This window comes from Nocardia sp. NPDC056064, from assembly GCF_042266925.1.
Lineage (GTDB): Bacteria > Actinomycetota > Actinomycetes > Mycobacteriales > Mycobacteriaceae > Nocardia.
The window spans coordinates 112980-158135 of record NZ_JBHJWO010000001.1 but is presented as its reverse complement, the minus strand read 5'-3'; the positions used below and the strand labels follow the sequence as shown (position 1 = coordinate 158135).

The 45156-nt window shown below is 67.8% G+C and carries 50 protein-coding genes, 1 tRNA gene and 1 pseudogene (1 of these 52 cut by a window edge); 27 read left to right on the top strand and 25 right to left on the bottom strand.

All coding sequences use genetic code 11. The features are described from left to right. Positions 1-123 (bottom strand): annotated as a pseudogene (locus tag ACFC06_RS00790) (MarR family transcriptional regulator); the annotation flags it as partial. A 144-nt stretch (positions 124-267) separates the two neighbouring features. Between ACFC06_RS00790 and ACFC06_RS00785 the strand changes: the two are divergent. After that, a complete protein-coding gene (locus tag ACFC06_RS00785) occupies positions 268-579 on the top strand; it encodes a DUF2316 family protein (RefSeq protein WP_375926131.1) in 312 nt (103 codons plus the stop codon). 18 nt (positions 580-597) lie between these two features. On the opposite strand, the gene ACFC06_RS00780 is transcribed toward ACFC06_RS00785, so the two are convergent. From ACFC06_RS00780 to ACFC06_RS00760, 5 genes are read right to left on the bottom strand one after another with little or no spacing between them, the layout of a single operon-like run. Then, positions 598-1404 carry an ABC transporter ATP-binding protein gene (locus ACFC06_RS00780; RefSeq protein WP_375926128.1) on the bottom strand — a complete coding sequence of 269 codons (807 nt, stop codon included), beginning with the start codon at positions 1402-1404 and terminating at the stop codon, positions 598-600. Further along, entirely contained in the window at positions 1401-2423 is a 1023-nt protein-coding gene (locus tag ACFC06_RS00775; protein ID WP_375926125.1) for a FecCD family ABC transporter permease, read from the bottom strand. Before ACFC06_RS00775 ends, ACFC06_RS00780 begins: the two co-directional genes overlap by 4 nt. Then, a complete protein-coding gene (locus ACFC06_RS00770) occupies positions 2420-3481 on the bottom strand; it encodes an iron chelate uptake ABC transporter family permease subunit (protein WP_375926122.1) in 1062 nt (353 codons plus the stop codon). The genes ACFC06_RS00775 and ACFC06_RS00770 overlap by 4 nt, the downstream gene beginning before the upstream one ends. After that, positions 3474-4445, bottom strand: a complete 972-nt coding sequence (locus ACFC06_RS00765) for an ABC transporter substrate-binding protein (RefSeq protein ID WP_375926119.1) — start codon at positions 4443-4445, stop codon at positions 3474-3476. The genes ACFC06_RS00770 and ACFC06_RS00765 overlap by 8 nt, the downstream gene beginning before the upstream one ends. Positions 4446-4486: 41 nt before the next feature. Continuing rightward, on the bottom strand, positions 4487-5143 hold the full coding sequence (locus ACFC06_RS00760) for a TetR/AcrR family transcriptional regulator (RefSeq protein WP_375926116.1): 657 nt from the start codon (positions 5141-5143) through the stop codon (positions 4487-4489). 43 nt (positions 5144-5186) lie between these two features. Here ACFC06_RS00760 and ACFC06_RS00755 point away from each other — a divergent pair, with 43 nt between their 5' ends. From ACFC06_RS00755 to ACFC06_RS00700, 12 genes are all read left to right on the top strand, one after another. After that, entirely contained in the window at positions 5187-7013 is a 1827-nt protein-coding gene (locus ACFC06_RS00755) for an ABC transporter ATP-binding protein (protein ID WP_375926113.1), read from the top strand. Continuing rightward, positions 7010-8716 carry an ABC transporter ATP-binding protein gene (locus tag ACFC06_RS00750; RefSeq protein ID WP_375926110.1) on the top strand — a complete coding sequence of 569 codons (1707 nt, stop codon included), beginning with the start codon at positions 7010-7012 and terminating at the stop codon, positions 8714-8716. Before ACFC06_RS00755 ends, ACFC06_RS00750 begins: the two co-directional genes overlap by 4 nt. 70 nt (positions 8717-8786) lie before the next feature. Continuing rightward, positions 8787-9737, top strand: coding sequence for an ATP-binding cassette domain-containing protein (locus tag ACFC06_RS00745; RefSeq protein ID WP_375926107.1), 951 nt, complete (start codon positions 8787-8789; stop codon positions 9735-9737). Then, positions 9734-10543 carry an ABC transporter permease gene (locus ACFC06_RS00740; RefSeq protein WP_375926104.1) on the top strand — a complete coding sequence of 270 codons (810 nt, stop codon included), beginning with the start codon at positions 9734-9736 and terminating at the stop codon, positions 10541-10543. Before ACFC06_RS00745 ends, ACFC06_RS00740 begins: the two co-directional genes overlap by 4 nt. Then, positions 10540-11331 carry an ABC transporter permease gene (locus tag ACFC06_RS00735; RefSeq protein ID WP_375926101.1) on the top strand — a complete coding sequence of 264 codons (792 nt, stop codon included), beginning with the start codon at positions 10540-10542 and terminating at the stop codon, positions 11329-11331. The genes ACFC06_RS00740 and ACFC06_RS00735 overlap by 4 nt, the downstream gene beginning before the upstream one ends. 72 nt (positions 11332-11403) lie before the next feature. Next, positions 11404-12387 carry a helix-turn-helix transcriptional regulator gene (locus ACFC06_RS00730; protein ID WP_375926098.1) on the top strand — a complete coding sequence of 328 codons (984 nt, stop codon included), beginning with the start codon at positions 11404-11406 and terminating at the stop codon, positions 12385-12387. 273 nt (positions 12388-12660) lie between these two features. After that, positions 12661-13380 carry a GNAT family N-acetyltransferase gene (locus tag ACFC06_RS00725; protein ID WP_375926095.1) on the top strand — a complete coding sequence of 240 codons (720 nt, stop codon included), beginning with the start codon at positions 12661-12663 and terminating at the stop codon, positions 13378-13380. 110 nt (positions 13381-13490) lie between these two features. After that, entirely contained in the window at positions 13491-14714 is a 1224-nt protein-coding gene (locus ACFC06_RS00720) for a helix-turn-helix domain-containing protein (protein ID WP_375926092.1), read from the top strand. 154 nt (positions 14715-14868) lie between these two features. Then, positions 14869-15912, top strand: coding sequence for a 3-oxoacyl-ACP synthase III family protein (locus ACFC06_RS00715; protein WP_375926089.1), 1044 nt, complete (start codon positions 14869-14871; stop codon positions 15910-15912). Then, complete coding sequence (locus ACFC06_RS00710; protein WP_375926087.1) at positions 15909-16865, top strand: ACP S-malonyltransferase; 957 nt, start codon at positions 15909-15911, stop codon at positions 16863-16865. The genes ACFC06_RS00715 and ACFC06_RS00710 overlap by 4 nt, the downstream gene beginning before the upstream one ends. A 7-nt stretch (positions 16866-16872) precedes the next feature. Continuing rightward, positions 16873-18675: an acyl-CoA dehydrogenase family protein gene (locus ACFC06_RS00705; protein WP_375926084.1), complete on the top strand. Its 1803-nt coding sequence runs from the start codon at positions 16873-16875 to the stop codon at positions 18673-18675. Between the two features lie 46 nt (positions 18676-18721). Then, positions 18722-19837 (top strand): LLM class flavin-dependent oxidoreductase, encoded by a 1116-nt coding sequence (locus ACFC06_RS00700; protein ID WP_375926081.1) that lies wholly within the window; start codon positions 18722-18724, stop codon positions 19835-19837. Between the two features lie 63 nt (positions 19838-19900). Here ACFC06_RS00700 and ACFC06_RS00695 read toward each other — a convergent pair whose 3' ends face one another. Both ACFC06_RS00695 and ACFC06_RS00690 read right to left on the bottom strand, forming a co-directional pair. Next, on the bottom strand, positions 19901-20542 hold the full coding sequence (locus ACFC06_RS00695) for a hypothetical protein (protein ID WP_375926078.1): 642 nt from the start codon (positions 20540-20542) through the stop codon (positions 19901-19903). 253 nt (positions 20543-20795) lie between these two features. Then, positions 20796-21740, bottom strand: a complete 945-nt coding sequence (locus ACFC06_RS00690; RefSeq protein ID WP_375926075.1) for a LysR substrate-binding domain-containing protein — start codon at positions 21738-21740, stop codon at positions 20796-20798. 99 nt (positions 21741-21839) lie between these two features. Between ACFC06_RS00690 and ACFC06_RS00685 the strand changes: the two genes are divergently transcribed. The 5 genes from ACFC06_RS00685 to ACFC06_RS00665 all read left to right on the top strand — a co-directional run bounded on the left by ACFC06_RS00685 (position 21840) and on the right by ACFC06_RS00665 (position 24435). Further along, entirely contained in the window at positions 21840-22463 is a 624-nt protein-coding gene (locus ACFC06_RS00685) for a ferric reductase-like transmembrane domain-containing protein (RefSeq protein ID WP_375926072.1), read from the top strand. Then, positions 22460-22609 carry a hypothetical protein gene (locus tag ACFC06_RS00680; protein ID WP_375926070.1) on the top strand — a complete coding sequence of 50 codons (150 nt, stop codon included), beginning with the start codon at positions 22460-22462 and terminating at the stop codon, positions 22607-22609. Before ACFC06_RS00685 ends, ACFC06_RS00680 begins: the two co-directional genes overlap by 4 nt. Positions 22610-22762: 153 nt before the next feature. Continuing rightward, a complete protein-coding gene (locus ACFC06_RS00675) occupies positions 22763-23050 on the top strand; it encodes a hypothetical protein (protein WP_375926067.1) in 288 nt (95 codons plus the stop codon). Between the two features lie 218 nt (positions 23051-23268). Next, positions 23269-23478, top strand: coding sequence for a hypothetical protein (locus ACFC06_RS00670; RefSeq protein ID WP_375926064.1), 210 nt, complete (start codon positions 23269-23271; stop codon positions 23476-23478). A 75-nt stretch (positions 23479-23553) separates the two neighbouring features. After that, the gene (locus ACFC06_RS00665) at positions 23554-24435 is read left to right on the top strand and encodes a hypothetical protein (protein ID WP_375926061.1); all 882 of its coding nucleotides are present in this window, start codon (positions 23554-23556) and stop codon (positions 24433-24435) included. Here ACFC06_RS00665 and ACFC06_RS00660 read toward each other — a convergent pair. The 4 genes from ACFC06_RS00660 to ACFC06_RS00645 form a co-directional block, all read right to left on the bottom strand. Next, positions 24423-24950, bottom strand: coding sequence for a hypothetical protein (locus ACFC06_RS00660; protein WP_375926058.1), 528 nt, complete (start codon positions 24948-24950; stop codon positions 24423-24425). The two genes, ACFC06_RS00665 and ACFC06_RS00660, sit on opposite strands and share 13 nt — an antisense overlap. Next, positions 24947-25969 (bottom strand): alpha/beta hydrolase, encoded by a 1023-nt coding sequence (locus ACFC06_RS00655; protein WP_375926055.1) that lies wholly within the window; start codon positions 25967-25969, stop codon positions 24947-24949. Before ACFC06_RS00655 ends, ACFC06_RS00660 begins: the two co-directional genes overlap by 4 nt. 87 nt (positions 25970-26056) lie before the next feature. Then, positions 26057-26854 carry an SDR family NAD(P)-dependent oxidoreductase gene (locus tag ACFC06_RS00650; protein WP_375926052.1) on the bottom strand — a complete coding sequence of 266 codons (798 nt, stop codon included), beginning with the start codon at positions 26852-26854 and terminating at the stop codon, positions 26057-26059. Between the two features lie 147 nt (positions 26855-27001). After that, complete coding sequence (locus ACFC06_RS00645; protein WP_375926049.1) at positions 27002-27367, bottom strand: VOC family protein; 366 nt, start codon at positions 27365-27367, stop codon at positions 27002-27004. Positions 27368-27568: 201 nt separating this feature from the next. Here ACFC06_RS00645 and ACFC06_RS00640 point away from each other — a divergent pair, with 201 nt between their 5' ends. Further along, a complete protein-coding gene (locus ACFC06_RS00640; protein WP_375926046.1) occupies positions 27569-28324 on the top strand; it encodes a dienelactone hydrolase family protein in 756 nt (251 codons plus the stop codon). 39 nt (positions 28325-28363) lie between these two features. On the opposite strand, the gene ACFC06_RS00635 is transcribed toward ACFC06_RS00640, so the two are convergent. The 3 genes from ACFC06_RS00635 to ACFC06_RS00625 all read right to left on the bottom strand — a co-directional run bounded on the left by ACFC06_RS00635 (position 28364) and on the right by ACFC06_RS00625 (position 29838). Continuing rightward, positions 28364-28774, bottom strand: coding sequence for a cupin domain-containing protein (locus ACFC06_RS00635; protein WP_375926043.1), 411 nt, complete (start codon positions 28772-28774; stop codon positions 28364-28366). A 21-nt stretch (positions 28775-28795) separates the two neighbouring features. Further along, on the bottom strand, positions 28796-29551 hold the full coding sequence (locus ACFC06_RS00630; RefSeq protein ID WP_375926040.1) for a class I SAM-dependent methyltransferase: 756 nt from the start codon (positions 29549-29551) through the stop codon (positions 28796-28798). 68 nt (positions 29552-29619) lie between these two features. Beyond that, the gene (locus tag ACFC06_RS00625; protein ID WP_375926037.1) at positions 29620-29838 is read right to left on the bottom strand and encodes a hypothetical protein; all 219 of its coding nucleotides are present in this window, start codon (positions 29836-29838) and stop codon (positions 29620-29622) included. Positions 29839-30043: 205 nt separating this feature from the next. Here ACFC06_RS00625 and ACFC06_RS00620 point away from each other — a divergent pair, with 205 nt between their 5' ends. From ACFC06_RS00620 to ACFC06_RS00610, 3 genes are all read left to right on the top strand, one after another. Further along, positions 30044-30250 (top strand): hypothetical protein, encoded by a 207-nt coding sequence (locus tag ACFC06_RS00620; RefSeq protein WP_375926034.1) that lies wholly within the window; start codon positions 30044-30046, stop codon positions 30248-30250. A gap of 54 nt (positions 30251-30304) precedes the next feature. Further along, positions 30305-30994, top strand: a complete 690-nt coding sequence (locus tag ACFC06_RS00615; protein ID WP_375926031.1) for an ATP-binding cassette domain-containing protein — start codon at positions 30305-30307, stop codon at positions 30992-30994. A 90-nt stretch (positions 30995-31084) separates the two neighbouring features. Continuing rightward, positions 31085-31161 (top strand) — tRNA-Pro (locus ACFC06_RS00610). Between the two features lie 40 nt (positions 31162-31201). Here ACFC06_RS00610 and xerC read toward each other — a convergent pair. The 3 genes from xerC to ACFC06_RS00595 form a co-directional block, all read right to left on the bottom strand. Next, positions 31202-32416, bottom strand: coding sequence for a tyrosine recombinase XerC (gene xerC, locus ACFC06_RS00605; protein WP_375926028.1), 1215 nt, complete (start codon positions 32414-32416; stop codon positions 31202-31204). Next, positions 32416-32631 carry a helix-turn-helix transcriptional regulator gene (locus ACFC06_RS00600; protein WP_375926025.1) on the bottom strand — a complete coding sequence of 72 codons (216 nt, stop codon included), beginning with the start codon at positions 32629-32631 and terminating at the stop codon, positions 32416-32418. The genes xerC and ACFC06_RS00600 overlap by 1 nt, the downstream gene beginning before the upstream one ends. A gap of 125 nt (positions 32632-32756) precedes the next feature. Further along, entirely contained in the window at positions 32757-33353 is a 597-nt protein-coding gene (locus ACFC06_RS00595) for a replication initiator (protein WP_375926022.1), read from the bottom strand. Between ACFC06_RS00595 and ACFC06_RS00590 the strand changes: the two genes are divergently transcribed. The 5 genes from ACFC06_RS00590 to ACFC06_RS00570 all read left to right on the top strand — a co-directional run bounded on the left by ACFC06_RS00590 (position 33337) and on the right by ACFC06_RS00570 (position 38799). Beyond that, the gene (locus tag ACFC06_RS00590; RefSeq protein ID WP_375926019.1) at positions 33337-33687 is read left to right on the top strand and encodes a hypothetical protein; all 351 of its coding nucleotides are present in this window, start codon (positions 33337-33339) and stop codon (positions 33685-33687) included. The two genes, ACFC06_RS00595 and ACFC06_RS00590, sit on opposite strands and share 17 nt — an antisense overlap. A gap of 489 nt (positions 33688-34176) precedes the next feature. Continuing rightward, positions 34177-34566 carry a hypothetical protein gene (locus ACFC06_RS00585; RefSeq protein WP_375926017.1) on the top strand — a complete coding sequence of 130 codons (390 nt, stop codon included), beginning with the start codon at positions 34177-34179 and terminating at the stop codon, positions 34564-34566. Next, complete coding sequence (locus ACFC06_RS00580; RefSeq protein ID WP_375926014.1) at positions 34541-36418, top strand: CHAT domain-containing protein; 1878 nt, start codon at positions 34541-34543, stop codon at positions 36416-36418. Before ACFC06_RS00585 ends, ACFC06_RS00580 begins: the two co-directional genes overlap by 26 nt. An 881-nt stretch (positions 36419-37299) precedes the next feature. Beyond that, on the top strand, positions 37300-38256 hold the full coding sequence (locus tag ACFC06_RS00575; RefSeq protein WP_375926011.1) for a YihY/virulence factor BrkB family protein: 957 nt from the start codon (positions 37300-37302) through the stop codon (positions 38254-38256). 102 nt (positions 38257-38358) lie between these two features. Then, on the top strand, positions 38359-38799 hold the full coding sequence (locus ACFC06_RS00570) for a DUF3618 domain-containing protein (protein ID WP_375926008.1): 441 nt from the start codon (positions 38359-38361) through the stop codon (positions 38797-38799). 266 nt (positions 38800-39065) lie between these two features. On the opposite strand, the gene ACFC06_RS00565 is transcribed toward ACFC06_RS00570, so the two are convergent. The 7 genes from ACFC06_RS00565 to ACFC06_RS00535 all read right to left on the bottom strand — a co-directional run. Next, positions 39066-40055: an aldehyde dehydrogenase family protein gene (locus ACFC06_RS00565; protein ID WP_375926005.1), complete on the bottom strand. Its 990-nt coding sequence runs from the start codon at positions 40053-40055 to the stop codon at positions 39066-39068. After that, positions 40010-40486 carry an aldehyde dehydrogenase family protein gene (locus ACFC06_RS00560; RefSeq protein WP_375926002.1) on the bottom strand — a complete coding sequence of 159 codons (477 nt, stop codon included), beginning with the start codon at positions 40484-40486 and terminating at the stop codon, positions 40010-40012. Before ACFC06_RS00560 ends, ACFC06_RS00565 begins: the two co-directional genes overlap by 46 nt. A gap of 456 nt (positions 40487-40942) precedes the next feature. Continuing rightward, the gene (locus ACFC06_RS00555) at positions 40943-41914 is read right to left on the bottom strand and encodes an amidohydrolase family protein (RefSeq protein WP_375925999.1); all 972 of its coding nucleotides are present in this window, start codon (positions 41912-41914) and stop codon (positions 40943-40945) included. Between the two features lie 94 nt (positions 41915-42008). After that, complete coding sequence (locus tag ACFC06_RS00550) at positions 42009-42503, bottom strand: hypothetical protein (RefSeq protein WP_375925996.1); 495 nt, start codon at positions 42501-42503, stop codon at positions 42009-42011. Between the two features lie 117 nt (positions 42504-42620). Then, complete coding sequence (locus tag ACFC06_RS00545; protein WP_375925994.1) at positions 42621-43553, bottom strand: MlaD family protein; 933 nt, start codon at positions 43551-43553, stop codon at positions 42621-42623. 20 nt (positions 43554-43573) lie between these two features. Further along, entirely contained in the window at positions 43574-44602 is a 1029-nt protein-coding gene (locus tag ACFC06_RS00540) for an MlaD family protein (RefSeq protein WP_375925991.1), read from the bottom strand. Further along, positions 44599-45156: the 3' portion of an MlaD family protein gene (locus ACFC06_RS00535; RefSeq protein ID WP_375925988.1), read on the bottom strand. The gene runs 483 nt beyond the window's last position; the window shows 558 of its 1041 coding nt (coding positions 484-1041); the start codon falls outside the window, past its right edge; it ends in the stop codon at positions 44599-44601. The genes ACFC06_RS00540 and ACFC06_RS00535 overlap by 4 nt, the downstream gene beginning before the upstream one ends.

Here is a 45156-nt window from a genome sequence, read left to right as displayed (position 1 = left end):
CGGATGCGTGAGCCCCAGCGGGTCGAGCAGCGGCCGGTACACCGCGAGCACCGAGCGATTGGCCACCGCCAGCGCGAAGCACACCTGCCGGTCCAGCCGCAACGGATCGTCGATCTCCTGCATGTCCACCTCCCTCGTCCAGATCATTATTACACGAACAGTTCGTGCACTAACTACTACCCGTGGCGCTCCGGCGGATCAGGACCGCGTGTGCCCATACTGTGGGTTGCCACGCGAACGTCGGATCATCGTTTCCAGGAGGCGTCGATGTCACTCACCCGCGCCGAACAGGCCCGCACCAGCGCGGAGCTGAAAGCGAATCTGCGACTGGCCGAAGTCACCGCCGAACAGGTCCGCGCGGACCTGGGATTCAGCGAGGACCAGCTCGACCGCACATTGAACTGCGACGACGCGCAACCGCAGGACGTCTGGCTGCTGCGGGATCACCTGCACAACCTCGTCCTCGCCCGCCGGGTGGACCCGGTCCCCTATTCGGTCCTCACCGAACGCGCACGGGTCGCCGCGGCCCGCTGGTTCCCGCTGCGGACACCACCGCCGATCGACACCACCGGCGAGTAGCCGGCGCGTAGGACGGGTTCAGCCGATCAGCGGTGAGTCGCGCCGTCCACGGGGAATCACCAGCGGGGTGCCGGTGACCGGGTCGGGCAGGATGGTGCTCTCGATTCCGAAGACGCGGCGGATTAGTTCGCCGGTGATGATCGTGCGCGGGTCGCCCTCGGCGACGACCTCACCGTCGGCCATGGCGATGAGGTGGGAGGCGTACTGGGCGGCGTGGTTGGGGTCGTGCAGGACGGCGACGATGGTGCGGCCGCTGGTGCGCAGGTCGTGGAGCAAGTCGAGGACCTCGAGCTGGAAGGCGATGTCGAGGAAGGTCGTCGGTTCGTCCAGGAGCAGGATCGGGGTTCGCTGGGCCAGTGCCATCGCGATCCAGACACGTTGACGCTGGCCACCGGACAGTTCGTCCACCGGACGGTCGGCGAGGTCGTCGGTGCGCGTGGCGGTCATGGCCTCCCAGAGGGCCTCTTCGTCGCTACGCGTCCAGCGGTGCAGTGGGCCCTGGTGCGGGAAGCGGCCGCGGGCGACGAGATCGGCGACCGTGATGGCGTCGGGGGCGGTCGCGGACTGGGGCAGGAAGCCGACCGCGCGGGCGAATTCCTTGGCCGGGTAGGACTGCACGGTGCGGCCGTCGAGCAGGACCGCGCCCGCGGTGGGCGCGAGCAGCCGCGCGAGCGCGCGCAACAGCGTCGACTTGCCGCACCCGTTGGGACCGACGATCACGGTGAACGAGCCGTCCGGGACGGCGAGGGACAGTTCGCGCGCGATGACGCGGCGGTCGTAGGCCAGGGTCGCCGTGTCCAGGCCGAGGCGGCTGTCGTCGGTCATGATCGTGTTCTCCAGATCTCGTGCAGCAGCAGCCACACCAGGTAGCCGCCGCCGAGGACGACCGTGGCCACACCGACCGGCAGCGGCGTGCGCCACAGATGCTGGGCGGCGAGGTCGGCGACGGTGAGCACGAGCGCACCGGTGAGCGCGGTGGCCGTGAGCACCAGGGCGGTCCCGCGCAGCAGCAGGCGGGTGATGTGGGGTGCCGCGAGCGCGACGAAGGCGATCGGCCCGGCCACGGCGGTGACGATCGCGATGAACGCGACGCCGACGATCACCAGCGCGAGCTTGGCGGGCTCGACCCGCAGTCCCAGCGCGGTGGCGGTGTCGTCGCCGAGTTCGAGATGACGCAGCAGCGGGGCGAGCAGCCGGAGCACGACCAGCAGCACCGCGATCGCGAGCATCGCGGGCACGATCTGCTCCCGGGTGACGGTGCTCAACGAACCCGCCTCCCACGCCGCGGCGGTCACGGCGACCTCGATGTCGGCGCGCAGCACCATCCAGGTGTTGAGCGCGCCCAGGGTCGCCGCCAGCGCGATCCCGACCACGATCAACCGGAATCCCTGCACGCCGGACCGGACACTGAGCGTGTAGACCAGCGCCGCGGCGAGCAGGCCGCCGAGCAGCGCGCCCACGGCGACCTCGGCGTAGCCACCGGCGAAGACGATGATCACGATCAGCGCGCCGGTGTAGGACCCCGCCGAGAATCCGAGAATGTCGGGACTGGCCAACGGATTACGGGTCAGCGACTGGAAGATCGCACCGCTCAGCGCCAGCGCGGCACCGAAGGCGACCGCGGCCAGCACCCGGGGCAGCCGCCAGTCGAGCACCACGATCCGGTCGGTGCGCTCGCCACCGCCGAGCAGTGCCGCGACCACCTCGGTGGGCGACAATGTGATGTCGCCGGTGCCGAGGGTGACCACGCAGACCCCGGACACGGCGATCGCGAGCAGCACGCACACCACGACCGCGCGCGGCCGAATCGCCCGGCGCCGCGGCCCGGTTCGTGTGTGTGTCACAGTCGCACCGCCGCGCGCCGCCGCACCAGCATCATCAGCACCGGGCCGCCGAGGACCGCGGTCACGATGCCGACGGGCACCTCGGCGGGCCGCATCACCACCCGTCCGACGACATCGGCCAGCAGCAGCAACGAGGGCGCCAGCAGGCCGCTGAGCAGCAGGATCCACCGCTGATCGGTGCCGGCGAACCGGCGCGCCGCGTGCGGAACCATGAGCCCGACGAACACGATCGGACCGGCGATCGCGGTCGCGCCACCGGCCAGCAGCGTGATCGCGGCGATCGACAGCGTCCGGGTGCGCCGCACCGAGGCGCCCAGCCCGGCGGCCGCGTCGTCACCGAGTGTCAGCGCGCTCAGCGCGGGACCGAGCAGCAGTGCGAGCAGGAGACCCAGCGCGAGCAACGGCGCCACGGCCCGCAGCACGCCGAAGTCGCGCCCCACCAGGGTGCCCGCGTTCCAGGCCCGCATCTGCGCGAACGCGTCCGGGTTGAGCAACGTGATCGCGGTGACGACACCGCCGAGGACCGCGGCCAGGGCGACGCCCGCCAGCACGAGCCGCACCGGATCGACCCCGCCTCGCCCGGCCGACCCGATGAGGTACACCAGCGCCGCGATCAGCCCGGCCCCGCCGAGCGCGAACCATACGTACGCGCTCGGCGCGGTCGCTCCGAAGACACCGACCGCGAGCGTGACCGCCACCGCCGCACCGGCGTTCACGCCGAGCAGCCCGGGATCGGCGAGCGGATTGCGGGTCAGTGCCTGGATGACCGCGCCTGCCACCCCCAGCCCGAGACCGGCCAGCACCCCGGCGACCGTGCGCGGCACCCGCAGATCCCGCACGATCCGGAACTCCTCCCCTGACCCGATCCCGAGCAGCGCGTCCAGGACCGTGCCCGGCGCGATGCCGCGGGCGCCGACACACAGGCTCACCGCGATCAGCAGGCACAGGACCGCGACCGCGCCCAGGGCGACCCACCGACGACGAGCGGACCGTCGATACCGCTGCGGCGCAACGACATCGACGGTCCGGGAAACAGTGGGGACGGAGCGGTCAGCCAAGGCGGGCGAAGGTGGCGTCGAGATCCTGGGGCACCCAGGTCTTGCCGAGGATGCCCGCGTTGTTGATCGCCTCACCCTGCGCGTCGCTGAGCCATACCACCCGACCGGACAGGTTGCCCGCCCAGGCCGGAGCGGCTTCGAGCTGGGCGATCGCGTCGCGCGGCGACGGGAGCAGCAGCACGACCGCGCCGTCGACATCGCCCGCGGTCTCACCGGAGTACACCGTCCGGGCGCCCGCCTCCTCGACCGCGGTCTGGTCGGCGGCGGGGCGCATGCCGAACAGGCGCAGGATGTTTCCGCCGGAGGCGAGCATGATGTCGGTCTTGTAGTAGAGCCCGAACGAATACGGCTTCGCCGCGAGACCGGGGTGCCGGGCACCGACCGCGGTGAACGCGTCGACGGCGCCGGTGATCAGCTTCTCCCCCTGGTCGACCTCGTCGAAGGCCCGCGCGACCTGCCGGACCCCGACCCGCCAGTCCTTGGCGGCGTCCTGCATGTCGAACACCAGCGTGGGCGCGATCTGGTTCAGCTTGGCGACCACGGCCTTGTCCGCGAACTGCGGCCAGGCGGGCGCGACGATCAGATCGGGGGTCAGCGCGAGGATGGCCTCGTAGTCGATCTCGTTGGCGTACACGTCGGCGAGTTCGCCGTTGATCGCCTCGTGCCCGGCGCGATCGGCGAGATAGGGCAGCTTCTCGATGTTGTGGACGCTGGCCCCGACCGGGTCGATGCCGAGCGCGAGCACGTTCTCGAAGGCCGGATTACCCAGGGTGACAACACGTTCGGGCTTCTTCTCGATCGTCGTGTCACCGGTGGCGGTGGTGACGGTGATCGGGTAGGCCCCGGCGGCGCCGGTCGCGCCGGGGCTCTGTTCGGAGCCGGACGAGCAGCCGGTGACGACCAGCAGGCCGAGGGTGGCGGCCAGCACGGCGCCGAGGGTTCTGGAGCGGGAGAGGAGCGACACGATTGCTACCCTAGCAATAATAGGTAAGGGTGTCCTATGTTCTAGGAGTGAGAATCGCCGTCCACATGAGTCCAGGCCGCGTCCGGCGTCGGGATCGCCTCGGGCAGCCGCCCCGCCGTGACGAGCTGGTCCGCGCCGAGCAGGAAGGCCTCGATGGTCCAGGCGACCTGTTCGTCGTGCAGTTCGGTGCGGGGGTACTGCCCGTTCGGATAGCGGTTGCGCTGCGGTGGCCGCAGCGCGGCGGTGAGGGTGAGCAGGCGCGAGCCGAGGATGTGGGCCGCGCGGCGATCCAGGCGCGGGTCCCGGCGCATGAGTTCGTCCATGATCCGTTCGAACGCGCCGAGGGTCGTGCGCTCGTACGGACCTCGCAGGACGTAGTCCTCGAGCCCCGGATACCGCTTCAGCAGTTCCGCGAACCGCCGGGCCAGCACCCGCAGATATCCCTGCCAGGACTGTTCCTCCGGCACGTCGAGCCGCAGGCCGTCGAAGACCCGGGCGCACGCCAGCGCGTAGAGCCGATCGATGGACTGCACGTGATGGCGGATCGTCGCGTCCGAGACGCCGAGATCACGGGCCACCGCGGCGCGGGTGAGCCGGTCGAGACCGACGCGTTCGGCGGCGTCGAGGATGTCGTCCACCGAGGTGGTCGGTCGCCGCCCCAATCGCGGCGAGAACGGCCGCTCGCTCCCGGAACCCATCACACCACCGTATCGCCACCACATCGAAGGTCACCGAACTGCTATGCCCGACACTGCCCCCGGATCGGTCCGCGCGGCCGCGGCACGGCTGAGACGCATCGATGCCGTCCCGCCGGTCGACAGGACCGCGCTGCGCCGCTTCACCGCACCGGCGACGACGCTGCTGCGGGCCGCGACGATCATCCAGATCGCGGCGTCGGCGCTCACCGTCGTCACGTTCGGCGGCATCTGGCTCATCGCCCGCGCCGCCTACGACGCGCACCTCGGCGCCGACCCCGATCCGCGCCCGGCCATCGTCGCCGGGATCGTGACCGTCTGTGTGGCCGTGGTGGCCGGATTCCTGGCCACCTCGCTGGCCTACTACCTGACCCATGTCGCCGATCTGCGGGTCCGCAGGCACCTCCGTGCCCTGGCCGCCGAGCACATCTCGCGACTGCCGGTGGGCTGGTTCACCTCCGACGCGTCGAAGAAGGCGCTCTCGGTGTTCGGCAACGAGGTGGAGACCCTGCACAGCGCGGTCGCGCACGGGCGGATGGAACTGCTCCAGGCCTCGGTGGCCCCGGCCGCGGTGTGGGTGTGGCTGGTGCTGATCGACTGGCGCCTCGCCCTCGCCGTCGCCGTGCCCATCGCCACGTATTACGTTCTGCAGCAGGGCATCTACCAGCGGGCGATGGCCTACCACGCCGAGCAGGGACCGGCCATCGCGGAGCTGTCGGCCGCGGCGCACGAGGAACTGCGCGACGCGGTCACGCTGCGGCTCGGGGCGGCGCTGGGCACCACCCCGTCGCGGCTGCTGCAGGCGCACGCGCGCCTGCACCGGGTGATCGTCGAATCCCATCGCGAGCAGGAGACCCGCGGCACCCGGATCGGCGCGCTCGTCGACCCGGTCCTGACGCTGCTGGTGGTGCTCGGCTTCGGCTACCTGCTGATCCACGCGGACGTCCTGGCCCCCGCCGATCTCGTTCCGTTCGTCATCGCCGCGCCGCTGCTGGCCGCCGCGCCCGCCGCGATCACCCTGGCCCGCTGGGGTGTGGTCGGTGCCGCCAACGCCGCCACCGGCATCGCCGGGTTCCTCGCCGAGCCGCCGCTGCCGGTCCCCGAGCAGCCGAGAACACCGTCGGACAACACGATCTCGCTGGTCGACGTGAGCTTCGCCTACGACGACGACACCGTCCTCGAGCACGTCTCGCTCGAGATCCCGCAGGGCTCGTTCACCGCGGTGGTCGGCCCGTCCGGATCGGGCAAGTCCACCCTCGCCGCGCTCATCGCACGCCACCACGACGCCACCTCCGGCTCGGTGCGCCTGGGCGGCGTCGATGTCCGCGAGATCGACCCCGCCGAGCTGAACCGGCGCGTCACCGTCCTGCCCCAGCGCGCGATCCTGTTGCGCACCACCGTCGCCGACAACATCCGGCTCGCGCGACCGGACGCCTCGCTCGACGACGTGGTCGCCGCGGCCGTGATCGCCCGGATCGACCAGCGCGTCCGGGCGCTGCCCGACGGCTACGACACCGTCGTGGGCGAGGACATCGACCTGTCCTCGGGGGAACGTCAACGGATCGCGCTGGCCCGCGCGGTGGTCACCGACCCCGCGGTGCTCGTGCTGGACGAACCCACCGCCCATATCGACCCCGAGTCGGCCGCGGCCATCCACGAGGCGCTCGCCGTGGTCGCGCGCGAGCGCACCGTGGTCTTCATCGCCCACCATCTGCGCTCGATCGCCGCCGCCGATCAGATCGTGATGGTCGAATCCGGGCGCGTCACCCAGGTCGGCGGGCACACCGAACTCGCGGCGAGCGCGGGCACCTACCGGAGCATGTGGCAGGCCACCGTGCGCAACACGTCCACTACGGCGGAAGGCCGGTCATGATCAAGGATCTGCTGGCGGTTCTCGACGCGAGGACCGTCGCCAACTATCGCGATCAGATCGTCCGCGCGGTGGGCTACGCCGTGCTCGAGGGCATGACCGTCGGACTCACCCTGCCCACGCTGGCCGCGATCCTGCGCGATTCGTCCACCGCGATCTGGTGGCTGCTCGCCCTGGCGATCACCACCGTGATCACACTGATCGCCAATGCCTGGACCAGTCAGAAGGCGACCAGGGCGACCTTCGACGCGATGGCGGGCATCCAGGAGCTCGAGATCGCCCACCTGCGCAAGGTGCCGCTGGACTGGTTCTCCCCCCGGCACAATGCCGAGCTCATCACCCTGCTGTGGCCGGGCGCGATCAGCACCACCCGCAATGTGCTGCTCAACCTCGCCGCGCTGGCCCGCGGCGTGCTCACCCCGGCCATCGTGCTCGCCTTCGCCGCCTTGGCCAGCCTGCCCGCGGCGCTGATCATGCTCGCCGCCCTGCCGGTCCTCTACGGGGTCTACCGGGTCACCACCCGCACCCTCGAGCGGAGCGAGCAGGCCGACCACGCCGCGAATGTGGAAGCCACCGCGCGCATCATCGAATACGCCGAATCCCAGTCGACGCTGCGGACCGCCCACCGCGACACCCTCGGCAAGAAGCTGCTCACCGACGCGCTCGACGTCCTCGACAGCACCTCCCACACGAGCGTCGGCACCGAGATCACCGCCCGCGCGGCCTTCGGCACCGCCGTCAACCTGACCGTCGCCGCGCTCGTCGCCGTCATCGGATGGCAGCTGCTCGACGCACCGGCCGACGTGGTCGTGCTCATCGCGGTGCTGACCATGGCGCTGCGGTTCACCGAACCGATCGACACCGTCGCCGCCACCGCCCGGATGCTGCGCACCTCCCGCTCCACCATCCGCCGCACCACCGAATTCCTCGCCACCCGACCGCTTCCCGAGCCCGCCGTGCCCGCCGCACTGCCCGCCGACGCGGCCCTGGGTGTGCGGCTCGACGGTGTGAGCTTCCGCTACCACGGCTCCGCGCAACCCACGCTGCACGACATCTCCATCGACATTCCCCCGCGATCGACGGTGGCGCTGGTCGGCGAGTCCGGGGCGGGCAAGACCACCCTGCTGCGGCTGATCCTGCGCTTCGCCGATCCCGGCGAGGGCTCGGTGCGGGTGGGCGGGATCGACGTGCGGGAGGTGGGATTCGCGCAGCTGTGCACGCGCGTGGGCGGAGTGCTGGCCGAGACGGTCCTGCTCGATGCCACCATCGCCGACAATGTCCGGCTGGCGAAGCCCGACGCCACCGACGCCGAACTCGACACGGCCGCACGGCTTTCCGGTCTCGACGAGGTCGTCGCGCGGCTGCCCGACGGCTGGAACACCGTGGTCGGCGCGCACGGCGCGCGGCTGTCCGGCGGCGAGCAGCAACGCGTGCACCTGACCCGAATCGCCGTCCAGGACCCGGCCGTCGTCGTCCTCGACGAGGCCACCGCGGCCCTCGACCCGCTCTCGGAAGCGGTCGTGCAGCAGTGGCTGTCCGGGATGGCCGGGCAGCGGACGCTGATCATCGCCGCCCACCGCCTGCACACGATCATGTCCGCGGACCACGTCGTCGTCCTGCGTGAGGGCCGCGTCGCCGAATCCGGGCCACCTCACCTGCTGGCGAGCCGCGACGGGGCGTTCGCCCGCATGCTCGGCGCGGGGTGAGGCCCTGGGCCACCATTCGGATGCCGTGGCACCCTGGCCAATTCGGGTTAGGTTAGGTTAAGTTAACTTCATGGTGGACTATGCCGTGGAGGCAGAAGGTCTCGTCAAACGGTTCGGCGGGGTGACCGCACTCGATGGACTCGGTTTCGCGGTGGAGCGAGGCACGATCGCGGGGGTGCTCGGACCGAACGGGGCGGGAAAGACGACAACGATCGACGTACTGACCACATTGCTGGTTCCCGACGCGGGGCAGGCGCGGGTCGCCGGTCACGATGTGGTGGCCGAGGCCGGAGCGGTCCGGTCGGTGATCGGCCTGACCGGCCAGTTCGTCGCCCTGGACGAGAATCTCACCGCCCGCGAGAACCTGACCCTGTTCGGGCGCCTGCTGAAACTCGGCCGCAAACAGGCGACCCAGCGCGCCGACGAACTCCTGCACCGCTTCGACCTCACCGAGGCCGCCGACCGGCGCAGCGGCACCTTCTCCGGCGGTATGCGGCGCCGCCTCGACCTGGCCGCGTCCCTGATCGGCAAGCCCGAAGTGCTCTTCCTCGACGAACCGACCACCGGCCTGGACCCGCGCAGCCGCGCGGTGCTGTGGGACGTGGTCCGGGACCTGCGCGACGACGGCATGACCATCCTGCTCACCACCCAATACCTCGACGAGGCCGACGAACTGGCCGACCGGATCGTGGTCGTCGACCACGGCCGGGTCATCGCCGACGGCACCGCCGACGAACTCAAGGACCAGGCGGGCGGGTCGGTCTGTCACATCACCGCGGCCGAGGACGAGCGCCCCCGCATCGCCGCCGCGCTGGCGGACATGGCCGGGCTCGCCGAACTCACCGACGGTGTCGCTGTCGCCGCGGCGGGCGCGGCCACGCTGGTCGATGTCGTGCGCAAGCTCGATGCCGCCGAGATCGCCGTCGACGACATCGCCCTGCGCCGCCCGACCCTCGACGACGTGTTCTTCCGCCTGACCGGACACCCGAGTGTCGCCGGCGAGCCCGAGGACACCCCATGACGACCGCGACGCCGGAAAACGTTGCCGCGCCGCCCCGCCCGCATCCGTCGATCTGGGCCGACACCGCCGTGCTGGCCGCGCGCCATCTGCGGTTGATGAGCAGACGGCCGGCCTCCGTCATCGGTGCGGTCGTGCTGCCGCTGGTGTTCGCGACGATGTTCTACGTCGTGTTCGGCACCGTCGTCGAACGCCGGATCGGCAGCGACTACGGGCAGTACCTGCTGCCCGCGGTCATCCTGCAGGCGATGCTGTTCACGGCCATGTCGGCGGCCATCCTGTCGGTGGAGGACGTCACCGGCGGCATGATCCGCAGGCTCCGCTCCATGGCGGTGTCCCCGTTCGCCCCGGTCCTCGGACTGGTCGGCGCGGAACTGGGCCGGGCACTGCTGACGATCGTGGTCCTGCTGCCCGCCGGTGCCCTCATGGGCTTCCGCCTGGGTGGCGGCGTGCTCGCGTCGATCGGATTCGTGCTCGTCGCCCTGTTCTTCGCCGCGGTGGTGTGCACCGGGTTCATCGCGATCGGCTTCGCGGCGGGCAAGGTGGACTCGGTGCAGGTGATCACCAATGTCATCTTCTTCCCGTTCCTGCTGGTGTCGAACGCGTTCACCCCGACCGAGGCGTTCCCGGGCTGGCTGCAGCCCTTCGTCGCCAACCAGCCGCTCAGCCGCACCGCCGACGCACTGCGCGCGCTGGCCGATTCCGAGGCCGCCGTGGCCCGGCCGGTGACCATCGCGCTGCTGTGGCTGACCGGCGGATTCGTCGTGTGTGTCGCGATCGCGGCCCGGACCTATCGGAGGTCGCTGTGACCGAACCCCGCACCGCGCCGGGACCGCACGTCCTGCTCGACGGATGGTCGCTCACCGTCCGCGCCATCCGGGTGACGCTGCGCAACCCCGTCCTGCTGATGATGGCGACGTTCTTCCCGCTCATCCTGCTGATCCTGATCACGGTGTCGTTCGGCTCGCTGGTCGCCCCCGGCGGCAGCCGGGCCGACTACGTGAACTTCAGCCTGCCGCTGTTCGCCGTCATGGGCATCATGTTCGCCGGTCTCGGCACCGCCATGACCACCTACGACGATCTGCAGTCCGGCTTCGACCGCAGGCTGCGCGCGATGCCGATCGCGCGCTCGGCGCCGCTCATCGGGCGCATCGCTGGTGACGCCGTGCGCAATCTGATCACCCTGCTCGCCGTGGTCGGCGTCGGATACCTGCTCGGATTCCGTTTCACCGGCGGTGTTCCCGGCGCGCTCGGATTCTTCGCGCTGCCCCTGGTCTTCGGCACCGGGGTGGCCTGGATGATGGTGGCGATCGCGGTCTACGCCAAGTCCGGCGAGGCGGTCGGTTCGGCCCTCAACGCCATCCTGCTGGTGGCCTCGTTCCTGTCGACCGGTTTCGTCCCCCGCCAGGACCTGCCCTCGTGGATCCAGCCCGTCGCCGCCGCCAACCCGGTGTCGTCGGTGGTGGAGGCGATGCGCGGCCTGGCCTCCTCGGGCCCGATCGCCGCCCCCACCCTGCGCGCCCTGGCGTGGACCGTGGGCCTGACCGTGGTCTTCGCCACCCTCGCCATCCGCGGATACCGCCGCCGCGGCCGCTGACACAGGCCGACCGCCAGGTGTGCTGCATGTCATGGCCGCGCCCACACAGGGTGCACTGTCAGGATGTTCGGCATGGACAACAACGAGGTGGTCGTGGGCGGAACGACGGTCTCGACAGCGCACGTCGACGACCGGGAAGCCTTCGACCTGTGGTCGTCGATCATGAGCGAGGGAATCATGCCCTGCGCTGCCGAGCAGCTCGGTGCCGGGACGTTCTACGGGGCGTTGACTCCGAGGCTGCATTCGGAGCGGGTCTCGATCACCATGGTGCAGAACACTCCGTACCTCATCCGGCGCCGCGACAGCGACATCACCAGGGCGGGAGCGTCGACGGTGATCGCGACCGTGCCCATGATCGGAGTCGCCGAGATAGCCAGTGGTGACGAGTATTTGAGCACCCCGGTGGGTTCGATGTTCATCGCCGACGGCCGGCGCCCACAGCAGTCGCGCACCAACCGGTTCCAGGGCCTGCTGATCACCGCTCCGCGTGATCTGGTGCTGGCTGCCGCAGGAATCGGCGACGGCGAGTTCCCGACGGTGACCGTCGTCGAGCCGACCGCGCACGGCAGGTTGATCATCGACTACTTCCGGCGTCTGATCTCGCTTCCGCAGACGTCGTTCCGGACCACGGCATTGCTGGATGCCGGAATAGACCTGCTCGGCGCCGCGCTGGCACACCGCGTCGATCAGATGCCCACCGAGCCCGCCGCCGACGTCTACGACCGGGAGTCCGTGATCGCGTTCCTGCGTCTGCATCTCAGTGACCCTCAGCTCAACACCGAGATCGTCGCCAAGGCATGCCGGGTGTCCCGACGCAAACTGTTCCGGCTCCTCGCCGACATCGACGGTGGGCCGATGGCGCTGCTGCGGCGGATGCGTATCCAGCAGGCCTGTCAGCTGCTGATCACCGCACCCGATCGGACCGTCGGTTCGGTCGCGCGGGCCTGCGGGTTCACCGGGGACCGCAACTTCTATCGGGTATTCCGTTCCGAGGTGGGCGTCACACCAGCGGAATTCCGGCAACGGGTTGCCACTGATCTCCGCACCGTGAACTGACCGACCATCCGGCCCCTCGTTGTCACGAAACGCCGGGACGGAATATGGCACTATTCGTCACATAGCGCCATTGGCAACCTTACAGCTACTTCACTGTGGCATGAATTGTCATACATCGACCGGACAGTTCTGCTGAACTACAGCCCGAATGAGCGACAACGTGGGGCCGACAGCGGGTGAAAGGCGCAGTTCACGACGCGCCATCCACACTCCAGCAACGATGTAGCATCGGTTCGATTCGGGCCGTGCAACCACGAAAACAGGAGGATTCGGTTGAGTGTCGAACCCATGTCGCCCCGGGCACGGACAGCGGGTCCGGAAATAAGGTCGATCACCGATACACGGGATATCGCCGAGGGGATCAGGCTGTATCGCACCGTATTCCACACACCGGACACAGAATGCACCATGGCGCCGCGGCTGCTCGCAGCCATGGCTCGACACGGCGGGTTCGTGCTCGGCGCACACCGTGACCGCAGCCTCATCGGATTCGCCTACGGATTCGCGGGGATCACCACCCATGGCCTGGGCGCCCACCTGTACCTCCAGCTCATCGCCGTCCATCCCCGATACCAGAACTCAGGCATCGGGAGGTCCTTGATGAACGCCGTCGCCGAGCACGCGCGCGCGGCCGGCATCTCGCGGATACGCTGGGCGTTCGACCCTCGCGACACCCGCAATGCCCACTTCTATCTCGATGTCGTCGGGGCGCGCGGCAAGTGGTTCGTGCCCGACATGTACGGCACCCCGAACAGCCACCGCGTCATCGCCGAATGGGATGCCGCACCGGTCACGAGGGCGCGGCCGCACACCACCACACCGACCGATGACAGCGTGGAGTTGCGCGAAGACCTGGGGACCGAGCACCAGCCCGACGAGCCGTTCTACACGAGGCTCGCCAACTTGCTCTCGACGGGATACGAACTGGTCTCGTGCTCGGTCGGAGATCAGGAGTCCCGTTGGCGACTATGCCATACCAGGGAACACAACTAGCACGATATCCCTTGCGTGACAACACAATACAATTTTCAAAACGCCTCTGCTCCACCTTCGATCAGCGATACTGATGGCGTATCCGGCCATCGATTGCGAGGTGCGTGTTCATGGGCTCCCCACAGTTCGAATCGCTGAGTATCGGTGAACGCCTGGAGATGCGGCGGCGACGGCGCGGACTGTCGCGGCGGGTATTGGCCAATCTCGTCGGCCGGAGCGAGGAATGGCTGCGATTGGTGGAATCGGGCCGCAGCCAGCTCGACAGCATCGAGGTGGTTTCCCGGCTGGCGCAGGTATTGCAGGTCGACAATCCAGCCGAACTCATCGACTGGCCGGTGACGAATTCGCGCGAATCCGCGCCGGAGCCACCGCTACTGCGCGCGCTCTACGAAGTCGTCATCGACCATCCGGCACTCGGCATCTACGCGAGCGGCGATTCCCTACCCGACCAGGACCCGGCCGAACTGTCGGCCGCGATGGACGCCTGCCGCACGGTATGGACCAGCTCCCGTCATCGATACTCCCGGCTGGCCGCCGAGCTCCCCCCGGTACTGCGGATGTGCCGAGCGGTGCGATGGCGACGCCAGGACCGTCCCAGCGCGGAACTCCTGGTCAGCGGCTACCATCTGGCGCGGCTGATCCTCGCGGGGACCGGCAGCCACAGCATGGCGGCCACCGTCGCCGACCGGGCGATCGGCACCGCGGCCCAGCTACGCGAGCCGGTGCTGATCGCCGCCGGCGCCTGGCACGTCAGCCAGTCCCTGCTCAATCTCTCGATTCCCGATGCGAGCCGGGACTACGCGCTCGCGGCGGCAGCGCGCCTCGAGCGCAAAGGCACCGACAGCGACGAGTGCCGCCGATTGTGCGCCGCCCTGCGATTGGTCGCCACCCGAGCTGCCGCCTATGAACGCGCCGGCCGGGATTCTGTCCACATGCTGGCCGAATTGCATTCCACTGCACAGGAATTGGGCAGGGATTCGGAAGTATTGATGATTCCGTTCGGACCGGTGGAGGTCGCGATCGCCGCCATGGAGATCGCGGCCCAGCGCAACGACACCGGGGAAATTCTCCGGCTGGCCGATCACCTCGATATTCCGGACGATCATCCGTCGCCGCGCCGGGTGAAGTACTACATCTATCAGGCGAGTGCCTATGCGGCACAGCGCGACCACGCCGCAGTGGTGCTGGCGTTGAGTCGTGCGGCCGAGGTCTCCCCCGAGGATCTGCGCTACGACCCAGACGCGCACCGCTGCATCCAGCACGTCCTGCGCCGGGGCAACGTCATCGCCCGCCGCGAGGTGCGCCGTCTGGCGGCGCTGGCGGGACTGGGCTGACCGCCGGGTTCAGCAGCGGCGCACCGGGATTTGTCCCAAGATCACCGGGAACGACAACGGGCCGACCACAGGAAACTTGCGGCCGAGAAGTATTGGGCCGCGCATCGATTCATCCTTCAGCCTGTGATCAGGGCAATTCGAAGGGATGACACCGATGGCGAAGGAAGCGACGAATACCCGAGCGGAAGGGAGCCGGCGCATCGGCGTCATCGGCACCGGACGCTATCTCCCCGAGAAAGTGCTCGCCAACGCGGACATCGCCGAGGCCGCCGGAGTGAGCGCGGACTGGATCCTCGAACGGACCGGTGTTCTCGAACGCCGGGTGGCCGCCTCGGACCAGGCCGCGTCCGATCTCGCCACCGAAGCCGTGCGCGACGCGCTCGACTCCGCGGGGCTGTCGGCGGACCAGCTCGACCTCATCGTTCTGACGACCTCGACCCCCGACGAACTGGGCCCTTCCACCGCATGCCGCGTGCAGAACCTCCTCGGTGCGCCGCAGTCCGTCGCTTTGGATGTCTCGGCTGCGTGCTCGGGCTGGATCTTCGGTGCCCGGGTGGCGGCCGACTGGCTCACGGCCGATCATCGCGCCCGGTATGCGGCGGTGGTCGGCGTCGAGGTGTATTCCCGGTTCCTCGACCGGGGCGACCGTGCCACCGCCGTACTGTTCGGCGACGGAGCGGCAGCGACCATCCTGGGACCCGTCGGGCCCGAGGTCGGCTTCGGCCCGATCACGCTCGGCGCCGACGGCAGGTTGGCCGACGACGTTCTCATCCGTGGTGGCGGCAGCCGGATCCCGGCGACCCACGCATCGCTCGACGCGGGACTTCACCTCATCCACATGGACGGCCGTGCGGTGCGCGATTTCATCCTCGACATCTTTCCCCGGGCGGCGGCGATCGCCCTGAACAGCGTCGGGCTGGCGGCCGAACGGATCGATCTGCTGGTGACGCATCAGCCGAACCCCGCGCTGGTTCGCGCCCTCGCGGCAGAAGCGGGATTCGAGGCCGATCGGATGGTCGTGATCGGCGACCGGGTCGGCAATATCGGCGCCGGGTCGACACCGTACGCGCTCGCGACCGCACACGCCGAGGGCAGGCTCCACGAGGGCGATCGGATCCTGATCGTCGGCTTCGGTGCCGGCGCGACCTGGGGTAGCACTGTCCTCACCTGGGGCACCGGCAGTGGAGCGGCGGCATGAGATCGGCGGTCTTCCTCACCCCGGGCCAGGGCGGCGATCCCACCGGGGCACTGCGGGTGCTGTACGAGGCCGATGACGACGCCCAACACACCATCGATGGTGTCCTGGCCGACGTCGCCGGGGCGACAGGCACCGAGGTCGCCGCGCTGCGTTCGGTGCTGCTCACCGACCATCCACCGCGCCAGGAGAATCCGGTGCTGGTTCGGCAGCTCGCGGTGTACTCGATCTCGGTGAGCGTCGCGGCGATTCTCCTCGCCCGCGACATCCGTCCGCGCGCGCTGATCGGTCAGAGCTTCGGCGAGATCGCCGCGCTGGTCTGCGTCGGAGTGTTCGACGTCGCGAACGGCGCACGAGCCGTTCGCGCGCTGAACTTCGCCTTCTCCGCCTACGAGGGGCGCGGTGCGACAGTGCGATTGGCGGGATCGGAGACCGACGCCCGGCTGCTACTCACCGAGTTCGGGCGCGACGAACTCGTCGTCGCCTGCATGAACAGCCCCCGCCAGACCTTGATCAGCGGCCCGGTCGACATCGTCGAGGAGTTCATGTCCGTGGTGCGGCCCCGGCAATCGCTGACGCGGCTGCGAATCCCCTACGCGGCGCATCACCCAGAACTCGGGGAAGTCGCCGAGCAGTTCTACCGCCGTCTGGCGCAGATACCGATGGCCCCCTCGCGCATTCCGATGTACTCCCCGGTGCGGCGCCGCGCGTACCACGACGGCGACGACCTGCGGCGGGCACTGGCCGACTGCGTGACGAAACCGGTGTACCTCACCGAAACGCTCTCGGCCGTCGCGGCCCAATCCCCGACGCTGTTCGTGGAACTGGGCAGTGGCGAGGTGTTGTGCGACTGCGTGCGCGACACCGTGCCCGGCGCGCGCACCCTCGCACCCCTGGTCGGCGAACCCACCTGGTTGACCACCCCACCACCCCCTTTTCCCCCGGATCTCGGATAGGACGGCCATGACTGCCGATATCAACGCGGACGGCACCGGCGGCCTGTCACGCATTTCCCTCCGCCGCGTCCTCGCCAACGCCGACGGTGAACACGAATACGCCATCGCCCGGGATTGGCTCCACCGCGCACTGCCCGATTCGGCGTTCGCGTGGCTCGACGCGGTCACTCCCTACCAGCGCGCCGAGGTGATGTATGCGCGGTGCCGGGCTGCGGGACGCCACGCGCCCCCGGTCGCCGACTTGATCGGGCGGCCGGAGAATCTCGCCACGCTGATGACGCGGATGGTCGTCGCCAACCCGTCGATGTTCCACTTCTGCATCGTGCACTACACCCTGACCGTCGCCCCGATGCTCGCGGCGGGGACGATCGGCCCTGGTCTGCGGCCGATCCTCGCCGATCTGGCGAAGATGAACTCCTTCGGTGTCGCCCTGCTGACCGAGGCGGCCGAATACAGCAGAAGCCACCTGCATCCACGCACGCGGGCCGAATACGATCCGGCCACCCGCGAATTCGTCCTGGATTCACCGACCAGGGCCGCGGCGAAGTACCCCAACAACAGCGCGTGCCCGACCGTTCCCAAGACCGCGGCCGTCTACGCCCAGCTGGTGATCAACGGGATCGAGCGCGGCATGTTCGTGTTCATCGTCGTGCTGCGTGATCCCGACGGCACCCTCGCCTCCGATGTCGAGCTGATCGCGGCTCCCGACACCAGCGCCCTGCCGTCGGACTACGCCTACGTCCGCTTCGACCGGAAACGTGTCCCCTTCGATACCTGGTTGCCCGACGGTGCGACGATCAGCGCCGACGGCGACTTCACCGATCCCGAGCCAGGTTCCGACGCACGGCGCACCCGGACGATGCGCGTGCCGGGACCACTGGTCTGGATGTGCATCGTGGCCGGATCCGCCGGGGTCGCCCAGGCAACCGCGAAGATCCTGCACCGCCACTCCCGCGGCCACTTCTCCGGCGCCCATGTCGCACCCGAGCTGCCGCTCATCGAATTCCGCGCGGTACGCGCGGCGGTCACCGACGCGACGGCAGCGGGGTACGCGCTGGCACTCGTCAGCCGGTATGCCGCGGGAAACCGGCCCGCCGACGAGCCGCGACCCGCGGGTGCGTCTACCTGGGCACCCTGGTCGGCGGTGGACGGGAAGCTGGCACTGCTCAAGGTCGCCGCCAACCTGCTGTGCTCGGAGGTGGCGACCACCAGCAGAATCCTGTGTGGCGCCAGTGGATTCACCGCCGACGACCGCCTCAACGCCTACGTCGGCTGGGCGGCTGCCTACGATTCGGGCGGTGGTGCGAACGACCTGATCCTGCTCGACACCGCCCACGCGATGGTCAACGGCATCAACTATCTCCCGCCCGAGCCGCTGTCACCGGACCCGACGGCGGATCTGACCGATCTCGCTCAGTGCCTCGCGATCGCGCGGGCACTGGAGAGCAGGCTCGGCTCGGAGCTGTCACACCGATGGTCGGCAGCCGAGGCCGACGGTGTGGCGGAGTTCGACTTCTGGTGCGACAACCAGCCACTCGCGTTGCTGACCGCCACCACCTACGCGGACCGGATCGTGCTCGAACTCCTCGCCGGCGGCGAGGCCACGCTGCCGGCGCCGGTCGGGCAGCTGCTCAGGGTGCATGCCCTGGCCACACTCCGGAAGCACACCGCCGCTCTGGTCGATTTCGACGTCGTCCCGCCGGGGTTCTCCCCGAGGCTGTGGCGCGCGCACGATCAGCTCTGCGACGCACTGGTGCCGTGGCTCGACGACCTGGTCGATGCCATCGATTTTCCAGATCTCGTACGGTGAAGGGAGCGGGTCGATGCGAGGAAAGCGACGTCTTCGGACCGGGGTGATGGATCTGGCCCTGCGGCCGGGCCCGGCGCCGGATCTGACCCTGCGAGTCACCCTGGCGACAGCGAAGCTCGGCGGCGCCGACTCGGTCTTCGTTCCGGATCATCTGATCGGCTTGCTGCCCCCATCGATCTGGCAGCCGGACGACATCGGCGCCGCACGGCTGCTTCCGGGGATCAACGCCCACTACGAGCCGTGGACGGTTCTGGGCTATCTGGCCGCGAAGAACACGCGGTTGCGCTGGGGAATCGGAGTGACCGACGCGGCCAGGCGGCATCCCGCGGTGACCGCGCAGGCCGCGGCGACCCTGCATCAGCTCAGTCGCGGCAAGGCGATCCTGGGGTTGGGTCCCGGGGAGCGGGAGAACAACGAGCCCTTCGGCATCGACTGGACCCGGCCGGTGGCACGCTTCGAGGAGGCGATGGCCACCATCCGGGCTTTGTGGGATTCGAACGGAGCGCCGATCAGCCGCGACTCCGCGTATTTCCCGCTGCGTGATGCCGTCTTCGAGATTCCGCCCTACCGCGATACCCGGCCCGGGATCTGGGTCGGCGCGCACGGTCCGCGCATGCTGCGCGCGGTCGGCCGATACGCGGACGGCTGGTTTCCGGCCTATCCGCAGCCGGTGCAGGACTACCGCCGTCGGCTCGACAGGATCAGGAACGAAGCCGCCGACGCCGGCCGGGACCCGCTGTCGATCGTGCCCGCCGCGCTGTTGTTCGTCATCACCGGTCACAGCGACGCCGACGTCGAGAACGCAGTCGATTCACTCGGCGCCCGGGCCTTCGGGTTGTGCATGAGTGCGGATCTGTGGCGGCGCCACGGACTCGAACATCCACTGGGACCGGGCTTCTCCGGTATCCAGGACCTGCTTCCCCAAACCCTCGATCGTGCGACAGTGCTGTCCGGTGTCGAGCAGATCCCGGTGTCGATGATCCGCGAATACTGCGTGACCGGAACACCGACGCAGATCCAGGATCAGCTTGCCGAATGGCGTGACGGCGGGCTGGAATACCCGGTCCTGGTGAATGTCAGCTCGTTTCGGCCGGATGTGACCCGCGGACTGAGTTCTGGTGTTCCCTTCATCCGCGCACTCCGGAAGATTCGCAGGCTGTAGCAGGCCTCACGCACTGTGTCCGGCGCCTGTGGAACGAACGCCGGACACAGTGGACCTCCGCTGTTACCTCAGGCGATCCAGCAGCCACTTGGCCGCTTCGGCGGTCACGATGCCCGTGGCGGAGGGCTCCGCGACGAACAGAACGTCATCGAAGATCGTCTCGTCGGGGGTCGCGTCTTCGCTGAGGCCCTCCACGTCGGCAACACCGGCGGTGACCTTCAGAAGGAACGGGCGCATCGGCCTGCCACCGACCTTCTCCAGCTGAGCGGATTCCTGCGTCGTCGCCGGTCCGGCACCGTTGTAGGAGAAGTAGAGGTTGGTCTGATGGTCCATACGATCGCATTCCATCTTGGCCAGTGCGTATCTGGCCGCCAGCGCACCGCGGCCGATCCCGCCGACGGTCAGCGGCTGCTGACCCGTCCGTTCGCCGATCGACCGGAACACGACCTCGAGGACACCGCTACCGGCCTTGGCCAGATCGGTGGGGTCGTGGTCGAAACCGACCACGATCAGGTCCCGTCCCCGTACCGCGAGCTGCTCGCGCAGCGCGAATTCCGGATCATCGAGCTTGCCGACGAGGGCCTCCATGTCCACCGGGCCGCCGTCGGCGACCAGAACGACCGGACGTTGCACGCCGGAACTGTGCGGAAAGACCCACGCGGTGGCACCGGAGTGCTTCCACACGGCATCGGGCTTGACAGTCATCGAACTCCTTCGATCGTAGGGAACCAACCATCGAACTGCTCGGAACGACAACCACCCGGGTACACGCACAGCCGGGCGGTCGCCAGGACCGATGATGACAGACCGACCGCACGAAAACCATTCCTTGCCAGCACTTTTCGATTGCTGGAACGGGTCGTCGGTTGTTGGCACGAATCGCCCGGTGGTCCCGCCGCCGCGGGTATCGACAAACCACCGCGGATCGGGTATTTCGCGTGCGAGATCGGGATCTGCCCTACACCTCTCCGGCCATCGCTGCCAGCGGGGCGAATACGTCCCGGACCCGCTCACGCAACCACCGGTGCTCCCCATCGGCGGCATGGCGGGGATGCCAGGCCATGGCGATCTCGACCGGGGGTACCGGCAGGAGAACCGGCACACTGACCAGGCCCAGCGACGCGAGGAGCCCGCGGTGCGCCCGCTCGCCCGCCACCCCGACCAGGTCGCTGTCGCGAACGAGGAACAGCCCGGCGGTGAAGTTGGGCGCGGAGGCGACCACCCGGCGGCGCAGCCCGAGTTCGGCGAGGGCGGCGTCGATCGGACCGGCCCGCCTGCCGCGGCGCGAGGTGCTGAGATGGTCGGCCGCGGCGAAATCGCGCACGGTCGGTGCGCCGTCCGCGAGCCGGTGTCCCGGCCGCACGATGGCGACGATCCGGTCGGCGAACAGCGGCTCGACCAGGACTTCCGGTGCGGCGCCGGTGATCTGGCCGACTTCGAGATCTACCGCACCACCACGTAGTCCGCCTTCGGTCACCGCGCCTTCGCCGAGGAACCGCAGAGAGACACCCGGTGCCGTCCGCGCGACGGCGGCGAGCAACTCACCACCGAACACGGCGACGAGCGCCTCGTCGATCTGGATCGCGAACTCGCGCACGAGAGTCGACGGTTCGATCTCGGCGACCGGGGCGAACAGCAAGCCGACCCGCTCGACGAGTTCGCGCACCTCCGACCGGATGGCCACGGCCCGCGGGGTCGGGGTCATGCTGCGTCCGGTCCGCACCAGGATCGGGTCGGCGAGAGCGATGCGGATACGTCCGAGTGTGCGGCTCATCGCCGGTCCGGACAGGTGCAGGCGCGCGGCGGCGCCGTTGACACTCCCCTCCTCGAGCAGAGCATCGAGCGCGACCAGCAGGTTGAGGTCGATGTTGGACAGCGACATTCCGGAGTGCATGAGACGCATTCATTCCTTGTGAAAGATGCAGTTGTGTGCAACTGACACCGACTCTACTTTGGATCTCCGCGGCTCGTTTCTCGCTCTGCCCCAGGAGGTCCGGCGACCATGACCCTCTCACTCCCGCGTTCGGGCATCCGCCCCACCACCGCGCTGCTGTGGCTGATCCGGGCACTGCCCGCCGTCGCCCTGGCGGTGCTGGTGCAGCAGGTACTCGCGATCGACTCGGACCGGCGGCTCGCGCTGGCCGCCGAGGCACCCGACATCGTCGGCTCGGCGGCCCTGTTCACGCTGGCCGCGACGATGGCAGTCACCCCGCTGGTCACGCTCACCGGGTGGCGCGGACACATTCCGCTACGCCGGGATCTGGGACTGTGGACCGTGGCGCTGGGCACGGTGGAGGTCGCGGTCAGCGTTCTCACCGCGAGCACGGGATGGCTCGACGCCGTCGCGGGTACCGCCTTTCTCGCCGCCGGCACGGCCGCCGTCGTTCTGGCCGTCCCGCTTGCGCTCACCTCCTACCCGGCGGCACAGCGGTTCCTCGGCCGCCAGTGGAAGGTGCTGCACCGTCTCGCACACGGCGTGGTGCTGCTGGTCATCGCCCATGTCGCCTTCCTGGGACTCGACCAGATCATCCTGGTGACAGTACTTTTCGGCCCGTCGTACCTGCTCCGGATCCCCGTGGTCCGGCGCCGGGTGGTGGCCCTGCGCCGGGAGAGGTCGACCCGATGAACCGCCGGGATCGCCGCCGCGCCCAGCGCCTGCTCGTCCTGTCGATCATCGCCGCCACGGCGCTCACCGCGGGCGCCCCCGCTGTCGTGGCGCTCGAACACCACGGCTGGAACACCTGGACCGCTCCCCCACCGGACGACGACTGACCGGGTGCCCGCCAGCGTCCCAGGTAGCCGACCACCCGGGCGACCGCGTGCAGGTCGCGCGGCATCCGGCCCCTGATCACGCGCGCCGATGCCCGCTACGAATGGTTCGGGCCGCTCGCGGGCACCGCCGGGGTGGCCTGGACGATCGTCGACATGGTCGCGAAGGGCCTCGAGGGTGGCACCACGATCAGGGCCGTGGCCGAGATCGACCCGACCCGCACTGTTCCGACCTCCCTGCTCTACGGCGCCATCAGCCATCTGCTGCTGCTCGCCTTCGGCTACGCGGCCCTGCATCTGGCCGGGTTGCCCGCGATGTTCTCCGGGTACGACTCGTCGCAGTTCTACGCCGCCAACGGGTGGGTGCGGTCGCGATGGTCAACGGCTACACCGCCGTCTGGCTCGCGGCCGGCGGCGTCATCCGGCGATCACCGGTGTCGGTGATACCACAGCGGGACAGCGTCTTTGGCTGTTTGCTCCGTACCGATTGCGTCGCTTCGCCCAGCTGGAATCCGAAACACCTTGCGCGGCTCTCGATATCGACGTGGTGGAGCACGCGTAGGACCGCTACCTCACGGCGCTCGCCGGACGCGGGCGCGTACAGTTCGCGGTGAAAGCCCGCCCGGAACCGGAAGTACTCGCCGCGTTGCTACGACGCGGGCATGGATGTCGCGTCCACCGAGGAAGTTCGCTTGGCGCTGGCGGCAGGCTGTCCACCGGAGCGGATCTCGCACAGCAATGTGATCCGCGCCGACAGCACCCGTTTCGCCGACGCGACGGTCTCCATCACCGGCACCGGCGTCGAACCGAGCTGCCAGAACCCCCACCTCCCGGCCGCCGCGGGCTACCTCGTCACCTTCCACCGGGGTTGACACAGCCCCGTGCGCGGCTTTGACTGACTTCGGAAGCCAGTTTTACCTCGTCCGACAGTGCTCTGGGAGGTAGACATGCACAGCAGACGGCTGACCGCCCGCCGCGGCGCCCTGTCGATACTGGCGCTGACCAGCGCTTTCCTACTCTGTTTGACGGCACCCCAGACCGCCTCCGGCCAGCCGAACGCGGACTCCGGTGCCACCGGCTTCACGCTCCCTTTCGCGGGCGACCCCGCCTACGAGCACGTGGCCCCCACCCAGCTGACCAGCCCGGACCAGCTCAACCAGCCACTCGGTCAGGAACGGGCCGAGTGGATCGCCGGCCAGATCGGTCTCGACCGAGCGGACGCACTGACCGACCAGCAGTACCACGACCTCACCACCGGAGGCGGCGTCGGCGGCGACCAGGCGGCCGCCGACGTGATCGTGGCCTGCGTCGAGATCCTCACCAATACGGTCGGTCGCCCCCTCTACTCCGACGTGGCGGGGCAACGCACGCCCTCGGTCCTCGCCAGTTACGGGCTGTATGTGAACCCCGGCGGACTGCTGGAGAGCCCGGCCAACGCCGACGCGCCCACCCGCCAGGTGAACACCTTGATCGCGCCCGGCGGCTTCGTCGGGAACTGGCTGCGCGACAACGGCGCGGCACACACCCTGGCCGCCCTCTACCGATCCGCCTACACCGTTCAGGCCGCGTACGGCTTCGCGGCACAACAGATCTCGGGCGCCGCCCAGCTGGTCACCAATACCAAGGGCGACGTGCGCACCGAGGTGGGCATGTCGATGGCACCGCCGCTGTGGATCGTGAACTTCGCCCTGATCTACATCCTGAACCCGGCCCTCGCCGCCGAGATGCCCGCCTACTCGACCCCGATCCCGCCACCGGTCGCCGACGCCGTCGAGGCCAGCCCCACCGGTCAGGTCCCGTTCCAGGACTTCGCGTCCTACTTCGAGTGACCCGCCATCGGCCAGTCGCCCGCAATCCCCAGGATCGCGCCGACACCACGGATCGCGGACATCACCGCGTGGAAATCATCGAATCCTTGTCCGAAGGCCTCGGTGCGGTCATCGATGCGGAAAGGGCACAGATAGGTGTGGCGACGATTCGGGTCCTGACGTGGGCGTCCGAGGGTGATGACGACCGGACCAGCTGCCGTGTGGACCGCACGCGCTCCCAGCGGTGGTCCGAACTCGCGGACGTTGGCCACCGTCCCGGAACGTCCTGATTCCTTGGTGCCGTCCGGCGATCCGACCCGATTCGATGTCTGTTCGATCTCGAGCAGCGCCGCGTAGACGGCGGCCAACCGGTCCGGGCCACGGACCTTGCGTTCCCGGCCGGAGCCGACCCGGTACGTGCAATGCCAGTCCTGTGTCGTCCGATCCTGTCGTGGATCGGCGATCTCGATGCGTAACTCTCGTTCACCGCGCTGGACGGTGCTCGTCACGACGATATCGCCCGAACCGCTGGTCATCGATCCTCCCGGCTGCCGATCGACCGAGCCAGGAACGGCCAGGAACGGGTCAGATCGTCTTCCCAATACCCCCACGAATGCGTGCCCACCGGGCGTTCGTCGAGCGTCACCGGGATGCGCAGCTCGCGCAGCCGGTCGGCGAGATTCACCGTGCAGAAACGCACCGCCGCCTCGATCGGCCCGCCGAAGGCGATCTGTACCGGCAGCGGAATCCTGCCGTCACGCACGCGCGGATCGGCCGGTGTGTCGTGGGGTGCGGCGGGGATCCCGCTGCCGGTGCTCAGGTAGATCTCGGTGCCGCGCAAACCCTCGGCGTTGACGAGCGGGTCGTTGGCGCGCCACAGCGGCCCGGTGCGTGGCCCCCACATGTTCTCGATGCTCTGCCCACCGCCCCAGGTCTCCACCGTGATGCGGACGAATTCCTGCCCGATCGGGTCCGAGGTCTGTGCGCACCCGCTGTAGGAGGCCACGCTGCGCCAGAAGCCCGGCTTGGCGATCGCGAGATTCAGTACCGAGGTTCCGCTCATCGAGACGCCGACCAGGGTCCGGTTGTCATCGGCTCGCAAGAACTCCTCGATCACCGGTGGGAGTTCCTCGTTGAGGAAGGTCTGCCACTTGTTGCGGCCGAGAACCGCGTCGTCACGCACCCAGTCGGTGTAATACGAGCTGGCTCCGCCGACCGGGGTGACGACATTGACGTCCTTGTCGCGCAAGAAGCCGACGGCATCGGTCTGCGCGTCCCATCCGCTGCCGCCGGGTCCGCCTTGGGAACCGTTCAGCAAGTACATCGTCGGCCGCGGGGTCGTGGTGTCGGCGGCGCGAATCACCTGAATCGGGATCTGCTTGTCCATGGCGGGCGAATACACCATCACGTTCTGCTGCCGACCGTCGATGTCGTCCACGGACACGATGTGCGCGGACGCGGGCTCCGCTGCCGCGATGCTCGCGGGCCCGACGATTCCGCTCGCCACCAGGAGTCCGGCCAGGGTCGCGGTGTGGATCGATCGCAGTATTCGCATGGTGGAGGTTCGCGTTGCCCCCGCGCCCGGTTTGGTCGATCCGGAAAGTCGGTTCTCCGGTGCGACACGCCTCCGATGAGCCCGGGTTCAGTAGTAGACCGGCCCCGGAACGCCACCACCGGCCGCGATGGCGTCGCCGGTGATGGCGACGCTGCGCGGCGAAGCCAGGAATGTCACCACATCGGCGACTTCACTCGCGTCGATGATCCGGTGAATCGAGTTCTTCACCAGCCGGCCTTCCAGCTCGGCCACCCCGGTGCCGTCCTGCTCGGCCTGACGAGTCAGCCGTTCGGTGAGCCGTTCGGTGCGGGTGAGTCCCGGATGCACGACGGTCACGTTCACCCCGTGCCTGCCCAACTCGTCGGCGAGATTCTTGGTCAACGCGGACACGCTCACATTGCGGATGGTCTGGCCGATCGAATTCGCCTGCCGCGCACCGAGTCCGCTGATATTGATGATCCGTCCCCACCCCTGCGCCACCAGGTGGGGTGCGACAGCGCGGGCGGTCCGCAGATACCCGAGCACCTTGATCTCGACTTCCCGGCGCACCACCTCGTCGGTCGTGGCCTGCAGATCGCCACCCGCTCCCGCGCTCCACGGCGTGGCGGCCGAGTTCACCAGAATATCCACCCCACCCAGCTCCGCGACCGCCCGCGCGACGAGTGCCCTGACCTGCTCGTCGTCGCCGGTATCGGTCGGCACCGCGATCACCCGCCGCCCCGACTGCCGGGCGATGTCCTCCGCCGCGTCGATCAACGGCTGCGCCGACCGCGCCGCGAGAACCAGATCCACCCCCTCCGCCGCGAGCCCCCGAGCAACAGCGAGCCCGATCCCCTTACTCGCCCCGGTAACGATCGCCCGTTTCCCATCCAGTCCCAAATCCACCTTCCGACGGTAACAACCAGGCCCCCACCATCACCCGGTCCCGCTCGAGCTGATCGATATCCACCCCGCTCCGACATGTTCGGATTTCATCAGCCACCGGAGCGGTGTCGTGACGTCGACCGAATGGATTGCCCGGTTCGGCTCCGGTCAGTCGAGGCAGAATTCGTTGCCTTCGATGTCTTGCATCACCAGGCACGACTCTTCGACGCCGTCGGCCAGCAGGAGTCGTACGCGGGTCGCGCCGAGTGATGTCAGGCGGGCGCATTCGGCTTCCAGGGCTGCGACGCGTTCGTCGCCGACGAGGCCGGTGCCGACGCGTACGTCGATGTGCAGGCGGTTCTTCACGACCTTCCCCTCGGGTACACGCTGGAAGAACAGGCGCGGGCCCACACCGGATGGATCGACACACGCCGAGCCCCGGTGTTCGTAGCCCAGCACCTCGGACCAGAAACGGGCGAGGCGCTCGGGTTCGGCGCAGTCGAAGGTGACTTGGATCGTTTTGGGCGAAGCCATGTATCCACCCTAAGGGTGGGGTGTCGCGCCTAGCGGGTATCGCGGCGGCCGTAGTACGGCAACGACCGGCTCGCCGAATATGCTCCGGCTGCGCCGAATTCGCTGTGTGCGCGGATGCCGGTTCGACCCGCGCGGAGCACCGCTCGACGGCCGCGCGATCAGTAGGGTGTGCCCAACTCGACACCCTCAGGAGGGCGCATCATGGCGGTCAGCACACTCGTTCTCGACGTGGCCGCGGCCGAGGGCAAGGCCGACGCCTTTCTCGCGCACCCCGACGACGGCGCCCCGCACCCCGCGGTCCTGGTGTTCGCCGACGCCTTCGGCCCGCGGCCCGCGGTCCACCGCGACGCCGAACGCCTCGCCGCCCTGGGCTTCACGGTGCTCGTGCCGAATGTGCTGTACCGCAACGGCTCCGCGCCGGTCGTCGACCTCCCCGACTTCATCGATGCCGACCGGCGCGGCCAGATCTTCGGTGCGCTGCGCCCGCTGCTGACCGCGCTCACACCCGAACTCCTCGTCGCCGACGCCGCCGCCTACCTCGGATGGCTGGCGGATTCTCCCCTGACCACGGGAAACCCGGTCGGTCTCGCCGGATACTGCCTGGGAGTCCGCAACGCGCTGCACACCGCCGCGGCCCATCCGGACCGGGTGGCCGCGGTAGCCGGTTTCCACGGCGGCCGACTCGCCACGGACGATCCCACCAGCCCACACACCGTGGTCGACAAGGTCACCGCCGAGGTCTACCTCGCGCACGCCGACGCCGACCCGGGCCTGCCACCCGAACAGATCGACCGTCTCGACGCGTCCTTCACCGCCGCGGGCACCACCTTCCGCACCGAGGTGTATCCCGGTGCCACCCACGGCTTCACCCAATCCGATACCGACGTCTACAACGCCGAGGCCGACGCCCGGCACCGGGCCGAACTGACCGCGCTGTTCACCCGCGTCCTGCGCTGAATCCCTGACCAGCGCGTAGCACGCTCCCCAGCGCGCGGGTCAGTCGAGCCGGAAATCGGCGAAGTCGAAGCCGGGCGCGACGACACAGCTCACCAGCGTGTACTCCGCACCGGCCGGACGAGCGGACTGACTCACCCCACCGGGGACCACCGCCTGCGGCCGCTGACCCCGCTCGACATCGGGTCCGAGAACGATCTCCTCGTCTCCGATACGCAGCAGCAGCGGACCACCCCGATGCCACATCCAGACCTCGTCAGAGCGCACCGTGTGGGGTGCGGACTGTTCGCCCGGCAGCAGCAGGAAATAGATCGCCGTCGCGCTCGCTCGGTGACCGGAATAACCGGGCGGCTCGAATTCCACCGCACTACGCCAGGTTTCGCGGAACCAGCCACCTTCCGGGTGCGGCTGGAGATCCAATTCCGCGGCCAGCTCGGGACGGTCGTCGCTCATGAAGCCACAGTACTGAACGGATCAGGGGCGTCGAGCCTCGATCAGATGGCGAGTGGAGTGGGCGATGAAGGGACCGTCGGACTGGATGAGGTCGTGCAGGTCACGCAGCCGATCCCGGTATTTCTCGACGCTGAAACCCGGCACCCACCAGATCACCTTGCGCAGCAGGTAGACCGCCGCGGCGACGTCGTTGATCTCGATGCGCAGCCGCGCCGTGCGCAGATCGACGATCCGCAACCCCGCCGCGACCGCCGCGGCGGCCTCGTCCTCGGGGTGCCGTCCCCGACGCGCCGCCGGCTGCGGTCCGAGAAAGAACTCGATCAGCTCGAACGCGCTCGCGGGCCCGACGTGCTGCGCGAAGTAGGTGCCACCGTGACGCAGCACCCGCGTGATCTCCTCCCACCAGATCGTGGCCGGATGCCTGCTGGTGACCAGGTCGAACGCCTCGTCACCGAACGGCAGGGGCGGTTCGTCCGGGTCGGCGACGACGACCACTCCGCGCGGATGCAGCAACCGGGTCGCCCGCGCGACATTGGGCGGCCACGACTCGGTAGCCACCGCCGTCGCCGGAAACGACGGAGCCTCGGCCAACACCTCGCCGCCCCCGGTCTGGATATCCAGCGACGCGCTCGCCGCACTCAGCCGTCCGGCGAGCAGCCGCCCATAACCCCAATCGGGCCGCTGTTCGGTAGCCCTCCCGTCCAGCCAGGAGAAATCCCACCCGGACACATCCGCGGACGCACCCGCCTCGATCAGCTCGTCGAACAACCCAGTCATCCCCTGATCGTCGCTCAACATGAGCTACCTCGCGGTCTCGTCGTGATTTCAGCAAGCGATCCGGACCACTACCAGGGCAACGGCACCCACCGATCGAACAACCAGAATCCGTGCTGCCCCGCCCCGTGATCCCGACCCGGATCCTGCTGCTGAGCATGGCCCGGACGCTGCTGCTCGGGCCCGTCGTGCGGCTGCGCACTCGCCGCCCCCGCACCGAGCCCGATCAGGGCCGCGGCGACCCCACCGGCAACAGCCACCTTCGCGGTAGTCGACTTCACGACATTCATACAGCTCTCCTTCGAATCCGGCCGATGAGTCATCTCGCTCACCAGGGCGTTCACTCTCGACATCACCCATGGTCACGGCCTTTCCTCCAAGCCAACTCAAGCCCCGCTGAGAATGCCCTGGCAGCCGCGACGCACGTCCGAATCCCCCCGATGCCCCAGAATTCAGGGGCGCCCGAAGCCGGCAACCCCTCCGTATTCTTCCGCCATGACCCTCACCACCCGCACCGCCACCGCAGCCCTCGCGATCACCGCCGCCCTCCTCACCACCGCGGCCCCCGCCACCGCCGAATCCTCCCTCACCCCCGGCGACCTCGCCGCCGCCACCGGCTCCTCCGCCCTCCAGTCCCTCTTCACCGCAATCGGCTGCTACGTAGGCGCCAACAACTGCGGCTCGATCGTCATCCCGAAATAGCCCCTCACCGCCGTCACCTCACCCCCAGTCGGCTGGACTCGACACACTGAACTCATGACAGCCGAACTGCGATCCCTCACCGTGCACGTCGACACCGGCCGTTGGAGCGCAACGACTCTCACCGACGTCAGCCTGCATGTTCCGGCCGCACAGATCACCGCCCTGCTCGGCGGCCCCGGCGCCGGCAAGACGATGATCGCCTACGCCCTCACCGGCCGTCTGCCCGTGACCGCGCAAACCACCGGCGAGATACTGATCGAACGAACCGTCGGCTACATCCCCCAAGACGGAATCGACGCCTTCGCACCCGACCGCACCGTCGGCGAGCAACTCCGCGCGCTGGAACAACCCGGCGCATGGACCGTCACCCGAGCCTGCGCCGCCGCCTGCTACCCGACGGCAACCCTCGAACGGCTCCCGCGACACCACTCGGCAGGACAAATTCAACGCGCAGCACTCGCCGCCGCCCTCCTCACCACCCCAACCGTCCTGATCGCAGACAACCCGACAGCCTCCTTGGACCGGGGCACCGCGTCCTACGTGTGGAAATCGCTACGCGAATACGCCGACACCGGAGCGGCTCTGCTCGTGATCACCAACGACATCCCCATGCTCACCACCACCGGTTACGCCGATCAGCTCGCGATCCTCGACGAGGGCCGAATCCTCGCGACAGGCACGATGAACGAGCTGTCCACCTCCACCGACCCCCGAGTCTCGACCTACTTCCGCCCAGCCCTCTGACACCCCGAGAAACCCCCATCTACCAGCCGATTAGTACCTACGCCGACAGGTGCGGTAATCTTTCCGAGCACCCGGCAACGGGGGCAAGAACGGGCTGTGGCGCAGCTTGGTAGCGCACCTGACTGGGGGTCAGGTGGTCGCAGGTTCAAATCCTGTCAGCCCGACCATGCAAAAACCCTCTCTGACCTCGGTCGGAGAGGGTTTTTGTCATTCGCCTACCACCCGTAGAGCGGGACCAGAACGGGACCGGAGATGGCTGGATAGCTTGTCACCGGCCTCGGTGACTTCCCGCCGATCCGGATGGATGTACCGCTCGGTCGTTCGACTGTCGGCGTGCCCGGCGATCTTCTGGAGTACGTGCAGACTCACCCCGGCGTCAGCCATCCAGGTCAGTCCGGTGTGCCGGAGATCGTGGCGGCGGAGATGGTCGTAACCCAGCGAGGCAACCACGTCGTCCCAGTGGGTTGCATCGCGCAGGACACCTGTGGCGATACGTCCACCACGGGGACCGACGAACAGACGAGCATCTTTGTCTGTCTCGCCCACGGCTTCGATGCGCTCGCGAACCAACTGTCGAACTTCTTCGATCAGCGGAACGTATCGGCGCCGGTTCCCTTTCGTGCCCTTGTCATCGAGTCCGCCGGGACCGGGCGTGGTCTGTCGACGGACAGTCCAGGTCCAGGTTTCGGTGTCGATATCACCGACACGGCAGCCCGACACCTCTCCGATACGCGAGGCTGTGCATGCTGCGAAGGTCACCACGTCACCCCAACCCTGGTATCCGTCAGCCGACCGCGCAACCAGCGCATTCGACAGCGTGACCAGCGACGACCAGTCCGCAAGCGCGAGCGATCGCGGGTCGTCGAGTTCGTCTTCGATCTGGGTGTAGAGCTTCTGCCAGCCGCGGATCTGGGCCGGGTTGTCCGGTCGCAGTCCGTCACGTTTCGCCTGTTCCATGACCCGGACCAGAACGGCAAGGGTGTTCTTGACGCTGGACTTCCCGGTCCCGTTGGAGATCCAGCTCACCACCGCACGGTCGATCGCGCCGTTGGTGATCATCCCTATCGGGATGTGGCCGAGAGTGGGGACGACGCGCATACGCCAGCCGCATCCGTACGGGTCGGTGGTCTTCTTCTCCAGCCCCCGAAGTGCCAAATCCATGTTGGCGTTCCCGTATTCGGCCAGCGACAAGGTTGCGGTCTTCGGGTCGATACCCTGCATGGCGAGCTGCCTCATGCGAGCAATCCATGCTTCTGCCTGTTCGTAAGTCTCGAACGGTTCGGTGACCGAGGGCCGCTTTTTCGTCTGAGGATCGGTCCAGCGCACCCGCGCGCGAAACGGACGCTTTCCGTAGTCGCTGCGTTCCTCGATATCGGCTGAAAGCTTCACTCCTACAGGCAAATTTACGCGCTGTTCGGTCATCACGCCGCCTCCGCCGGATCGGTCCGCAGACCCTGCAACCACGTCTCCACGTCCGCGGCGCTGTACTTCACGACGCGGGGTGAGACACGGACATACGCGGGACCGCACGGCGGGTTTGCGGTGCGCCACCGACGGAGACTGGAACTGTCGATCCCCAGCACCGACGCAAGTTCGGCGGTCGTGTACCACCGACCGTCTACCAATCGCGGGTTCATCGATCCACCTTCCTATGCTGCTGACTGCTGAACGAATTCCGCTGTGCCTGGCAGGTTCTCGGCGAGGGCTAGGCGGGCGTTGTTGTACTCCGCGCGCCATTTCGAGCGGGCCGAGACCAGGGCGATCACGAGGTGTTCACGCGGTGGTGCGTCTTTGTCGCCGGGGGGACCGGGTACACGCGCAGGTGCGAGGTGTCGGGTTTGACGATCCCGGCGGCGGCGAGCTGTTGCCGAACGAACTCGGCGCGTTCGGCCTTGTGATCCGGGAGGGTCTTGCCGGTCCACTTCTTCGACACCAGCACTCGGCGACCGGGCAGGCCGAGGGTGTCGCGGCGGTGTGCCTTGCCCTTGCAGCGACCGGGTTGGGTCTTCTCGCTGGCGCCCTTGGGCACGATCCCGTACCGCAGCCAGACACCGCAGCGCGGGGAGCACGGGGTCACGCACAGTTCGGCGTGGAGCCGGTCGTAATGCTCGGCGACGCGTCGTGAGCCGGGTTCGAGTAGTTCCCCGACGCTCTTGGTGAGGTATTTGGTCAGGTAGCGCACCCGGTGTTCGGCCTTGTCGGTGCCACCGAGAACCTGAATCGGCTTGGACTGCTTACCGAAGCGGACCACGTGGGCGGGTTCGAGTTCGTCGACCGAGTCCATCACCGCGAGCGCGTCGTCCCAGGACGGCAGGGCATCGCCGGTGTCGGGGTCGCAGAAAGTGCCAGCCGAAAACAAGGGCGTCATCCTCACCGTCGACCCCGTCTACCAGGCACCGGCCTACATCCTCAACGAGAACCGCGGCCACTGGATCGAGGGAATCTGGTACTCCAACCTGACATTCCGAGACGTCCACTACTACGACTGGCCCGACGAGGCCGAGAAGGAACACCAGGAGGAGTGGTCCGACGGCTCGTGCGTCGAGTGCGGCTGGTACCGCGAAACCGACGCCATCCATTGCCTGTACTGCGGACGCTGCCGCCGCTGCGACAAAGGCTATCCTGCTTGCGACTGCACCGGATTCACCGACGACGACCGTTACGCTGACCTAACAGGCATCGAAACCGGCTGATCCACCGACCCAGGCGAGGGTGAACCCGCTTTGCTGCGCTCACAGCGGCACTCGTGACGCCAGCGCGAGACGCTTGCGTCGTCGGTCGTTACACCGCCCGAACTGACCACCGCCGCCAGACCTGGTTCAGTCGAAATCCGTTGCCGGAGCGCGGCCCTTGGCCCATACCCGCCCGCGCGGGGAGCACACTAACTGACCTGCATGTTCACCAGCCACTTGCTCGAAATGCATTCCCTTCAATCGACTCCCGACACGCTGCGCAGGCTCTGTCGTCACCGAATATCTCCTCGAGACTCCAACGTACGACCGGCACAGGGTGCTGTTCGAATCGCACCGCTCGACAACCAGCGCAACTACGCGTTGGCAAGTATCGGACATTTTGTAACGAGCACAGGGCGATCACCGAATCCGCGCGTACGCTGGATCGAAGTCGCATCGTGGCTGCTCCGTGAAACCTGTCCCAGGAGAACTGCATTGACTGTACTTGTCTTGACTGCGCCGCCCGATCTCGCTGCCGCGCTCACGGAAGACGGCTTCGACGTCTACGACGGCAACCTGCGCGGCGAAGGCGTCGTAGAGGTGGTGTTCTGGGCGGTCGAACATCGCGAAACGATCGCTCATGCGGTCGCCGAGACCACCTCGGTCGTCATCGCCACAAGGCACGTCGTGAATGCCATAGCGGCAATCAGGAAATGGGTGCTGACCCGGTGGCCCACCCCTACCGAGACCGACGGCGCGGTGTATTTCATCGATCGGGACGGGCGTCGTATCCCGATCGGCGAATGGCTGGCCTCGAACCCTGACGACGCCGACCTGGCGGCGCGAATCGACGAGGTACTGCAGGAGCGTCGCGATGAGATTCCTCCGTCGCAAGGCTGACGGACCCGAACCGTTCTCCCTGGCCGACATGAAGCAGCGAACCGACACGTTCGCACCACGCGCCGCGGCCGCGTATGAGAGTTCGGATCGCGAAACCATCCTCGAGTTCTGCACCGAACTTCGCCAGCAGATCGCAGAGATGATCCCCCAGGGCGAGAAGCGGCCGGTCGCCTGCACCCTGGTCGATTTCATGCGCTGGTACATCCTGTTGCTGGCACGCCTTCCCACCCCGCCGTGGATCGAGATCGCCAGATTCGGGCTCGTGCAATCGGGGTTCTACTCCCAGGTCGCCACCTCGGATCCGCCGAACCGGGAGGCAATGGACACCGAGCAACTCGCCGGATACACCCAGGCGATCTACGCGATGATGCAGGCCCAGCGTTCAATCCAGGACATCGCGGCTTATGCCGCGCACCGGCGTGGCCTACCAGCCCACGCCGGAATGATTCTGGAGTCATCGACCGGTTCGTCCTTCCACGCCACCCAGTTCGCAACCAGCTTGCACGTCCTCGGACCGGACGGACACAGCGCGCACCACGTCGCCCTGGAAGAACAAGTCGCGCTGATCAGCGACAGCGCGGGCCCGGATCTTCCCGCCGATTCCGGATCTGTAGCTGAGGCGCGTCAGCGGTTCGACGACTATCTCGGCGTTCAACTGCGACGCGCGCTCGAGCTACCCGCGCAGCACCGCCTCTTCGGCGCGCATCTGTGGAACTGCTCGAGCAGCGCCGCGGCCGTGACATCGGGACGCGACATCGTCTACCTCGTCGCCACCCACCATGGATCAGCCGCGATCCGCTACCCATCGCACGAAGCGGATTGCACGCGACCAGACAGCATCGAGCTTCCTGGCTTGACCGTGCGACAACCATTGAGCTGGGCCGCCGAGATCCGGGATGTCTACGCCCGCTATCGCCGATTCGAGGTGCGCAAGAAGGAGTTGAATGAGGTTCTCGACAATGTCCTCACCGGTGTCGGTTCGCTCATACTGGCTCCGGTTCTCAGGGCGTGGCCGGAGATGCGACGCGCGTGTTTCATCCCGGTAGGTTGTCTGTCGGCGCTGCCGCTGTTCGCCGCCGAGGTCGAGGGAACGCCAGCGTATTCGTTGCTCGATTGCACAGTCGCGCCCAGTGTGATGGCCCTTCATGCCGCCGATGGATACCCCAGACGAGAGCCTGACTCGGCCGTCGTGGCCATCGACCCCGCCGAGAACAAGGACTATCTCCGGTACACCCTGATCGAAGCCGATCGGATCGCCGCGATCCACAACACCGTCGTCGAGAACCTCCGCGACCCCGGCGCATCGGCCGACGCCCCTGAAGAGCCCACCGTCGAGGACGACGCGCCCAAAGCCAGAGAACTCCGTGACGCCACGATGATTCAGGACAAGCTGCCCGAAACCCGCGTCCGCCAATTGATCAGCACGCTGTCGCAGTGTTCGGTGGCACACCTGGCCTGCCATGGCCTGGTGACCGATTTTCCCGAGCCGAACTCGTATCTCCTACTCGGCCGAGGCCTGTCGTTGAACGACTACCTCACCGGCTGTGACCCGATCGCACCCGGCGGCACCGTCGTACTCTCAGCGTGTTCTGTAGGCGGCGTTGTGGACGGAGCACCCGCAGAGCAGTTCGGGTTTCCCACGGTGCTGCTGTCGTCGGGATCGCGTGCGGTGATCGCACCGATCTGCCCGGTACTGGACAGCACGGAAACAGTAGAGCTAATGGCAGCACTCCATCGTGGACTGGCTGCGGGAGCCAACCCATCCCAGGCACTCGCCTCGGCTATCGATCAGGCGCGTTCGACAGGAATGTCGACGGCGATATGGGGTGTCTTCAACATCTACGGTCATTGATCGCTACTACGTCCCTCACACCGTGTGGCCCTTCGTGGCTGGGAATCACAGTTTGATCCCGAACATCGCCCTGTGCGAAGCCCGAGCTGCCGCAGACCTGCCGGTCCTTCGGCAATGCTGTACCCCACGGGGTTTCGTCGACGACCCGACAACTGCTAGCTGGCTCCGTGGCCCGACCATGCACCAGCTCGGCTGATCCCGCTCGCACGGGAAGCGCGTCGCGCGTTCCGGCACCGCGAAGTTCGAGTCGGGCTCATCCCCGCGAATGCGGGGAGTGCACTGCACTTTCGTGGGTGGTACAGCAGACTTTCAGTCGCTCCAGCAGGGTGCGACCGAAGCCTCGAAACGTCAAGCAGCAGATCATGGCCGGCGGCGATCTCCCAGAAGTCCACTACGTCCCAGATCCCTTCCAGTCGATCTCCTGCCCGCGTTCCGCGTAGGGTCCAGGCATCTCACCGGCGGGGAACGCGGATCGAGACCCCTTAAGTGAGCAGGCCGTCGACTTCGGGTCAACGGTTGGTGACGATGGCGGCGGTTTCGTAGTCGCCACCGTGCGCGCCGTGGGTGTCGGCCAAGAAGTCGTCGAACGTCAGAAATGCGGTTCGTCGCGAGTAGTGGGGACGGTACGCTCGATGCTTTACCCGACGGCCGCCACCGCGATCGGTTCGTGGGAGGTCAGCGCGCGTGGATCGGCCAACCAATTAGGCACGCTCATGCAGAGCGGCGGCATCGAACCCTGCCCAAATCTTCCCAACTCATCAAGGATGGACCAGCGGTTTCCTGAGTCCGAATCGTTTCGGAGGGCGGCGGTTAGCGGCGGACGTTCTGTTTGGCACCTGGGGTACCGGGTAGTCGGCCTGCGATCAGGAGGAGATGTTCGGATGGCCGAGAGTATTGCCGAGTCCCAGTCGAGGCCGCAGAGCTGGTCGGAGGGTCCCTCGGAGCTGCGGGGGCGCTCGTGGTGGGGCGTGCTGCGTCGCACCGCGAGCGAGTTCATGGAAGACAACGTGACCGATTGGGCCGCTGCGCTCACCTACTACAGCGTGCTGTCGTTGTTTCCCGGGATCATCGTGCTCACCGCGATCCTCGGATTGCTCCAGCCCTCCGCGACCGACTCGCTCATCCAGACCTTCGAGCAGTTGGGCGCCACCCCGGGGACCGATCTGCTCGTCGACGCCATCAGGGAACTGCAGGGCTCGCGTTCGGCGGCCGGTCCGCTGGCGATCATCGGCGTGGTGACCGCCCTGTGGACGGCTTCGGGCTATATCGGAGCCTTCATCCGGGCCGCCAACTCCATCTATGGCACCGACGAGGGTCGCCCGATGTGGAAGACGCTGCCGTTGCGTGTCGGGCTCACCGCGGTGATGGTGCTGCTGATCGCGCTGTGCGTGGTGGGCGTGCTGTTCACCGGCAGGTTCGCCGGTGCCGCGGGTGAGTGGCTGGGGGTCGGCTCGGTCGGGGTGTTGATCTGGGACATCGCCAAGTGGCCGGTCCTGGCCGTCCTGGTCGGTCTCGCGATCGCCCTGCTGTACTGGGCGGCGCCCAACGCGCAACAGCCGGGATTCCGGTGGCTGTCGCCGGGCAGCGTGCTCGCGGTGTTGATATGGATCGTCGTCTCGGCCGGCTTCACCGTCTATGTGGCCAATTTCGGCTCCTACAACAAGGTGTACGGCTCGCTGGGCGGTGCCGTCGCTTTCCTGGTGTGGCTGTGGCTCAGCAATGTGGCGGTCCTGCTCGGTGCGGAATTCAACGCCGAACTGGCCCGGGGCAAACGCATCGAACAAGGCCAACCACCCGAGCGAGAACCGGTCCTTCCCCCGAGAGAGCAACCCGAATGAGGCGTGGGACGGCCTGAGCCAGAAGAACTTCACCGAGACCACGCCACCGCTTCCTACAGAGCGGGGCGCCACGGAAGACATCGTCAAGGAACGGAGTAAGCGATGAACGAGCCCGACAACCCGGACGGGTTGCGCAAGGACATCGAGAAGGCTCGCCGGGAACTCGGCGAGACCGTCAGCGATGCGGCCGAAAAAATCGACGTGTCCGACCGCACGAAAGACAAGATCAATGGAACGGCCGCGGCCGCCGAGGACGCGGTGACCGCCGCGAAATACCAGGCGTTGGCCACCGGTGACAAGGTCAGGGAGAAGGCGGAGAAGGCGCGGGATGTCGCGAAGGACAAAGCCGATCAGGTCCAGTTCGTGGCCGAGGAGAAGACCCGGCAGGTCGCCGAACAGGTCGAGTCCTCGGTGCCCGACCGGGTGATCGACGGTGGCAGGCAGGCCGCCGAGGTGGCTCGGCACGCGCCGCTGCCGCTGGCGGCGGTCGCGATCTCCGGTGTCGCCGTGATCTGGTGGCTGGCGCGGAGGCGGCGGTCATGAAGACGCCGTATCGCCCCGCCGTGGACCGCGCGGGAGCGTCCGGCTACCAGTCGCTGACCGGCACCTGGCCCACCGACTGATTCGCCGCAACCGGACCGCGAGGGCAGCCGACCATTCGGCGCCCTCGCGGTCACAGTCGTTCTCACGGTGGCGATTTCGCCACTCGCGACGCCGATTCAGCTGACATCCATGACGATCTTTCCGCGGTGGTGCCCTTCACTCGCTCGGATCGTGGACATCGACGGACACCGAGGCGACCGGGAGTATCAGCCGCCGGCACCGGCGATGTCGGATTCCTTCGGCACTGTGCGAATGAGCTTGTGGTTGGCGAACTCTCCGATTCCGAACCGGGCGAGTTCGCGTCCGTAACCGGAGCGTTCGACGCCGCCGAACGGGAGATCGGGCGCGGTGCCGGTGGGGTGGTTGATCCACACCATGCCGCTGTCGAGCCGGTCGGCCACCGATCGGGCGGCCTCGACATCGGCGGAGAAGATGGTGGCGCCCAGACCGAAGCTGGAGTTGTTGGCTTGGCGCACCGCGTCGTCGGCATCGGTGGCCCGGTGCACGACCGCGACGGGGCCGAACAGTTCCTCGCTGAACGCGCGCATGTCCTCGGTGACGCCGGTCAGCACGGTCGCTTCGAAGTAGGCGCCAGGGCGGTCGACACGATGACCACCGACGCGCGCGGTCGCTCCCCGATCGAGCGCGTCCTGCACGATTTCCGCGAGGTCGGTCACCGCGCGCTCCGACGACAGCGGTCCCAGTGTGGTCGACGGGTCCTGCGGATCGCCGGGCGTCAGCTCACCCAGGGCCTGAGCGAGCCCGTCGACGAAACGGTCGTAGAGGTCGCCCACGACGAAGAACCGTTTGGACGCCACACAGCTCTGGCCGGTATTGGCCATGCGCCCGGTGGCCGCGCCTTCGATCAGGCGGGCGAAATCGCCGCCGTCGTCGAGCACGATGAACGGATCGCTACCGCCGAGCTCGAGCACCGATTTCTTGAGATTCTTGCCCGCGTGTTCACCCACGCTCGCCCCGGCGGCTTCACTGCCGGTCAGGGATACGCCTTTGATCTCGGGTTTTCCGATGACGCCCGCGATCTTCGATCCGGAGACGAAAAGGTTGGTGTAGACGCCGGGCGGGGCTCCCGCGTCGGCGAACAGCTGCTCGAGCGCCAGCGCCGATTGCGGGCAATTGCTGGCATGTTTGATCAGCACGGTATTGCCGAGCAGGAGATTGGGGGCCGCGAAGCGCACGACCTGATACAGAAGCGCACGACCTGATACAGCGGGAAATTCCACGGCATCACGCCGAGGAGCGCTCCGAGCGGCGCTGTGCGGACGATGGCCGATCCGTCAGCGACTTCGATGCTCTCATCGGCGGTCATCGCCTCGCCGTTGTCCGCGTAGTACTGCAAGATCGCCCCGGCCAGCGCGACTTCGCCACGGCTCTCGCCGATCAGCTTGCCCATTTCCGTGGTCAGTAGTGGCGCGAGCTCGTCGGCCCGATCGGTCATGAGCTGGGCGGCGCGGGCCAGAATCGCCGCGCGCTCGGACTTCTTCGTGTCCCGCCACGTCGGGTAAGCGGCGTCGGCGGCCGCGACGGCGGCGTCGATCTGCTGGTCGGTGAATTCGTCGAACTCCTCGACGGTGGTGTTGTCGGCGGGATTGACGGTCGCGATCGCCATCGATGATTCCTTTCGTGGTCGTTGCAGTCGTCCCGGTGCGTCTGAATCGGCGGGGTGGACGAGCCCGCGGCGCGGTTGCGGCGCCAGGGCTGCCCCGACCCGCCGGTCCACGCACCCTGTCCGGCGAGCGAACCGACTCCTGCGGCGGACGCGGCAAGCAGCCCGGTCACACCCACGGTGCGGGGTCGGGCGAAGCCGTGCGCTGGTAACTCGCTCATATCGGCGGCCTTACCCCGGCGCGCTCCGCGGAAACCGCGCCTACGGGGTCTCGGCTCGACCTGTCGTCGTCTCCTCGCGACGATGGCGAGAGCCCCTCGAGCGTGTGGCGTCGCGGTGGGCGGGTGGCGATGATCACCGCCGCACCCTCGGTATCGAGTCCCGGCCGAGGAATTCGCCGCTCTTCGGCCGCAACGAGATCGAGGTTCGACTCACCGAGTCGGCCGACGGCATCCGGTCTCAGCCCTCGAGCCGTGGGAAGAGCGCTTCGCTGTTACCGCGGTCGATCGCGTGCCGCAGCGCATCGTCCAACGGATAATCCTCGTAGAGCCTGTTGATGATGTGGACCGCGGGTGGTGGTGCGAACGGGAAGTCGCTGCCGTAGGTGATGTGGTCGGGGTCGGCGACTTGCAGCAACGAGGGAAGCGCGGCGGGGGAGGCGGACAGGGCGGTGTCGTAATAGAACTGTTTGAGGACAGTCAGTTCTTTGGGGATCTGACGATCGCTGTCGAGGACTTCCAGCGCTTGTTGGATCTTGTTCTTGTCGTTGAGCATCGCGAGCATGATGCGATAGGCGATGTAGGGGACGAAGCCGCCGGCGTGGGCGAGGATGAACTTGATGTCGGAGTAGGTGGCCATCGAGTCGGTCAGGATCAGGCTGAGGGCGGTTCGTGTGGTGTCCAGCAGGAAGTCCGCGGCGAAGGTGGGAACTCCCGGTACGGGTTCGGCGGGCAGTTCGCCGGGGTGGATGAACACGACGGCCTGGCGACGGTGCAGGAAGTCGAGCAGGGGTGCGAAAGCGGGATCACCGAGGTAACGGCCGTCGTTGTTGGCCAGCAGGACGATACCGTCGGCGTGCAGGGTATCGAGGGCGTATTCGGCTTCGGCGAGAGCACTGTCGACATCGGGCAGGGTGAGGGTGGCGAAGAATCCGAAGCGGTCCGGGTGTGCGCGCACGACGTCGGCGGTGTATTCGTTGATTTCCCGTGCCCACCGTCGGGCTTCGGCCTGGTCCCCGAACCACACACCCGGCGTCGACAACGACAACACACCGGTTTGGATCCCGTGAGTGTCCATGAACAACAACGCCTCGGGCTCCGACCACAGCGGGAGCGCCACCCCACCTGGGCGGATGCCCTTGGAGTGCATCCATTCCGCGTAGTGCGGCGGGACGATGTGCTGATGGGTGTCGATGCGACGGGCACGGCTCATCGGGTTCTCCTGGGATCGGGGTGCATCATGAATGAGCTTCTGGTCGATACAGTGCTGTAATGCTCGATATGCGGGCGGCGAGTCGTCGACCGGTTCAGCGTGGACCGGGGATGGGCGGTAGGCCTCCGATATCGGTGACGGTCCATCCGCCGGCCGGGTCCACCGACACGGTGTAGGTCACCGTGGATTTCACGCCCTCGGGTGCTTGGACACTGCTGGACTGGACGTCGAGGAAGACGCTGACCTGATAGATGCCATTGGCGCCGTCGGTCACCGTGGCCGCGATAGGCGTCGCGGTGGACTTCCATTGCAGCGGCACCAAGATGTCGTGCAACTGCGGGGCGGTGGCCACGAACTTGCTGGTGAGCTGGGCGCTGGTATTGGCTTTGAGATCAGTTGTCCAGGCATCGATGTGCTGATAGTCGATCGTGGAGGCCGATACCGCGTAAGCCGTCGCTACCTCGCGGGCGCGCTGTTGATCGGCGAGGGCGATATCGCGAGCGGATAGTTCTGCGCGTGCGCCGTGCCACAGAAACGCGAAGGTCGTCGCCCCCGCGACAGTGACTGCCAACGCGGCGCCGGTGAGCACCCGAGCCAGCGGAACAGTGCGTTCTCGTGCTCCGGCGAGTTCGGTGGGCGGATCGTCGCCGTCGACGGTGGGTTCGGGTTCCGACATCGGTTCCTCCGGGTGTCTGGCAGTGGCGAACTATTTGACGGTCACTCGTAGCCGAACCGCGCCCTCTGGGGTGACCGCGTTGAGGGCTTGCTCGAGCAAGACGGACAGATTCGGCGTCGCGGCCGAGGAAGGGCGCATGGCATCGGCGAGCTGTTGCAGGATCGGAACGATCTGTTGCAGCGCGGGTGTGTCCCGGAGGACAGCGGTGAGTCGTTCCAGTACCGCGAGCACGCCGCCGTCGGCGGCCAGGCGCTCGGGCGGCTGCGATTCGATGAATTGCTCGACAGCCGCGGTCAACTCGTTCAACGCCTGGGTGAATCGAACCAAGGCCGGGGCCGCCGCGGTAGCCGCGGGCCCGGCCCAGTCCAGATCCGCCGCCGCCGATTGCAGCTCGCGGTACAGTGTCGCGATCTGAGGGCTACGACTCATCAGCGCCGCCGCCACCGAATTCCCCGTGCGCGCGAGATTGGCGACCGCGGCGTCGGTGCCGTACAACGCGACATCGCCGGTGTCGACGAGCGATTCCAACACCCTGGGATCGAGCTGGCTCACCACACGGCTGAACAGCCCCGCGACGTTGGGAGCGGCCAACGGCATGCGGATGTGGTCGGTCGCGAGGCGTTGCCCGTCCTGCAGGTAGGGCCCGGTCCCGGTGTTGGGCCGAAACTCTACGAACGGGGGGCCGAGCATCGAGAGATATTCGATCGTCACCAGACTGTCCAGAGGAATCCTGCGGTCGGCGACGACCTCGAATCCGATCTCCACACCCGCCGCGGTATTGCGGATCGAGGTCACCCGCCCGACCTGGATGCCGGTCACCAGAACCGGGGACTGCAGGGTCACTCCCCCGGAGTTGCTCACCACCATGGTCGCGTGGATGTACGAAGTGAACGGCCCACTCTGCAGCGCCCCGAACACCAGATACGCGGTACACAGAATCGAGATCAACGCGATGCCGATCACCGAGATCAGCGCACCTGATCTCATCGCACGGCCCCGATCATCCGCAGGGCGGCGAGCACCGGATCGGTCGGCGCCCCCGCGGGCACTCCGATGCCGGTGATCGTGACCGCCGGGCCGTGTTCGGCGAAGGGAATCAGCTTCTCGCGGAACAACTCCTGTAGTGCCCGCAGGTTCGCGGGGCGGCTCAGATCCAGCGGTTGACCGGCCCAGATCAAGGGTGCCAGCACTCGAACCGCGCCGTCCGCGCTGTCCAGCAGCGGACCCAGCCACCAGTACGCCTCGCCCACCGGGCCGAGTGCACCCAGCAGGCCGGCCGCGCCGACGAGCGAGGCGGAGATGTCGGTGAACCGCTGCACGGCTGCAGGCCCGAGCAGAGCCTCCAGGTCCGGGATCAGCGCGCGCAGGATCTCGGTGTCGGTGCTCAAACCCGCCAGCAGCGCGTCGACTTGGTCCAGGTGCCCTGCCAGGTCGACCAGTGCCCGCGACATCGCCCCCGACAGTCGGGCGGTGGTCGCGGGATCCTGGGGCAGCAGCGAATTCACGGTGGCGACGATGTCTCGCACCTGCGCGACGGCACCGCCTTGGAACGCGACGGCCAAGGCGGCCATGACGCTTTCCATCTCGAGCGGCGGGGTCGTGCGTTCGAGCCCGATCGTGTCCCCCGGCGCCATCAGATCCGAGAATCCGTCTCGGGGAGTGAACAATACGATGTGATTGTCACTGAGCACGGTGTCTCGCCGCAGTGCGGCGGTCGTGGTGGTGGGCAATCGCACCGAGGTCGCGAGATCGATGTCCACCACGACATAGCCACGACCACCGGAACGCAATGGATCCATCGGTGCGATTCCCGCCACGGTTCCGGCCAACGCACCGTTGGCTCGAACCTCGCCCCGCAGGGGAAGATTCAGGACGTTGGAGAACACGGCTCGAATCCGATACGTCGGACCGGGAACCTTCTGGCCGGAGATCGCGGTGATCGGGGATCCGCAGCCCGTCGCCGACAGCGCGGCGGTCAGGGCCAGCGCGACGAACATCGTGCGAGTCCTCATCGAGCCCCGATCCCGGACAGCAGCACCGACAACAGCTCCGCAGGCCCTGCCCCCGCGCACACGCCCCACTGCGATGGTCCCGCACACGTCGGCGATACCGGCTGCGTGGCGATCGGTTTCGGCTCTGTCGCCGCCACCGACTGAAAGGTCTGTACGAGCACCGGAACCGATGACATGAGTTGTACCAGCGCGCCCACTCCGGTACGGAGCAGGTTCAGTAGTCTGTCGGTGTCGTTGAGCCCGGCCAGGATCGATCCGCCGAAAGTATCGGCGAGGTCTTCGAGGATGGGCAGCACCGAACGCAACTGCCGCATGATCACGATGCCGGGTGCGATGATCTCCTCGGCGCTCTGCTGCAGCAGCGGTGCCATCATGGTGACCATCGTTTTGACGTCACCCCAATGCGAGGTGATCTTTCCCGATATCGCCGAAACAGCGTCCAGCAGTGCGGTCAGGCGTGCGATTCCGGCGTCCGGGTTGGCTACCGCGCTGCCGAGTTTCAGCACGATCTCGTTGATGACGGGCCCGGTGCCCGCGGTGGCCGCGTCGACGGC

What these genes read in the sequence shown, in the direction of transcription:
- ACFC06_RS00785 (WP_375926131.1), top strand. Translation starts at nt 268, where the DNA reads ATGTCACTCACCCGCGCCGAACAGGCCCGCACCAGCGCGGAGCTGAAA.
- ACFC06_RS00780 (WP_375926128.1), bottom strand. Translation starts at nt 1,404, where the DNA reads ATGACCGACGACAGCCGCCTCGGCCTGGACACGGCGACCCTGGCCTAC.
- ACFC06_RS00760 (WP_375926116.1), bottom strand. Translation starts at nt 5,143, where the DNA reads ATGGGTTCCGGGAGCGAGCGGCCGTTCTCGCCGCGATTGGGGCGGCGA.
- ACFC06_RS00755 (WP_375926113.1), top strand. Translation starts at nt 5,187, where the DNA reads ATGCCCGACACTGCCCCCGGATCGGTCCGCGCGGCCGCGGCACGGCTG.
- ACFC06_RS00750 (WP_375926110.1), top strand. Translation starts at nt 7,010, where the DNA reads ATGATCAAGGATCTGCTGGCGGTTCTCGACGCGAGGACCGTCGCCAAC.
- ACFC06_RS00745 (WP_375926107.1), top strand. Translation starts at nt 8,787, where the DNA reads ATGGTGGACTATGCCGTGGAGGCAGAAGGTCTCGTCAAACGGTTCGGC.
- ACFC06_RS00740 (WP_375926104.1), top strand. Translation starts at nt 9,734, where the DNA reads ATGACGACCGCGACGCCGGAAAACGTTGCCGCGCCGCCCCGCCCGCAT.
- ACFC06_RS00730 (WP_375926098.1), top strand. Translation starts at nt 11,404, where the DNA reads ATGGACAACAACGAGGTGGTCGTGGGCGGAACGACGGTCTCGACAGCG.
- ACFC06_RS00720 (WP_375926092.1), top strand. Translation starts at nt 13,491, where the DNA reads ATGGGCTCCCCACAGTTCGAATCGCTGAGTATCGGTGAACGCCTGGAG.
- ACFC06_RS00715 (WP_375926089.1), top strand. Translation starts at nt 14,869, where the DNA reads ATGGCGAAGGAAGCGACGAATACCCGAGCGGAAGGGAGCCGGCGCATC.
- ACFC06_RS00710 (WP_375926087.1), top strand. Translation starts at nt 15,909, where the DNA reads ATGAGATCGGCGGTCTTCCTCACCCCGGGCCAGGGCGGCGATCCCACC.
- ACFC06_RS00705 (WP_375926084.1), top strand. Translation starts at nt 16,873, where the DNA reads ATGACTGCCGATATCAACGCGGACGGCACCGGCGGCCTGTCACGCATT.
- ACFC06_RS00700 (WP_375926081.1), top strand. Translation starts at nt 18,722, where the DNA reads ATGGATCTGGCCCTGCGGCCGGGCCCGGCGCCGGATCTGACCCTGCGA.
- ACFC06_RS00695 (WP_375926078.1), bottom strand. Translation starts at nt 20,542, where the DNA reads ATGACTGTCAAGCCCGATGCCGTGTGGAAGCACTCCGGTGCCACCGCG.
- ACFC06_RS00690 (WP_375926075.1), bottom strand. Translation starts at nt 21,740, where the DNA reads ATGCGTCTCATGCACTCCGGAATGTCGCTGTCCAACATCGACCTCAAC.
- ACFC06_RS00685 (WP_375926072.1), top strand. Translation starts at nt 21,840, where the DNA reads ATGACCCTCTCACTCCCGCGTTCGGGCATCCGCCCCACCACCGCGCTG.
- ACFC06_RS00680 (WP_375926070.1), top strand. Translation starts at nt 22,460, where the DNA reads ATGAACCGCCGGGATCGCCGCCGCGCCCAGCGCCTGCTCGTCCTGTCG.
- ACFC06_RS00675 (WP_375926067.1), top strand. Translation starts at nt 22,763, where the DNA reads ATGGTCGCGAAGGGCCTCGAGGGTGGCACCACGATCAGGGCCGTGGCC.
- ACFC06_RS00670 (WP_375926064.1), top strand. Translation starts at nt 23,269, where the DNA reads ATGGATGTCGCGTCCACCGAGGAAGTTCGCTTGGCGCTGGCGGCAGGC.
- ACFC06_RS00665 (WP_375926061.1), top strand. Translation starts at nt 23,554, where the DNA reads ATGCACAGCAGACGGCTGACCGCCCGCCGCGGCGCCCTGTCGATACTG.
- ACFC06_RS00660 (WP_375926058.1), bottom strand. Translation starts at nt 24,950, where the DNA reads ATGACCAGCGGTTCGGGCGATATCGTCGTGACGAGCACCGTCCAGCGC.
- ACFC06_RS00655 (WP_375926055.1), bottom strand. Translation starts at nt 25,969, where the DNA reads ATGCGAATACTGCGATCGATCCACACCGCGACCCTGGCCGGACTCCTG.
- ACFC06_RS00645 (WP_375926049.1), bottom strand. Translation starts at nt 27,367, where the DNA reads ATGGCTTCGCCCAAAACGATCCAAGTCACCTTCGACTGCGCCGAACCC.
- ACFC06_RS00640 (WP_375926046.1), top strand. Translation starts at nt 27,569, where the DNA reads ATGGCGGTCAGCACACTCGTTCTCGACGTGGCCGCGGCCGAGGGCAAG.
- ACFC06_RS00635 (WP_375926043.1), bottom strand. Translation starts at nt 28,774, where the DNA reads ATGAGCGACGACCGTCCCGAGCTGGCCGCGGAATTGGATCTCCAGCCG.
- ACFC06_RS00630 (WP_375926040.1), bottom strand. Translation starts at nt 29,551, where the DNA reads ATGACTGGGTTGTTCGACGAGCTGATCGAGGCGGGTGCGTCCGCGGAT.
- ACFC06_RS00625 (WP_375926037.1), bottom strand. Translation starts at nt 29,838, where the DNA reads ATGAATGTCGTGAAGTCGACTACCGCGAAGGTGGCTGTTGCCGGTGGG.
- ACFC06_RS00620 (WP_375926034.1), top strand. Translation starts at nt 30,044, where the DNA reads ATGACCCTCACCACCCGCACCGCCACCGCAGCCCTCGCGATCACCGCC.
- ACFC06_RS00615 (WP_375926031.1), top strand. Translation starts at nt 30,305, where the DNA reads ATGACAGCCGAACTGCGATCCCTCACCGTGCACGTCGACACCGGCCGT.
- xerC (WP_375926028.1), bottom strand. Translation starts at nt 32,416, where the DNA reads ATGACCGAACAGCGCGTAAATTTGCCTGTAGGAGTGAAGCTTTCAGCC.
- ACFC06_RS00600 (WP_375926025.1), bottom strand. Translation starts at nt 32,631, where the DNA reads ATGAACCCGCGATTGGTAGACGGTCGGTGGTACACGACCGCCGAACTT.
- ACFC06_RS00580 (WP_375926014.1), top strand. Translation starts at nt 34,541, where the DNA reads ATGAGATTCCTCCGTCGCAAGGCTGACGGACCCGAACCGTTCTCCCTG.
- ACFC06_RS00575 (WP_375926011.1), top strand. Translation starts at nt 37,300, where the DNA reads ATGGCCGAGAGTATTGCCGAGTCCCAGTCGAGGCCGCAGAGCTGGTCG.
- ACFC06_RS00570 (WP_375926008.1), top strand. Translation starts at nt 38,359, where the DNA reads ATGAACGAGCCCGACAACCCGGACGGGTTGCGCAAGGACATCGAGAAG.
- ACFC06_RS00560 (WP_375926002.1), bottom strand. Translation starts at nt 40,486, where the DNA reads ATGGCGATCGCGACCGTCAATCCCGCCGACAACACCACCGTCGAGGAG.
- ACFC06_RS00555 (WP_375925999.1), bottom strand. Translation starts at nt 41,914, where the DNA reads ATGAGCCGTGCCCGTCGCATCGACACCCATCAGCACATCGTCCCGCCG.
- ACFC06_RS00540 (WP_375925991.1), bottom strand. Translation starts at nt 44,602, where the DNA reads ATGAGGACTCGCACGATGTTCGTCGCGCTGGCCCTGACCGCCGCGCTG.